Below are 48,383 nucleotides of genomic sequence, written 5' to 3' on the forward strand. Positions count from 1 at the left end.
GCTTGGTGGGCGGCGGCTTGGTGGGCGGCGGCTTGGTGGGCGGCGGCTTGGTGGGCGGCGGCTTGGTGGGCGGCGGCGCGTTGGGCGGCGGCGCGTTGGGCGGCGGCGCGTTGGGCGGCGGCGCGTTGGGCGGCGGCGCGATGGGCGGCGGCGCGATGGGCGGCGGCGCGATGGGCAGCGGCGCGATGGGCAGCGGCGCGATGGGCAGCGGCTTGGTGGGCGGCAGTGCAGCGACCGCTCGACGGTCGCAGGGGCGCGACCGTCGAGGAAGCGGCAAGCATGTCTCACATCTCGACTTCCGGATATTTCGTAAATGTCCGGAAGGGAAGCGGGCGATGTGGTGCCGCCGCCCGCCGGCGTGGTGCCTGGCGCTGCGGCACAAGGCCGTTCGCGCGTCAGACGGTCTTGGCGAGGGGCCGCTTGGTGTTGTGCCGCTTGGCAGCCGCGGTCGTCGCGGTGCTGTGGGCCTGGGCCGCAGAGTGAGCCTGCGCCGTGAGGCGGGGCTGGACGGCGGAGGGGGCCTGGGCTGCGGGGCGAGGCTGCGCTGCGGGGCGGGCCTGCGCTGCGGGGCGGGCCTGCGCTGCGGGGCGGGCCTGCGCTGCGGGGTGGGCCTGGGCTGTGGGGTGGGCCTGGGCTGTGGGGCGGGCCTGGGCTGTGGGGCGAGCCTGCGCCGCGGGGCCGGCCTGGGCTGTGGGGCCGGCCTGGGCTGTGGGGCCAGCCTGGGCCGTGCGGCGGGCGACCAGGGCGGCGACCTCGCGGCTGAGCTCGGCGCGGGCCTCGTGGCGGGCCCTGTCCTCCAGGGTGGCGGCCCACGCGTTGTCGCGGGCCGTGCGGACGTTGCCGGGGCCGATCACCGCCCGCTGGAGGCCGGCGACCAGGTCGGCGGCGGCGGAGACGATGGCGCGGGAGGCGTCGGCGAAGCCGGTGGGGCGAGTCGGCTCGACGACCTCGGTCCGGGTGGCTGCCACGGGATTACTCCACATCGCTGGAAGGCATCGACAAGAGGAAACGTCCGGGGACGCCCGAACCAGTTTGCCTCGCCCCGATTGTGGCCGGACCGTATTTCCGGAGCGTGACGCTCGGGTCAACGCGCCGTGGGATCCACCGATCAGATGAGGTGTCCCAGCACAGCGGCCCGCGGGCGGCGTGAGCCATGTGACAGAAGTGACACACCGCCGTTGATCAGGCCGCATTATGCCCGAGCCCATCTCGTGAGGCGTGCCATACCCCGGGGGGCCTTGCGCGACCGCCACCTCCTAGCATCGGGCGGAGGACACCCGGAGAGGGGAGTCATTACGTGACATCCGATCAGCAGACGGAAGCGGGCACTGGCGGGCCGCAGAACGTGCTGGAGGAGATTCTCGCGGGAGTGCGCGAGGACGTGGCGGCACGCCAGGAGCGGGTGCCGCTGGAGCAGGTTCGGGAGCTGGCAGCGGCGGCGCCACCGGCGATCGACGCTTACGCGGCGTTGCGTAAGCCGGGCGTGGCGGTGATCGCGGAGGTGAAGCGGTCGTCGCCGTCCAAGGGCGCGCTCGCGGAGATCCCCGATCCCGCGGAGCTCGCGGGGGAGTACGCGGCGGGTGGCGCCCGTGTCATCAGCGTGCTCACCGAGGGCCGGTGGTTCGGCGGGTCGCTCGACGATCTGAAGGCGGTGCGTGCCTCCGTTCAGATCCCGGTGCTCCGCAAGGACTTCGTGATCTCGTCGTACCAGGTGCACGAGGCGCGGGCGCACGGCGCCGACCTGGTGCTGCTCATCGTGGCCGCCCTCGAGCAGAACGTGCTGATGGGCCTGCTCGAGCGCATCGAGTCGCTGGGCATGACCGCGCTCGTCGAGGTGCACAACGAGGAGGAGGCCGACCGGGCGCTGGAGGCGAACGCCAAGGTCATCGGGGTGAACGCCCGCGACCTGCGCACGCTTCAGGTGGACCGGTCCGTCTTCGAGCGCATCGCGCCGGGCCTGCCCAACAACGTCGTCAAGATCGCCGAGTCGGGCGTGCGCGGTCCGCACGACCTGATCCGGTACGCGTCGGCCGGCGCGGACGCCGTCCTGGTGGGTGAGGGTCTGGTGACCCAGAAGAGCCCGCGCGACGCCGTGGCCGAGCTGGTCAACGCCGGCAACCATCCCGCGACCCCGAGGCCCGTTCGATGACTGCTCCTTCGCTGCCCGACCTGGCGGGGCACTTCGGGCGGTACGGCGGGCGCTTCGTGCCCGAGGCCCTGGTGCGCGCGCTCGACGAGCTCGAGGCCGCGTACCGGTCGGCCAAGACCGACCCGGTCTTCCAGGCCGAGTTCGAGAGCCTGCTGGTCAACTACGCCGGCGTGCCCTCGCTGCTCTACCGGGCCGAGCGGTTCTCCGCCGCGGTGGGCGCCGAGATCCTGCTCAAGCGCGAGGACCTCAACCACACCGGTGCCCACAAGGTGCGCAACGTGCTGGGCCAGGCGCTGCTCGCCAAGCGGATGGGCAAGCCGCGGGTGATCGCCGAGACGGGCGCCGGCCAGCACGGCGTGGCCAGCGCGACGGCGGCGGCCCTGCTCGACCTCGAGTGCGTCGTCTACATGGGCGAGACCGACACCGAGCGCCAGGCGCTCAACGTGGCACGCATGCGCATGCTCGGCGCGACCGTCGTGCCGGTGACCAACGGCTCCCGCACGCTCAAGGACGCGCTCAACGAGGCGCTGCGCGACTGGGTGGCGAGCGTCGACACCACGCACTACCTGCTCGGCACGGCCGCCGGGCCGCACCCGTTCCCCGAGATCGTGCGCGACTTCGTGGGCGGGATCGGGGTGGAGGCCCGGGCGCAGTGCTTCGAGCTGACCGGCCGGCTGCCCGACGCGGTCGCGGCGTGCGTGGGCGGCGGCTCCAACGCGATCGGCATCTTCCACGCCTTCGTGCCGGACGAGGCGGTGCAGCTCTACGGCTTCGAGGCGGGCGGCGACGGCGTCGAGACCGGCCGGCACGCCGCGTCGATCACCGGTGGCTCGTCGGGGGTGCTGCACGGCGCCCGCACGTACGTGCTCCAGGACGACGACGGCCAGACGATCGAGTCGCATTCGATCTCGGCGGGCCTCGACTACCCGGGCGTCGGCCCGGAGCACGCCTGGCTGCACGACACCGGCCGGGCGACGTACGAGCCGGTGACCGACGCCGAGGCGATGGCCGCGTTCCAGCTGCTCTGCCGCACCGAGGGCATCATCCCGGCGATCGAGAGCGCGCACGCGCTGGCCGGCGCCGCCCGGATCGCCCCGCGGCTGCGCGAGGAGCTGGGCCGCACCCCGACCATCGTGGTCAACCTGTCCGGCCGCGGCGACAAGGACGTGCACACCGCGGGCGCCTACTTCGGCATTCTCGACCCGGTCGAGACCATCGTCCCGGGAGAGCAAGAGTGAGCATCGCCGAAGTCTTCGCGAAGGCGAGGGCCGAGAACAGGTCGGTGCTCATCGGCTGCATGCCGGCGGGCTTCCCGACCGTCGAGGACAGCATCGCCTCGATGATCGCGATGCACGAGGCCGGCTGCGACGTCATCGAGGTCGAGCTGCCCTACTCCGACCCGGTGATGGACGGCCCGGTCATCCAGCGGGCCAGCGACATCGCGCTCGCCGCCGGGGTGCGCACCCGCGACACCCTGCGGATCATCGAGGCGGTCGCGGGCACCGGCGCCCCGGTGGTGCTGATGACCTACTGGAACCCCATCGAGAAGTACGGGGTGAACGCGTTCGCGCGCGACCTGGCCGCGGCCGGCGCCACCGGCATGATCACGCCGGACCTGATCCCGGACGAGGCGGCCGAGTGGATCGCCGCCTCCGACGAGCACGGCATCGACCGCACGTTCCTGGTCTCGCCGTCGTCGACCGACGAGCGGATCGCGATGACCGTCGCCCAGTGCCGCGGCTTCGTCTACGCCACCGCGCTGATGGGCGTCACCGGCGCCCGCACCTCGGTGTCGTCGCAGGCCCCCGAGCTGGTCGACCGGGTCCGGCACGCCGATCCGCACATGCCGGTCGGCGTGGGGCTGGGCGTCGGCAACGGCGCGCAGGCCGCCCAGGTCGCCGGTTTCGCCGACGGCGTGATCGTGGGCAGCGCGCTCATCCGCTGCGTGCTCGACGCGCCCGACCGGGCCACCGGCATCACCCGGCTGCGCGCGCTCAGCGCCGAGCTCGCCGAAGGTGTGCGCAACCCGCGAAACTAGGCGCGCCCTGAGCGCCCGGGTCCCCGGCATCGGCGGTAGCGTGTGCAACCGTGATTATCGCCGCGATCCCGAGTCCGACGACGTCCGTCTGGCACGTGCTCGGCCTGCCCGTGCGCGCGTACGCGCTCTGCATCGTGCTGGGCATCGTCGCCGCCGTCTACATCCTCGAGTACCGGATGCGCAGCCGGGGCGTCGCGCGCTGGGCGTCGCTCGACATCGCGGTGTGGGCGGTGCCGTTCGGCATCATCGGCGCCCGCATATACCACCTGATCACCTCGCCGCAGGACTACTTCGGCGCCGGCGGTGACCCGATCCGCGCCTTCTACATCTGGGAGGGTGGCCTCGGCATCTGGGGCGCGGTGCTCGGCGGCGCCCTCGGCGCCTACATCGGTGCCCGCCAGCTCGGCATCCCGTTCGCCCTGGTCGCCGACTCGCTCGCGGTCGGCCTGCCGGTGGCGCAGGGCATCGGCCGGCTCGGCAACTGGTTCAACAACGAGCTGTACGGCAAGGTCACCACGCTGCCGTGGGGCCTCGAGGTCCACGACATGGACCGCTCCAACCCCGGGCACGCCACGGTGATCGACGGCCAGGCGGTGACGCTGCCCGACCTCTATCACCCCACGTTCCTGTACGAGTTGATCTGGGACCTGGGCGTCGCGCTGCTGGTGTGGCTCGCCGACCGCAAGTTCAAGTTCGGCCGGGGGCGTGCCTTCGCGCTGTACGTGATGGCCTACACGGCCGGCCGCGCGTGGATCGAGATGCTCCGGGTCGACGAGGCCAACCACTTCTTCGGTGTCCGGCTCAACGTCTTCACCGCGATCGTGTTCTTCGTGCTGGCGCTGATCTACTTCCTCGTGGTGCGCGGCCCCCGCGCCTACGTGGTGCCCGACGACGCTCCCGAGTCGTTGCCGGAGCCGGCCGCCGAGGGCGACGTCAGCCAGGTCGACGTGACCGGCGCCGGCGAGCCGGCCCGCGCGCCGAAGGGCTACCAGGTGGTCAGCCACGCGCGCTTCGAGGCCTATCGCCGGACCGGCATCCTGCCGCCGGAGACCCCGCAGGACATGGCCGAGGAGATCGCCGCGGGCGGCGACCCGCTCGAGCCGGCCGATCCGGCCGGCCCCGCCGGTGTGGGCGAGGCGGTCCTGGCCACCGGGGCGCAGGCCGGCACGGGCCCGGACGGTGCCTCCGGCGGCGACATCGACGTCGAGTCACAGCACAAGAACGACGAACGCTGACCGGGGTAGTCGGACGGGCCTCACGAGGTGAGTCGATCCCAGGGCGGCGGCGGGGTGGCCGGACGGGCCGCCGTCGTGGTCGGTGCCGGCATGGCCGGGCTGGCCGCCGCCGGCGCCCTCTCGCGTGCCGGCTGGCAGGTGACGCTGCTGGAGCGGGCCGAGCGGATCGCCGCCCGGCCGACCGCCCTGGTGCTCTGGCCCAACGGCCGCCGCGCCCTGGAGTCGCTCGACCCGGCCGGCGGCTGGTCGTCGATCGCGGCCGCGCTGCCCGACGGCGGGGTGCGGCGCCCGGACGGGCAGTGGCTGGTCACCCCGCGCGGCCGGGAGGGCTGCGGCCCCGCCCCGGCCGCGGTGCGCCTGGCGGATCTCTACGACGTGCTGATCGCCGGGCTCGGTGACTACGTGCAGGTCCGCACGGGTTTCGCGGTCACGGCCGTGCGCACGGGCCGCGGCCTGCGCCCGGCGGTGGGCGACGGCCGCACGATGATCGAGGCGGATCTGATCGTCGCGGCGGACGGCATCGACAGCCGGGTGCGGCGCGAGCTCGCTCCCGAGTCGGCGGCCGTGGGCTCCGGCTTCGCCGCGTGGCAGGCGCTGGTCCCCGCGTACCGGCTGCCCACGGCGCACGCCGCCGGCGGCGAGACGCTGGGCGCCGGCTACCGCTTCGTCTCGATCCCGCTCGGTGACGGCGGGGTCTCCTGGGTGGCGACCGCCGCGGGTGCGCCGCGCCCCGAGCCGCCGGCCACGCAGCTCGCGCTGCTGCGCCGCTGGTTCGCCGGCTGGCACGAGCCGATCGGCGAGCTGCTGGCCGCGACGCACCCGGACGACCTGGTGCCCCAGGAGGTGCGCGAGCTGCGGCCGCTGCCCCGCACGTACGGCTTCGGGTCGGGGCCCGGCGGTGTGGTGCTGCTCGGCGACGCGGCGCACGCCATGCCGCATCACCTGGGCCAGGGCGCGTGCCTCGCCTTCGAGGACGCGGCCACCCTCGGGGCGCTGGTCGCGGGCGCGCGGCCCGGCGAGGAGCTGGCCACCGCGATCGACACGTACAGCCGGCTGCGCCGCCCGCGCACCACCAGCGTCGTGCGCCAGACCCGCCGCATGTCCGCGGTCGTGCAGGCCCGGGGCCGGCTGGCGTTGCGCGCCCGGGACGCGGCCCTCAACCACATGCGCCCGCGGATGACGGCCCCTACGCCGGACTGGTCGCCGCCGGACTGAGCACCACCACGGCCGTCGCGCGCCCGCGCTTGGCGGCGTGGGCGTCCAGGTCGCCGTAGCCCGTGTAGTCGTGCAGGGCGGCCCACAGCCGGTCGCGCTCGTCGCCGGTGGCCTCGTGGGCCGTCACCGCGCGGGTCTCGCCGCCGGCCAGGTCGACGGTGGCCTCGGGGCGGGCGCGCAGGTTGTGCCACCAGCCCGGGTCGGCGGCGTCCCAGCCGTTCATGGCGAGGGTGACCAGGCGGTCGCCGTCCTCGATGTAGCCGAGCACCACGGCCCGGGGCGTGCCCGAGCGGCGGCCGACCGTGTGCAGGCGCAGGTAGCCGAACTGGCCGCCGGGCGTCGGCGTGGACATGCCGATCCGGTCGGCGCTGACGCGCAGCAGCGCCTTGTGCGCCACCCAGGCGCCGCGGACGAACCATCTCGGAGGGAGTGTCGCGGACATCGCTGTACCCCGTTCTCTACGGTGTAGGTCTACGCCGTAGGGTAAACCCTACGGCGTAGGAGAACAAGTAGGATGCGGTTCGTGCCAAGACGCGCGGGATCCACGACCCGTTCCTCCGCCCGGCTCACCAGGGAGGGCATCGTCGCGGCGGCCGTCGAGCTGGCCGACCGCGACGGGCTCGACGGGCTGAGCATGCGCCGCCTCGCCCAGCACCTCGGCGTCGACGCGATGTCGATCTACTACCACCTGCGCGACAAGGACACGCTGCTCGCGGCGATGGCCGACGCGGTCGTCTCGGGCATCGCCGCGGCGCCCGCGGAGGGCCCGTGGACCGAGCGGCTGCGTTCGCTGATCATGCAGGCCCGCGCCACGATGCTGCGCCACCCGTGGGTGGTGCCCGTCCTGCAGGGCCGCGGCGAGCCGCCGCCCGCCGTGATCCTGCACATCGAGCGCGTGCTGGCCGTCATGCGCGCGGGCGGCTGCTCGGTCGACCTCGGCCACCACGCCATCCACCTGCTCGGCAGCCGCCTGCTCGGCTTCAGCCAGGACCTGTTCGACGACACTCCCGACCCGTCCGCGCCCCCGCCGCCGGCGGCCTGGGCCGAGACCATGCCGCACGTCGCCGAGCTGGCCGCCGCCGTCACCCACGACGGCCCGCTCGGCGGCTGCGACGACGAGCGCGAGTTCGCCTTCGCCCTCGACCTGCTGCTGGAGGGCCTGGAGCGCCGCCGCCTCGGTTGACCGCGCGCCGCCCCCTCGCTCGGCCCGCGCCGCCCCCTCGGTCGGCCCGCGCCGCCGCCTCGCTCAGCTCACGTCGGTCGTGACGGCCAGCTCCCGGCCGGCCTCGACGTCCTGCGCGAGCGCCTCGATCCGGGCCTTGGCCAGCCCGTACGAGTCGGAGCCGAGCAGCTGGTGCAGCGGCCCGTCCGCGCGGTCGGCCAGCTCGATGATCGCGGCCGCCGCCTTCGCCGGGTCGCCGAGCTGGGTGCCCGGCATCGCGAGGTGCGCCTGGGTCATCTCGCGGATCGCCTCGTAGCCGTCGACCGTTCGTGTGGCGAGCCCGAGCGAGGACGGGCGGAGGAAGTCCGTGCGCAGGTAGCCCGGCTCGACCAGCGTGACCCGGATCCCGAGCCCCGCGACCTCGGCGGCGAGCGACTCGGTGAGCCCTTCGAGCGCGTACTTGCCGGCGCAGTAGAGACCCCAGCCTCCGAAGGCCGTCAGCCCGAGGATCGACGACACGTTGACGATGTGCCCGCGGCGCCGCTCGCGCAACGACGGCAGCACCGCCCGCAGCACGTTCCACACCCCGAAGACCTGCACGTCGAACATCTGCCGGGCCTCGGCGTCGGTGACCTCCTCGACGGCGGCGAGGAACCCGTACCCCGCGTTGTTGACGACCACGTCGATGTCGCCGGCCGCCGCGACGGCCTCTTGTACCTGCCGCTCGTCCGCGAGGTCGACCTCGATCGCCCGCAGCCGGCTCGTGTCGGTCCCGCCGAGGTTTGCCCGGAGCCGGTCGGCGGATCGGGTGGTGGCGGTGACGTCGCGGCCGTCCGCCAGCAGCTGCTTGACGAGCTCGAGACCGAGTCCCCGGGAGGCGCCGGTGACGAACCAGGTGGTGTTGTCTGTCATGCCGTCCAGGCTTCCGGCGGCGGGCGCCGGCGGACAGGTCCGAGCTGGCCCAGCCGTACCGGGGAACGCCATGCCCACCCAGCCCCTGTCCGCCGCGCTCCGCACGGGCGACCATGGGAGGCGTGGCAGCGCTGGGGGAGTTCCTGAGGAAGTGCCGGACCGGGATGAGCCCCGAGGCGGCCGGGATCGGCGATGCGCCGTCCGGCCGCCGGGTGCGTGGCCTGCGCCGCGAGGAGGTGGCCCAGCTCGCCGGCGTCAGCGTCGACTACTACACGCGCCTGGAGCAGGGCCGGCACACCAGCCCGTCCGAGGCCGTGGTCGACGCGCTGAGCCGCGTCTTCCGGCTCGACGCCGCCGCGCACGCCCACCTCACCGACCTGGCCCGGCCGCCGCGGCACCGGGCCGATCCGCTTCCCGCGCAGCGGGTGCGCCCGGCGATGCAGCAGATGATCGCCTCGATGACCGACCATCCCGCGTTCATCGTGGGCCGCCGCACCGACATCCTGGCCTCGAACGCCCTGGCCCGCGCCCTGCTCACCGACTGGACGCTGCTGCCGCCCCGGCACCGCAACTACACCCGGTGGGTCTTCCTCGACCCGGCCGCCCGCGAGGTCTACCTGGACTGGCCGGCGGTCGCCGCCGACGTGGCCGGCACGTTGCGCCTCTACGCGGGCCGCTTCCCGGACGACCCGCTGCTCGCGGAGCTGGTCGGCGAGCTGACGATCAAGAGCCCCGAGTTCCGTACGTGGTGGAACGCGCACCAGGTGCATGAGCGCACCCACGGCACCAAGCGCATGACCCACCCCGCCGTCGGCCCCATCACCATCCGGTACGAGGCCCTGACCCTCCCCGGCGACGACGACCAGACGCTGTTCGTCTACACCACCGACCCGGGCAGCGCCTCCGCCGACAACCTGCGCCTGCTGTCCCTGCTGGCGACCCGCTAGGCCGTTCGTGCCCGCGCCGCGGATCGCCCCCCGAGCGGCGGCGGAGACGGCGAATGGCCGGCGGGTCACCGGGCTGCCGAGCCGGCCCGGCGACCACCTTTGGCGCGCCGGCCCCTGGCGGGCCGCCCCACCGCCGCGGTCCGGGGGTTGCCCTTCCACGATGCCCCGCCCGGTCCACCCGCGCCGACTTCCCGGACGATCCCGAACGCGCGGCGCGCCGACCTCGCCGGACTGGCCCGCGCCTTTGGCCGGCGGCCGAGCGGGCGGCCGAGCGGGGCGGCCGAGCGGGCGGCCGAGCGGGCGGCCGAGCGGGGCGGCCGAGCGGGCGGCCGAGCGGGGCGGCCGAGCGGGGCGGCCGAGCGGGGCGGCCGAGCGGGCGGCCGAGCGGGGCGGCCGAGCGGGAGTCGGTCGAGGGGAGCAACGAGATCGCCTTGCGCGAGACCGCTTGGCGGAGCACGGGTGGACGTCGCCGGGCGTGAGCGGCGGCACGGGCCGCAGGGGGCAGGTGGCCGGCCTGCCGGTGGCGCAGGACAGCCCGGAACCGGCGACGGGAGGCCGGGACGGCAGTGGCTGATCCCCGCGGCGGGTGCCTTTCGGCAAGGCGTACCTCTGCGGTTATTGCACTCCGAAGACGCGGTGGCCGACGGCGATGGACTCGCCGGAGATGGTGGCGGCCTGGGCGGAGCAGAGGAAGGCGACGAGGGCGGCGACCTGCTCGGGGGTGGACTCGCCGCCGGTGGCGGGGGCGACGGCGGGGGACGGGATGTCGGTGACGATGCCGGGGTTGACGACGTTGATGGTGACGCCGGTGCCGGCGTAGGCGTCGGCCAGGGCCTTGGCGGCGGTGATGACCGCCTGGTTGCGCACGGCGCCGGTGACCGAGCGGGTGAGGTGGGCGTTCTGGCCGCTGATGTTGACGACGCGGCCGAAGCCGGCCTCGCGCATGCGGGGCAGGACGGCGTCCATGGCGCGCAGGTAGCCGCCGGCCTTGGCGTCGAGCGCGCCGAGGATCTGGGCGGGGTCGCGGTCGCGGGCCGGGTCGAGGGTCTGCGCGGGCGGCGCGGCGGCGTTGACCAGGATGTCGATGGTGCCGAGGCGCTCGGCGGCGGCCCGGATCGAGGCGGGCTCGCGGGTGTCGAGGGTGAGGCAGGCGACCTCGTCGTCGAGGCTGTGCGCGGCGTCGGCCAGGCGGGCCTTGTCGCGGGCCGCCAGGACGACGCGCACGTCCTCGGCCAGCAGCGCGGCGGCGACGGCGCGGCCCAGCAGCCCGCTGCCGCCGACGATCAGGGCGGTGCGGCCGGCTATCCCGAGATCCATGCCCGTTCCTCTCTCGGACCTCAGAGCGGCGCTGCCGCCGGCTCCGCTATGCAAGCCGTGCCCACGCGCCGGAAGCCCACCTTGGTGTAGAGGCGCGCCACGTCGTCGTCGCCCGCGGAAAGGAATACCAGGTCGACGCCCTCGGTCAGTGCCCGGCGGGCGAGCGACGCGGTGAGCTGCGAGGCGTAGCCACGCCCGCGAGCTGCGGGAAGAGTCGCGACACCGGCGATCTCGGCGACGTCGCCGACGCGCATGAGCGTGCCGGTGGCGAGAATTCCCTCCGTCGGGGAATCGACCACCGTCAAGTAGTAGTCACCTGTGGCGAGCCGCTGCCGGTCGGCTTCGATCTGGGCCGCGGACACCTTCGCGGCGGGGGCGCCGGCGAACGCGTGCTGGGCCACCGACCGGGCGGCGAAGACCTCGGCGGCGAAGTCGGGCGACGCCGGGTCGAGGAAGCGGATCGTGCCGCCCTGGACCGGCAGGTCGGGCACGAGCGCCGCCTGCTCGAGCACCAGCAGCGGCGCGAGGAGCACGTCGAGGCCGGCCGAGCGGGCGACGGCGAGCAGGTCCGGAGTGGTCTCGTGGACCCACTCGAACGCCTCGGGCAGCCCCAGATCACGCTGCCTCTGCCGGGCGGCAGTAATATCGGCGGCGGACGGGGTGTCCGCACCGATCCTGGGGCGGGCATAGTAGGGCCAGCCCTCACCCTCGCGGACAAAGAGCACAAGTCCGCCGAAATCCTCGACACGTGCGTAAGGTCGGGGAAGGGCGTCGTAAAACCGCTCGAGCCTGACGAAGACGTCGGTATCCTGTAGCGCCACCGCGCGAGACTACCCAATACGCCCGGCCACGTCTCGGTTAGTACAGCCGGCTACCCGATTGCGCCGAGAAGGTGGTTTCGCCCACGGCAAGTGTGATCCATCAGGAGTGGCGGAGATCGGCACCCCTTAACGTAGACTCTAGAGACTTTGCAGGGCCGACGTCGTCCCGACCTTGATACGTAACACCAGTGACGACAGGAGGCCCGGTGGCATTTCCGCCTTCCCAGGGGCTTTATGACCCCTCCACCGAACGCGACGCGTGCGGTGTGGCCTTCGTTGCCGATCTTTACGGCCGCCGCTCCCACGACGTGGTCGCCAAGGGGCTGTCCGCGCTGATCCGCCTCGACCACCGGGGGGCGCGTGGCGCGGAGTACAACACCGGCGACGGCGCCGGCATCATGATCCAGGTTCCGGACGAGTTCTACCGCGCGATCGCCGGCTTCGAGCTGCCGCCCGCCGGCGAGTACGTGACCGGCCTGGCGTTCCTGCCCAACGACGGGGCGCAGCGGGCCCGCGCCATCAAGATCGTGGAGAAGTACGCCCTGGTCGAGGGCGGCGAGATCCTCGGCTGGCGCGACGTGCCGGTGCGCCCGGACGGGCTCGGCCAGACCGCCGAGGACGCCCGCCCCACCATCCAGCAGGTGTTCCTCGCGGCCCACCGGCTCTCCGACTCGCCCGCCGGCCCGGCCGGTGCGCGGCTGAGCGGCATCGAGCTCGACCGGGTCGCGTTCACCATCCGCAAGCAGGCCGAGCGCGAGACCTCGCAGCGCGGCGTCGGCGCGTACTTCCCGTCGCTGTCCTCGCGGACCATCACCTACAAGGGCATGCTCACCCCTGACCAGCTGCCGGAGTTCTTCCCCGACCTGCTCGACGCGCGCGTGTCCAGCGCGATCGCGCTGGTCCACTCCCGGTTCGCCACCAACACGTTCCCGGCGTGGCCGCTCGCCCACCCGTACCGCTTCATCGCCCACAACGGCGAGATCAACACCATCCGGGGCAACAAGAACTGGATGGCCGCCCGCGAGGCGCTGCTGCAGTCGAAGGAGCTGCCCGGCAACATCAAGCGGCTCTTCCCGATCACCACGCCGGAGGCGTCCGACTCGGCGAGCTTCGACGAGGTGCTCGAGCTGCTGCACCTGTCCGGCCGCAGCCTGCCGCACGCGATGCTCATGATGATCCCCGAGGCGTGGGAGAACGACCCGGGGATGGAGCCGAAGCGGCGCGCGTTCTACCGCTTCCACGCGAGCCTGATGGAGCCGTGGGACGGCCCGGCCAGCGTCGCCTTCACCGACGGCACGATCATCGGCGCGGTGCTCGACCGCAACGGCCTGCGCCCCGGCCGCTGGTGGCACACGTCCGACGGCCTGGTGGTGCTCGGCTCCGAGGCGGGCGTGCTCGACCTGGAGCCGTCGTCGGTGGTGGCGAAGGGCCGCCTCCAGCCGGGCAAGATGTTCCTGGTCGACACCGAGGCCGGGCGCATCGTGCACGACGACGAGATCAAGGCCGAGCTGGCGAGCGCCCAGCCGTACGAGGAGTGGCTGCACGCCGGGCTGATCCAGCTCGACGACCTGCCGCCGCGCGAGCACGTCATCTACACGCACGACTCGGTGACCCGCCGCCAGCAGGTCTTCGGCTACTCCGAGGAAGAGCTCAAGGTCCTCATCGCGCCGATGGCCCGCACCGGCGCCGAGCCGCTGGGCTCGATGGGCACGGACACCCCGATCTCGCCGCTGTCCACCCGCCCGCGGCTGCTGTTCGACTACTTCCACCAGCTGTTCGCGCAGGTCACCAACCCGCCGCTGGACGCGATCCGCGAGGAACTGGTCACCAGCCTCCAGTCGACGATCGGCCCCGAGGGCAACCTGCTCGACCCGGGACCGGCGTCCTGCCGGCAGATCGTGCTGCCGTACCCGATCATCGACAACGACGAGCTGGCGAAGCTGCTCTCCATCGACGAGGACGGCGACCTGCCCGGCTTCAAGGCGGTCCGGGTCTCGGGTCTCTACCCGCTGCGCGACGGTGCGGCCGGCATCAAGGCGCGGCTCACCCAGATCTGCCGGCACGTCTCCGAGGCGATCGAGGACGGCGTGCGCATCCTGGTGCTCTCCGACCGCGACTCCAACGCCGACCTCGCGCCGATCCCGTCGCTGCTGCTCACCGCGGCTGTTCACCAGCATCTGGTGCGCGAGCAGACGCGCACCCAGGTGGCGCTGGTCGTCGAGTCGGGCGACTGCCGCGAGGTGCACCACGCGGCCGTGCTCATCGGGTACGGCGCGGCGGCGGTCAACCCCTACCTGGCCTTCGAGTCGGTCGACGACCTGATCGCCACCGGCCCGCTCGCCGGGCTCGACCCCAAGGCGGCGGTCCGCAACTACGTCAAGGCGCTCGGCAAGGGCGTCCTGAAGATCATGTCGAAGATGGGCATCTCGACGGTGTCCTCGTACTGCGGCGCGCAGGTGTTCGAGGCCGTGGGCCTGGACAACAAGCTGCTGCAGCGCTACTTCGTCGGCACGAACGGGCGGATCGGCGGCGCCACCCTCGCCGACATCCACGCCGAGGTGAAGGCCCGCCACGAGAAGGCGTACCCGTCGAACCCGGCGGAGCGCACGCACCGGCGCCTCGAGGTCGGCGGCGAGTACCAGTGGCGCCGGGAGGGGGAGATCCACCTCTTCAACCCGGAGACCGTGTTCCTGCTCCAGCACGCCACCCGCTCCAAGCAGTACGACGTCTTCCGCAAGTACACCGCGAAGGTGGACGGCCTGGCCGCCGAGGCGGGCTCGCTGCGCGGGCTGTTCACGTTCCGGGACCGCACGCCCGTTCCGCTGGAAGAGGTGGAGCCGGCGTCGGAGATCGTGAAGCGCTTCGCGACGGGCGCCATGTCGTACGGGTCGATCTCGGCGGAGTCGCACGAGACGCTCGCGATCGCCATGAACCGGCTCGGCGGCAAGTCGAACACCGGCGAGGGCGGCGAGGACGTCGAGCGCCTCTACGACCCGGCCCGCCGCTCCGCGGTCAAGCAGATCGCCTCCGGCCGCTTCGGCGTCACCAGCGAATACCTGGTCAACGCCGACGACCTCCAGATCAAGATGGCGCAGGGCGCGAAGCCCGGCGAGGGCGGCCAGCTGCCCGGCAACAAGGTGTGGCCGTGGGTCGCCAAGACCCGGCACGCCACCCCGGGCGTCGGCCTGATCTCCCCGCCGCCGCACCACGACATCTACTCCATCGAGGACCTGGCGCAGCTCGTCCACGACCTCAAGATGGTCAACCCGATGTCGCGGGTGCACGTCAAGCTGGTCAGCGAGATCGGCGTCGGCACGGTCGCGGCGGGCGTCGCCAAGCTCAAGGCCGACGTCATCCTGATCTCCGGCCACGACGGCGGCACCGGCGCGTCGCCGCTCAACTCGCTCAAGCACGCCGGCTCCCCGTGGGAGCTGGGCCTGGCCGAGGCCCAGCAGACGCTGCTGCTCAACAAGCTGCGTGACCGGGTCACCGTGCAGGTCGACGGCCAGCTCAAGACCGGCCGCGACGTGGTGATCGCCGCGCTGCTCGGCGCCGAGGAGTTCGGCTTCGCCACGGCGCCGCTGATCGTCAGCGGCTGCATCATGATGCGCGTCTGCCACCTCGACACCTGCCCGGTCGGCATCGCCACGCAAAACCCGGTGCTGCGCGAGCGCTTCACCGGCCGCCCCGAGTTCGTCGAGAACTTCTTCCTCTTCCTCGCCGAGGAGGTCCGCGGCTACCTCGCCGAGCTGGGCTTCCGCAGCATCGACGAGGCCATCGGGCACGCCGAGGTGCTCGACGTGCGCCCCGCGGTCGACCACTGGAAGGCCAAGGGCCTCGACCTGTCGCCGGTGCTGTTCGTGCCGGAGCTGCCCGAGGGCGCGTCGCGCCGCGGCATCGTCGCGCAGGACCACGGCCTCGACAAGGCGCTGGACAACAAGCTCATCGAGCTGGCCCAGCCGGCCCTGATCGACGGCCACGAGGTGCGCGCCGAGGTGGGCGTGCGCAACGACCACCGCAGCGTCGGCGCGATGCTCGGCGGCGAGGTGACCCGCCGTTACGGCGGCGCCGGCCTGCCCGAGAACACCATCGAGTTCACCCTGCGCGGCACGGGCGGGCAGTCGTTCGGCGCGTTCCTGCCGCGCGGCGTCACGCTGCGGCTGATCGGCGACACCAACGACTACGTGGCCAAGGGGCTCTCCGGCGGCCGTGTGATCGTCCGGCCCGCCGAGGACGCCCCGTTCGTGGCCGAGGAGCAGATCATCGCGGGCAACACGATCCTGTACGGGGCGACCGCCGGCGAGGTGTTCCTGCGCGGCCGCGCAGGCGAGCGCTTCGCCGTGCGCAACTCGGGCGGCCAGGCCGTCGTCGAGGGCGTCGGCGACCACGGCTGCGAGTACATGACCGGCGGCACCGTGGTGGTGCTGGGCCCGACCGGGCGCAACTTCGCGGCCGGCATGAGCGGCGGCAAGGCGTTCGTGCTCGACCTGGCGCCCGCCAAGGTCAACCCGGAGCTGGTCGACCTCGCCCCGCTCACCGGCGACGAGGAGCAGACCCTGCGCGGCCTCGTCGAGAAGCACTTCGCCGAGACCGGCTCGGCGGTGGCCGAGCGGCTGCTGGCCGACTGGAGCGCCGCGGTGTCGCGCTTCACCGCGGTCGTGCCGCGCGACTACAAGCGCGTGATGGAGCTGATCAGGACCGCCGAAGCTGCCGGTCGCAACGTCGACGAGGTGGTCATGGGGGTCAAGGGTGCCTGATCCGAACGGTTTTCTGCGTTACGAGCGGCAGCTGCCCAAGCGCCGCCCGGTCCCGGTCCGCATCCAGGACTGGCGTGAGGTCTACCCGCCGGCCGGCGAGGAGCTGATCCGCGACCAGGCGACGCGGTGCATGGACTGCGGCATCCCGTTCTGCCACGAGGGCTGCCCGCTGGGCAACCGCATCCCGGACTGGAACGACCTGGTCCGCACGGGGGCGTGGCAGGCCGCCGCCGAGGCGCTGCACGCCACGAACAACTTCCCGGAGTTCACCGGGCGGCTCTGCCCGGCGCCGTGCGAGGCGGCGTGCGTGCTCGGCATCGCCGACGACCCGGTCACCATCAAGCAGGTCGAGGTCGAGATCGCCAACCACGCGTTCGACCTCGGCTACGTGCGCCCGCAGCCCGCCCCGGCGGCCACGGGCAAGCGGGTCGCGGTGGTCGGCTCCGGCCCGGCGGGCCTGGCGGCGGCGCAGCAGCTGGCGCGGGCCGGTCACGCGGTGACGGTGTACGAGCGCGACGACAAGATCGGCGGCCTGCTCCGGTACGGCATCCCCGACTTCAAGATCGAGAAGCACGTGGTGGACGCCCGCCTCGCCCAGATGGAGGCCGAGGGCGTCGTCTTCGAGACCGGCGTCGAGGTGGGCGTCGACATCACCGCCGACGACCTGCGCGACCGCTTCGACGCGGTGCTGCTGGCCGCCGGCGCGCTGGCCGGCCGGGACACCGTCTCGACCCCGGGCCGCTCTTTGCGCGGCGTCCATCTGGCCATGGAGCACCTCGTCCCCGCCAACCGGGTCGTGGCGGGCCTGCAGGACACCACGCCGATCGACGCCGCGGGCAAGCACGTGGTCATCATCGGCGGCGGCGACACCGGCGCCGACTGCCTGGGCGTGGCCCACCGGCAGGGCGCGGCCGGCGTCGTGCAGCTCGACCAGTACCCGCTGCCGCCCGAGGCCCGCGCCGGCGAGCTGCACCCGTGGCCGACCTGGCCGATCATCCTGCGCAACTACCCGGCCCACGAGGAGGGCGGCGAGCGCGTCTTCGGCGTGGCCGTGCAGGAGTTCGTCGGCGACGACGAGGGCAAGGTGACGGCGGTGCGCATCGCCGACGTGGTCGTCGAGCGCGTCAACGGCGTCCGCACGGTGACCGCGACGCCCGGCTCCGAGCGCGACATCAAGGCCGACCTGGTGCTGCTGGCCATCGGCTTCGAGGGCACCGAGGAGCAGCCGCTGCTGTCGCAGTTCGGCATCAGCCGCAACCGCCGGGGCGTCCTCGACGCCGACACCGAGTGGCAGACGCAGGCACCGGGCGTCTTCGTCGCCGGCGATATGCACCGCGGCGCGTCCCTGATCGTCTGGGCGATCGCCGAGGGCCGCTCCGCCGCCGCGGCGATCCACCGCTACCTGGGCGCGTCGGGCGAGCTGCCCGAGCCGGTGCGGTCGAACGCCCAGCCGCTCGGCGTCTGAGGTTCTCGAGAGTCGGCCCGCCCGCGCCTCAGGCGGGCCGATTCGCGTCGTACGCGGCCAAGGTGTCGAGACTGGCCTTGGTGAGCTCGCCCGGCAGCTCGGCCCGCCGGAACCAGCCGATCTCGGTGCACTTGCCGGGCTCCCTGATCTCCGGAACGCCGCCGACGTGCCGCGCGACGAACGACGGCGACACCCAGTGCTGGCCCTCCTCGGGCAGCAGATGATCGGAGACCCCGAGCAGCCCGACGACCTCGACGGTCATCCCGTACTCCTCCTGGAACTCGCGCACCACGGCGTCGGCCAGCCGCTCACCGAAGCCGACCATCCCGCCGGGGAACTCCCACAGCCCGGCCTCGTTGCGCGCCTCGGGCCCGCGCCGCGCGAGGAACACCCGCCCGGCGTCGTCGAACACCATCGCACCCACACCGACCCCGATGAAGTCGTGTCCCGGTCGCATGCCGGGATCGTAGCGAGAGCCCGTCCCGGCGTACGCGTCAGGCGGCCGTGAGCGGACCGATAAGCTGAAGACGCGGTCGTCGAAGCCCGCAGGTGGCGCAGCGCGCCCGGGAACCACACCGGGGACCCACGCCGCCGGACAGACGTCGTTCATCCCGGGGACGGGGGTCGGCCGCCAGGCCGATGAGAAAGAGAGACTAGCCTGATGGCCGTGACACGCCGCGTAAAGATCGTCTGCACCATGGGGCCCGCGACCGCTTCCCCCGAGCGCATGCTCGGCCTCGTCGAAGCCGGCATGGACGTGGCCCGCCTCAACTTCAGCCATGGCACCCACGACGACCACCAGAAGATGTACGAGCTCGCGCGCGCCGCCGCCGAGCAGGCCGGTCGTGCCGTGGCGGTCCTCGCCGACCTCCAGGGCCCCAAGATCCGGCTCGGCAAGTTCGCCGACGGGCCGCACGTCTGGAACACCGGTGACGTCGTCACCATCACCAGCGACGACATCCTCGGCACCGCCGAGCGCGTCTCCTGCACCTACAAGAAGCTGCCGCAGGAGGTGAAGAGCGGCGACCGCCTGCTGATCGACGACGGCAAGGTCGCCGTGCAGGTCACCGCCGTCGAGGGCAACGACATCCGCTGCCTGGTCGTCGAGGGCGGCCCGGTCAGCAACAACAAGGGCGTCTCGCTGCCCAACGTCGCCGTCAGCGTGCCGGCGCTCAGCGACAAGGACGCCGAGGACCTGCGCTTCGCCCTCGGCCTCGGCTGCGACATGGTCGCGCTGTCGTTCGTGCGCTCGCCCGACGACATCAAGCTGGTCCACGAGATCATGGCCGAGGAGGGGCGCACCGTCCCGGTCATCGCCAAGGTCGAGAAGCCCGAGGCCGTCGAGCACCTCGAGGCCATCGTGCTCGCCTTCGACGGCGTCATGGTCGCCCGCGGCGACCTCGGCGTCGAGCTCCCCCTCGACCAGGTGCCGCTGGTGCAGAAGCGCGCCGTGCAGCTCTGCCGGGAGAACGCGAAGCCGGTCATCGTCGCCACCCAGATGCTCGACTCGATGATCGAGAACTCGCGCCCGACCCGCGCCGAGGCCTCCGACGTCGCCAACGCCGTGCTCGACGGCACCGACGCGGTCATGCTCTCCGGCGAGACCTCCGTCGGCAAGTACCCGGTGCTCACCGTCAGCACCATGGCCAAGATCGTCAGCACCACCGAGGCCGGCTCCATCCCCGTGCCCCGGCTCCAGCACGACCCGCGCACCCACGGCGGCGCGCTCACCGTGGCCGCCAGCCAGATCGCCCGCAACATCGGCGCCAAGGCCCTGGTCGCGTTCTCCCAGACCGGCGACACCGTGCGGCGCCTCTCCCGCCTGCACTGCGAGCTGCCGCTCTACGCGTTCACCCCGGTCCCCGAGGTCCGCGACCAGCTCGCCCTGAGCTGGGGTGTGGAAACGTTCCTCACCGACTTCGTCGAGCACACCGACGACATGTTCCGGCAGGTCGACGCCAAGATGCTCGGCCTCGGCCTGGCCAAGCCCGGCGACTACGTCGTCGTCGTGGCCGGCTCCCCGCCGAACGCGCCCGGCTCCACCAACACCCTGCGCGTCCACCGGCTGGGCGACCTCGTCGACCCCGCCTCGCTGTGACGTCACCGCTCAGCGGACAGGCCGCCGTCGACCAGCTGCTCGAGATGCTCGATCTCGAGCAGCTGGACACGGCGACCTTCCAGGGTGAGAGCCCGCAGACCGGGGCGCAGCGCGTCTTCGGCGGCCAGGTCGCGGGCCAGGCCCTGGTCGCCGCCGGGCGCACCGTGCAGGACGACCGGTTCGTGCACTCCCTGCACGGCTACTTCGTGCGCCCCGGCGACCCCAGCGAGCCGATCCGCTTCGACGTCGAGACCATCCGCGACGGCCGCTCGTTCTCGGTGCGCCGCTCCACGGCGCAACAGCACGGCAAGACCATCTTCTTCATGTCGGCCTCCTTCCAGGTGCGCGAGGAGGGGCTCGACCACCACGGTCCCGCCCCCGACGGCGTGCCCGGCCCCGACGACGTGCAGACCATGGCCGACTGGGTGCGTAAGTACCCGTCGCGCCGGGGCGCCTTCGCGGCCGCCCCGCAGGCCGTCGACGTCCGCTACGTCAACGACCCCGGCTGGGTGCCGCCCGGCGACCGCGTCGCCAGCGAGCAGCAGCGGGTCTGGATGCGCATCGACGGCAAGCTCCCCGACGATCCGCTCATCCATGCCTGCGCACTCACCTACGCGTCCGACCTGTCGCTGCTCGACTCGGTGCTGTCCGTGCACGGCGAGGTGTGGGGACCCGGCGGCGTCATCGGCGCCAGCCTCGACCACGCCCTCTGGTTCCACCGCCCCTTCCGGGCCGACGAGTGGTTCCTGTACGACTGCACGAGCCCCTCGGCCAGCGGCAGCCGCGGCCTCGCCGGCGGGCGCATGTTCACCCGCGACGGCCGCCACATCGCCAGCGCCGTCCAGGAAGGGCTGCTGCGCCGCGTCGGCGCCTGACCTTCCCGCCACAACCGGACGCCCCGCCGGTGGGATCCCGGCCCGGCGACTGGCCGACTGCGGATCCCGGCCCGGCGGGGCGGGGGAGACTGGCTACCCTCAGCGGCGGCGTTCGCCCTCCGCCATGCTCTCCGCGGTGTCCGGCACCGGCGGGATCTCCTCGTCCGGCGGCAGCCGGTGCGCCGCCGCGGCCGTACCCGTCACCCCGGCCTCCGCGATCTTCGCGTCCAGGTCGCGGGTGGTGTTGACGACCTCCTCGTGGAACGTCCGCGCGTCCGCGTCCACCGCGCGATGCCGCGCCCGCGGCTTGTCCGGCGCCTCCTCGAAATCGGTCAGCCCGGCCGCATAGCCGGCCACCCCCGCCGCACGCTCCGGGGTCAGCTGGAGGACATCAGGCCGTACGGCGGAAACCTCCCGCAACCGCAGCGCCGTCACCAGATCGGCGATCGCCCGCAGCACCGCCAGCCCGCCCAGCGTCACGATCACCGGGTCGGCCGCCCGGGACAGCGGGCTCGACGCGTAGAACCCCAGCCCCGTCTGCACCACACCCAAGGACAACATCAGGCCCCACGTACGGTCGGTGCCCCGGTTCATCGTCGCCACCGCGACGTCCACCGCGCCCCGCACCATCAGGAACCAGCCGATCAGCGAGGCCGGCGTCGTGTACGTGGAGTCCCGGTCCAGCAGCACGATCACCCCCGTCGCCGCGAACAGCGCCGCCATCGCCGCGTTCAGCCACCACGTCCGCGTGCCCGCCAGCGCCCGCACGGCCTCGCACAACGCCCCGAAGAAGATCACCGGAGCGGCCACGCCCACGATGTCCGCCGGCTCCAGGCGCATCACGCTCCACCCGATCGCCAGCCACGCCACACCGGCGAACAACAGAAAACCCCACATGCTGTTCCGCATGACCGTCAGGGGCGAGGAACCGGACCACAACATGAGGCCTCCAGCCGAACGTGTCTGGACCATGACAACATCCGCCGCCCGGCCCCACCGGCGGTTCCGCCGGATTCACAGCCGGGCCCATCGATCAGGTTCTTCCCGTGCCCCGCGCGGGTATCAACGGCACGCACCCACCCCCGGGAGACCCCCGTGCCCGACGACCCGCTGGCCGACGCGCTCCACGCCGCCCGCGACGGCGACCGCCGCGCCTTCGCCACCCTGTGGCGCGGCCTGCACCCGCCGATGCTGCGCTACCTGCGCGTCATCGCCGCCGACCACGCCGAGGACGCCGCCAGCGAGACGTGGCTCCAGGTCATCCGCGACCTCGGCCGCTTCGACGGCGACCTGCCCGCCTTCCGCGGCTGGCTCTTCCGGATCGCCCGCAACCGCGCGCTCGACGCGGTCCGCCGCCGCCCCCAGCCGCCGCCCGCCCCCACCACCAGCACCGCCTCCTCCGACGCCGCCACGGTCACGCTGGAGAACGACGGCACCGCCTGGGCGCTCGGCCTGATCGCGCAACTGCCCATCGACCAGGCCGAAGCCGTCATGCTCCGCGTCGTCGTCGGCCTCGACGTCGCCACCACGGCCGACATCCTCGGCAAAAGACCCGGTGCGGTGCGCGTCGCCGCGATGCGCGGCCTCCGCCGCCTCGCCGCCCACCCCCAGGTCCGCGACCGCGCCCACCCCAGCCGGCAGGGGGTGTAACAAAATGCGGCACCTGCGCGCTCTCCTCACAGCGCTGCGAAAGCGGAGAAGCACCGACACCGACCTCGCCGCCCGCGACCCCGGACTGCGCCGGCTCCTCGACGCCGCCCGGGCCCCGGCCACCGCCGAGGAGCTCGACGGCGAGAAGAGATTCGTCGACGCCTACACCGCCGAACGCAAACGTGCTGCCCGCGCCGCACGCCGCCACCGGCCGGCGAGGATCCGGGCCGTGCTCGTGCCCGCCACGGCCGGCCTGGCTCTCCTGCTCCTCACCGGCACGGCCGTGGCCGCCCGCACCGGCAACCTCCCCCAGGAAGCCCAGCAGCACGCGCACCGCCTGTTCTCGGCGCTGGGCGTACCTGCGCCGAGAACAGGCACCCCGTCCCCAGGGGACACCCCGGCCCCGTCCGGGCCGGCCACCAGCCGGCCCGGACCGGGACCGGCCCCCGACGTGGCGGCCTTCACCCGCTGCGAAGCCTGGCGCGGGGCGGCACCCCTGAGCAGCCACGACAAACGCAAACTGCTCGCCGACGCGGGCAGTGAGCGAGCCATCGGGGACTACTGCGAAAAGGTACGACGATCGGCGTCACCGGCCCCGGGCTCGGCCCCGGGATCGGCGCCCACCCCGTCACCCACCACGCCGCCTACGCCGGCGCCCGCGCCCCCGCCACCGTCCTCGCCCAGGCAGCCGTCGCCGTCGGGGTCGGCGAGCGTGTCCTCGTCGCCGGGCTCCTCCGCGCGGCCTTCCGCCCGTTCGCCGGCTCGATCGCCGACTGGGCCGCCCGCTCGAGCGTCCACGCCGGCCCGATCGGCCGCCGGGCCGGCGCCCGCGGGCGCCCGGTCCCCCTTGCCGCCGTCAAGCGGGGAACGGTCCCCAGCGCCGCGTGAAAACCGCTCCGGAAAGGCGCGGACCTCCGCGGAACCGGCGTACAGTAGCGCTGACCAGCCGGAAAACGGGCGAAACGACCCGCCCGCCGCCCGCGCGACCGTGCCCCCCGCGAAAGAGCCCTCCACGGCCGGCCGCCCACAGCGGTCCGTCACCGGCCCTCCAGCCGAGGTCACCGATGGTCGTCGACTGCCCTCACGCTCCGCCCGGCCATCGCCCGCGCCGGTCACCCGGAGCTAGGGGAGGCCTGCCCGAGCACGCCCCGCCGCCGTGGGCGAACGGTCACCATTTCGGCCCCACGAACTCGTCGAGCCGGGCCACCGCCTCCCGCCGCGCCACCGACAGCATGTTGCGCCGGCACATCCGCCAACTGATCCCCAATCGATCGAGCGATTGCTGACAGAGCCGCATGATGTCCGCGGATTCGTTCGAGAAGTTATAGCGCGGATACGTGTAAACGCGTTCGCCGCGCGTTATCCGGTTGGAAACGCGGCAGCCGTCGGAGTGAAACAGCCCGCGCAGAAATGATCCGCCATTGGCGTCGATCAGCGGCTGCTGCCAGGCGGCCAGATAGATCGCGCGCTCGTGCTTGTGCGCCGGCCCGTGCTGAGGGAGAAGGCACGGCCAATGATTCGAATAGCTCTGCACGCCGACGCAGCCGGCCTTCTGAACCCGCTGCACGTTCTTGGCGAGCACCGCGAGCATCGCTGCCTCGCACTCGTCGATCAACCCGGGCCAGGCGTCGGCGCAGTAGACGCGGAGGACGGGAACCTTCGCCTTGGTCACCAAATGGCCGTCGCCCAGGTAAAGGCCGAGAAGATAGGCGTAGGCGCCTTGATCATTCGGCGCGCGCGGTGGGTGGGCGCAGCGCGGGCACCGAACCTCTTCGGCGTCGAGCGCGGCCCGGTGACGTGCCCGTTCGCCGTAGAGCCAATGTCCGACTGTCGGCCGGGGCAATCCGAGGGCGCGGCAGATCTCGCCAAAAGGCACTCCTTCGGCGCGAAGTCGTAGGGCTCGCTCGCGAATCTGCGGCGGATGCATGACCCCTAGTATCGAACGGGGGTACGACATTTTGGTGTCCCCGGTGGGATTCGAACCCACACTGTATGGATTTTGAGTCCACTGCCTGCTGCCGATTGGGCTACGGGGACAGGCGGCTGTGCGTTGGCGATGAGATGGTCACGCCGTGCTGAGCAAGAGACAGCCTACCCACTACGCTTAGGGCGGCGACACCCGCATACCGGGGTGTCGTGTCCACAGGAGTGTTGGGGGTAGGGGTTCCGTGGCCGACTCGCAGGCTGGTGCCGAGCGCAAGCGGGTGTTGATCGCCGAGGACGAGGCCCTCATCCGGCTCGATCTCGCCGAGATGCTCGTGGAGGAGGGCTACGACGTCGTCGGCGAGGCCGGTGACGGTGAGACCGCCGTGCGCCTGGCCGAGGACCTTCGGCCCGATCTCGTCATCCTCGACATCAAGATGCCGATCATGGATGGGCTGGCCGCCGCGGAGCGGATCGCCGGTGGGCGCATCGCCCCGGTCGTCATCCTGACCGCCTTCTCGCAGCGCGATCTCGTCGAGCGGGCGCGTGCGGCCGGCGCGATGGCTTATCTGGTGAAGCCGTTCCAGAAGTCCGATCTGGTTCCGGCGATCGAGATCGCGCTGTCGCGCTATTCGGAGATCGCCGCGCTGGAGTCGGAGGTCGCGGGTCTGACCGATCGTCTGGAGACGCGCAAGTCGGTGGAGCGCGCCAAGGGCGAGCTGATGACGAAGTACCAGATGACCGAGCCGCAGGCGTTCAAGTGGATTCAGCGCACGGCGATGGACCACCGGATGACGATGCGTGAGGTGGCGGATCGGATCCTGGCGGAGGGTCAGGAGGCTGGTGGCGCCGAGGCCACACAAAGTTGATCTTGAGGGTAGTGCGGTTGTAACACCTCTGCCGACCGAGGCGTCACGAGACGTAACGGTTCGATGAAAGCCCGATCGAAGTCTTTTGGCAGGCAGGGAACCTGGGATAGCGTCCCGGCCCATAACGGGGCACGGCGTGGTTGCGTAGGTACGCAAGTGCCAATCGGCCGCCAGTGGCTCGGTGGGTTCGGTATGGAGGAGGGTTCCAACCTTGAGGCAGTCTCTCGCACGAGCCATCGGCGGCGTGGCCATGGTCGGCCTTCTCGTGGGCGCGGCGGCATGTGCCAGCGATGACGAGGGCGGCAGTGGCTCGACGGACGCGGCTGCCTGCGGCAGCAAGATCGCGTTCTTCGGCGCGCTGACCGGCGGTAACGCCCAGCTAGGTATCAACATCCGCGACGGCGCGAAGCTCGCCGTCGACCAATACAACAAGGCCAACGCCGACTGCAAGGTCGAGCTGGTCGAGAAGGACTCGGCGGGTGACCCGGCGCAGGCCTCGGGTCTCGCGACGTCGATCGTCCAGGACGCCAAGGTCCTCGGCGTGGTCGGCCCGGCGTTCTCGGGTGAGTCCAAGGTGGCCAACCCGATCCTGAGCAAGGAGGGCGTCGTCATCATCACGCCGTCGGCGACCAACCCGGCGCTGGCGGCTCAGGGTGACAAGACGTTCCACCGCGCTCTGGGCAACGACGCTTCGCAGGGTCCCGGCCTGGCGCTGTACATGAAGGACGTCATGAAGGTCCAGAAGGCCTTCGTGGTGGACGACGCGTCGGAGTACGGCAAGGGCCTCGCCGACCAGGTGAAGCAGACGCTGGGCTCGGTCGTGACGTCGTCGGCGGTCGTCAAGGAGCAGCAGACCGACTTCGGCGCGCTGGTCACCCAGATCAACAGCTCGGGCGCCGACTCGATCTTCTGGGGCGGTTACTACCGCGAGGCGGCTCCGTTCCTGAAGCAGTACCGTGACGCGGGCGGCAAGGCGAAGTTCGTCGCCGGCGACGGTGTGAAGGACCAGGCGTTCGTGGACGGCGCCGGTGCTGCCAACGCCGAGGGCGCGATCCTGACCTGCCCGTGTGTTCCGCCGGAGAAGGCGGGCGGCACGTTCGCGGCCGACTACAAGGCGGCGACCGGCCGTGAGGCGGGCACGTACAGCGCTGAGGCGTTCGACGCGGCGAACATCCTGCTGCAGGGCATCAAGGCGGGCAACTCGACCCGGGAGAAGCTGGAGACGTTCGTCGACGGCTACACCGGGCAGGGTGTGACCACGAGCTTCAAGTTCCAGGAGAACGGCGAGATCGACCCGTCCGCGGTGGCGATCTGGGCGTACAAGGTGCAGGGCGGCAAGATCGTGGCCGACCAGGAGGCGCCGAAGAGCTGACCTCGAAGGGTCCGTTCTCGCGGGTTGTTTGAGCTGCGAAACGTGCGGTCGGGAGCTCTGTCTCCCGGCCGCACGTCCTGTATGACTTTCCTGTGCTGGAGTCGCGTTGAACTTTGAATTCCTGGGCGACAACTTCATGTCGCTCACCGTGACGGGACTGACGCAGGGCGCCATCTATGCCCTGGTCGCTCTCGGTTACACGTTGGTCTACGGCGTCCTGCGCCTGATCAACTTCGCTCATTCCGAAGTGTTCATGATCGGCACGTTCGTTACCACGATCGTCTGGGCCGGCCTGGGCTTCGGTGTGGGGGCGTCGGCTCCGGGCACCTTCGGGGTGCTGGGACTGATCGCGCTGGCGATCGTGGCCGCCGGCGCGGCGTCGGGCGGTACGGCGCTGATCGTGGAGCGTGTGGCCTACCGGCCGCTGCGCAAGCGTAACGCGCCCAGCCTGATCTTCCTGATCAGCGCGATCGGCGCCTCGGTGGCGCTGTTCGAGCTGGTGGGTGCCATCACCGACCGGCAGCCGCGGGGCATGCCGAGTCTCGTCCAGCCGAAGGTGCAGTTCACGATCTTCGGCGCCGACATCACCAACCTGCAGATCGGCATCATCCTGAGCGCGCTCGCGATGCTCGCCGGCCTGGACATCTTCATCAACCGCACCCGGCTGGGCCGGGGCGTGCGTGCCGTGGCACAGAACCCGGACGTGGCGGCGCTGATGGGTGTCAACAAGGACCGTGTCATCATGCTGATCTTCGTGCTGGGCGGCATGATGGCGGGCGCGGCGTCGGTGCTCTACGACATCAAGGTCGGCCTGACGACGTACTCGGTGGGCTTCCTGATCGGTATCAAGGCGTTCACCGCGGCGGTGCTGGGCGGCATCGGCAACCTGCGCGGTGCCCTGCTGGGCGGCCTGCTGCTGGGCGTGGTGGAGAACTACGGCGCCGGTGTGTTCGGCAACGAGTGGATGGACGTCGTCGCCTTCGTGATGCTCGTGGTCGTGTTGCTGTTCCGCCCGACGGGTCTGTTGGGTGAGTCGCTGGGGAGGGCGCGGGCATGATGGCGGTTATCGATTCCGCGCGGAAGGCCGACGAGAGCCGGGTCCGTGCGGTGACCGGCCTGCGGGACCGCTGGGCCAACCTGCCGTACGGCTGGCGGATCTCTGTTCTGTTCGCCTTCGTCATCTTCCTGTACGCGCTGCCGGGCCTCGAGATCCCGCTGATCAAGACGCCGGACACGGACTTCACCTCGGTGCTGTTCCTGTGCGCGGTGTACGTGCTGGTGGCGGTCGGCCTCAACGTCGTGATCGGGCTCGCGGGCCTGCTCGACCTGGGCTACATCGGCTTCTACGCGGTCGGCGCCTACACGGTGGCCATCCTCGGCTCGCCCAACTCGCCCGTCGTGATCCAGTACCCGTGGGTGGTGTGCGTCCCGATCGCGATCGCGGTGACCATGGTGTCGGGTGTGATCCTCGGCTGGCCGACGCTGCGGCTGCGGGGCGACTATCTCGCCATCGTGACGCTGGGCTTCGGTGAGATCATCCGGGTGTTCGCCCTCAACTCCGACATCACGAACGGCAACCGGGGCATCACCGGCGTGCCGGTGCCCTCGGAGGGCACGTGGCCGGAGTGGATGGACTGGTTCCCGGGCATCACCGCCGGGCGGCCGATCTTCAGCGTCTCCAACGTCATCGGCTTCTACTGGCTGGCGCTGACCCTGGTCTTCATCTGCATGCTGGGCGTGCGGCGGCTGGAGCGCAGCCGGGTGGGCCGTTCGTGGCTGGCGATCCGCGAGGACGAGGACGCCGCCGAGGTGATGGGCGTGCCGACGTTCAAGTACAAGCTGTGGGCGTTCGCGATCGGTGCCGCGCTGGGCGGCCTGTCGGGTGCGCTGTTCTTCAGCAAGCAGACGTTCATCAACGCGCAGGGCTTCGACCTGTTCACGTCGATCCTGTGGGTGGCCGCGGTGGTCATCGGCGGTGCGGGCAACCAGCTGGGTGTCGCGCTCGGCGCGATCCTGCTGGCGTACCTGCCGGAGCGGTTCCGCGAGTTCGCGGACTACCGGCTGCTGATCTTCGGCGTCGCGCTGATCGTCATGACGATCTTCCGGCCGCAGGGTCTGCTGCCCAGCCGCCGTCGCAAGGTCGAGCTGGAGGACCGGGCTAAGGAAGGTGCCGTCGGTGAGTGAGCGCGACAACCTGCTCGAGGTCGACAACGTCACGATCCGCTTCGGCGGCGTGACGGCCCTGGACGGCGTGGACTTCGTCGTCAAGGAGGGCGAGATCCTCGGCCTGATCGGCCCGAACGGCGCCGGCAAGACGACCTGCTTCAACGCGGTGACCGGCGTGGTCAAGCCGACCAGCGGCGCGATCCGGTTCCGTGGCAAGGCCCTCGTGGGCCAGCAGCGGCACAAGATCACCCGGCTCGGCATCGCGCGCACGTTCCAGAACATCCGGTTGTTCCCGGAGATGACGGCGCTCGAGAACGTGCAGGTCGGCGCGGACGCCCGGCACAAGACCAGTGTGGTCGGCGCGCTGTTTCGCACCTGGCGGGTGCGGGTCAAGGAGCACGAGCTCGTCGCCATCGACGCCAAGAGCGGCGTCGGCCGGCTGGTGCAGCAGGTCCGCCGTACCGGGCAGAGGATCTTCGGTCTGTCGCGGCACACGCTGGAGGAGCGGGCGGCGCGCGAGAAGGCGGTCGAGCTGCTCAAGCTGGTCGGCATCGAGCACCGCGCCGGCGAGCTGGCCCGCAGCCTCGCGTACGGCGAGCAGCGCCGGCTGGAGATCGCGCGGGCGCTGGCCACCGAGCCCGGCCTGCTCTGCCTCGACGAGCCGGCCGCCGGCTTCAACCCGGCCGAGAAGGAATCGCTGCTCGAGCTGATCCGCAAGATCCGCGACACCGGGGTCACCGTGCTCCTGATCGAGCACGACATGCGCCTGGTCATGGGCGTCACCGACCGGATCGTCGTGCTGGAGTTCGGCAAGAAGATCGCCGAGGGGACGCCCGCCGAGGTGCGGGAAAATCCGGCGGTCATCGCCGCCTACCTGGGGGTGCCCACCGATGCTGCTTGAGCTGGACAACGTGACGGTGGCGTACGGGCGCATCGAGGCCCTGCACGGCATCAGCCTGACCGTCGGCGAGGGCGAGATCGTCGCGCTGATCGGCGCGAACGGCGCCGGCAAGTCGACGACGATGCGCGCCATCTCGGGTTTGCGCCCGGTGGGCAAGGGCAAGATCCGTTTCGACGGTGACGACATCACGAAGATGCGGGCCGACCTGCGGGTCGTCCGTGGCGTGTCGCAGTCGCCGGAGGGCCGCGGCATCTTCCCGGGCATGACGGTCCGCGAGAACCTGGAGATGGGCGCGTACACGCGCAAGCTCCGGTCGGAGATCGACGAGGATCTCCAGCGGGCGTTCGACCTGTTCCCGCGCCTCAAGGAGCGGGAGAGGCAGGCCGGCGGCACGCTGTCCGGCGGCGAGCAGCAGATGCTCGCCGTGGGGCGCGCGCTGATGAGCCGGCCCAAGCTGCTGCTGCTCGACGAGCCGTCGATGGGTCTCGCGCCGATGCTCATCCAGCAGATCTTCGACATCATCGTCGAGATCAACCAGCAGGGCACCACGGTGCTGCTGGTGGAGCAAAACGCGCAGCAGGCCCTGTCGCGCGCGCACCGCGCGTACGTCTTGGAGACCGGGCGGATCGTCAAGGAGGGCACGGGGACCGACCTCCTGACCGACCCGGCGGTCAAGGACGCCTACCTCGGCGTCGCGTAACCCCCCTTTGGACAACTAGGAGACATCATGTTCCGCACCTCCCCCGGCCGCCGGGCGATCCTCGGCCTGGCCGCAGCGGCGGCGCTGACGTTGTCGATGGGCGCGTGCGGCTCGGAGTCCGACGACTCCGGGTCGAGCGGCGCCCCGGCGCCGAGCGCCTCCGCCGACACCGCGCTCGCCGACAAGGTCCCGGCCGACATCAAGTCCGCGGGCAAGCTGGTCATCGGCACCGACTCGTCGTACGCGCCGAACGAGTTCCTCGACAGCGACGGCAAGACGGTGATCGGCTTCGACGTCGACCTGTTCAACGCGGTCGCGCAGAAGCTCAACCTGACGACCGAGTGGCAGTCGGCGACGTTCGACAGCATCATCCCGGGCGTCAACAGCGACAAGTACACCGTCGGCGTCTCCTCCTTCACGATCAACGACAAGCGGCTGAAGGAGGTCAACATGGTGTCGTACTTCTCGGCCGGCACCCAGTGGGCCGCCAAGAAGGGCGCCACGATCAACCCGGACGACGTCTGCGGCAAGAAGATCGCCGTGCAGACCGCGACGGTGCAGGTCGACGACCTGACCGCCCGCTCCAAGAAGTGCACCGACGCCGGCAAGGCCAAGATCACGATCGACCAGTACCAGAAGCAGTCGGACGCGACGAACGCCGTCAACACCGGCAAGGACGAGGCCATGCTGGCCGACTCCCCGATCGTGGCGTACGCGGTGAAGCAGACCAACGGCACGCTCGAGCTGGTCGGCGACATCTACGACTCGGCGCCGTACGGCTACGCGGTGGCCAAGGACCAGACCGAGTTCGCGAACGTCATCGCCGAGGCGGTGAAGGCCCTGATCGCGGACGGCACCTACAAGCAGATCCTCGACAAGTGGGGCGTCACCGCGGGCGCCGTCACCACCGCCGAAGTGAACCCGTCGGTCTGATCCGCCTCACATGAGCGACCAGACCACCACCGAACGGGCACGGCCTGAACCGATCAAGGCCGTGCCCGTCCGGCACCCCGGGCGCTGGGTGACGATCGCGATCCTCGCGGTGCTCGCCGCGATGTTCGTGCACCTGCTGGTGACGAACGACAACTTCCGCTGGTCGTTCATCTTCCTGTCCTACGAGGACGGCAAGCGCGGCGTCATGTTCACCGGGCCCGTTCTCGAGGGCCTGCGCGGCACCATCCTGCTGACCATCACGTCGATGGCGATCGGCATCGGGCTCGGCGTGATCCTCGCGGTCATGCGGTTGTCGCCCAACCGGATCCTGTCGTCCGTGGCGTTCCTCTACACCTGGTTCTTCCGGGCGGTGCCGCGCCTGGTGCTGGCGATCCTGTTCGGCAACCTGAACATCCTGTGGAGCCGGGTCGGCTTCGGCCTGCCGTTCGACAAGCAGATCGGCGACCTGTTCGGCATCGACAACTTCAACGGGCAGTTCTACAGCATCCGCGCGGTCGACCTGCTGGCCGGCTTCGTCGCCGGCATGCTCGCGCTGGGCCTGTCCGAGGCCGCGTACATGGCTGAGATCGTCCGGGCCGGCCTGCAGTCGGTCGATCAAGGGCAGACCGAGGCGGCGGTCGCGCTCGGCATGTCCCGCTTCCAGGTGCTGCGGCGCATCGTCCTGCCGCAAGCCATGCGGGTGATCGTGCCGCCGACCGGCAACGAGACCATCGCCATGGTCAAGGACACGTCGCTGGTGGCGTACGTCCCGGTCGCGGGCGAGCTGTGGTTCCAGCTGAACGCGGTCTCCGCGCGTACCTTCGTGGTGTTCCCCGTGCTCGTCGCCGCCCTGATCTGGTATCTGATCATCTGCACCGTCCTGATGATCGGCCAGTTCTTCCTGGAGCGGCACTACGGCAAGGGGTACGGCGCCACGGGCCGGGCGAGACAGCGGCTGCGCGACATCGAGGTCGAGCAGGGCGGCCGGATCACCACCACCGGGGAGGGCACATGAGCGACGTGATGGTGCGCGCCGAGAACGTGCACAAGTCGTTCGGCTCGCTCGAGGTGCTCAAGGGCATCGACCTCGAGGTGAGGGCCGGCGAGGTCTGCTGCGTGCTCGGCCCGTCCGGCTCGGGCAAGTCGACGTTCCTGCGCTGCGTCAACCACCTCGAAAAGATCAACGCCGGCCGGATCTTCGTGGACGGCGACCTGATGGGCTACCGCGAGCGCGGCGGCAAGCTGCACGAGCTCGGCGAGCGCGACGTGGCCAAGCAGCGCCGCTCGATCGGCATGGTGTTCCAGCGCTTCAACCTGTTCCCGCACATGACGGTTCTGCAGAACGTCATGGAGGCGCCGTGCCGGGTCAAAAGAGAGAGCAAGGCTGACGTACGGGACAGAGCGGTCGCCCTGCTGGACCGGGTCGGGCTCGGCGCCAAGACGGAGTCGTACCCCGGCCAGCTGTCCGGCGGCCAGCAGCAGCGCGTCGCGATCGCCCGGGCCCTGGCGATGCGGCCCAAGCTGATGCTCTTCGACGAGCCGACCAGCGCGCTCGACCCGGAGCTGGTCGGTGAGGTCCTCGACGTGATGAAGGATCTCGCCCGCGACGGCATGACCATGGTCGTCGTGACCCACGAGATCGGCTTCGCCCGCGAGGTCGGCGACAAGCTGATCTTCATGGACGGCGGTGTCGTCGTGGAGCAGGGCGCGCCGCGCGAGGTCATCGCGAATCCGCAGCACGAGCGAACCAGGGCATTTCTGAGCAAGGTGCTCTAAGCAGGCGGGGTGGTCCGGGTTTCTGGCAGAGACATTTAGACGGCTTCGCCGTACTGCGACGCAACAATGTCAGACCCCACGACTAGAGTTCCTGGACGTGAGCGAAGACGCCCAGACCCCCCGTTTGCTGCTGCTCGACGGCCACTCGCTGGCCTACCGGGCCTTCCACGCGCTGCCCAAGGAAAACTTCAGCACCCAGACCGGGCAGCACACGAACGCGGTCTTCGGTTTCACCTCGATGCTGATCAACATGTTGCGCGACGAGAAGCCGACGCACATCGTGGTCGCCTTCGACGTCTCGCGCGTCTCCTTCCGCACCGAGAGATACCCGGAGTACAAGGCCGGCCGCTCGGCGACGCCGCCCGAGTTCCAGGGCCAGGTCAGCCTGGTCAAGGAGATCCTCGACGCGCTGCGCATCCCCTACGTCGAGAAACCCGGCTTCGAGGCCGACGACGTCATCGCCACCCTCGCCTGCCAGGCCCGCGACGCCGGCATGGAGGTGCTCATCTCCTCCGGCGACCGCGACGCCCTCCAGCTGGTCGACGAGCACATCACGGTCCTCTACCCGAGCCGCGGCGTCTCCGAGGTCTGGCGGATGACCCCCGCGCTGGTCGAGGAGAAGCAGCTCGTGCCGCCGCACCTCTACCGCGACAAGGCCGCCCTGGTCGGCGAGAGCAGCGACAACCTGATCGGTGTCCCCGGCGTCGGGCCCAAGACGGCGGCCAAGTGGATCACCGAGTACGGCGGCATCGAGGGCGTCGTCGCCAACGCCGACAAGATCAAGGGCAAGGCCGGCGACAACCTGCGCGCCCACCTGTCCTCGGTGATGCTCAACTACGAGCTCAACGCCTTGCGCAAGGACCTCGAGCTGCCGGTGCGCCCCGAGGACGTGCGCTGGCACGGCTGGGACCGCGAGGCCGTGCACCAGGTCTTCGACGCGCTCGAGTTCCGGGTGCTGCGCGAGCGGCTCTACAGCTATCTCGAGGCGGTCGAGCCCGAGGCCGAGTCCGGCTTCGACCTCGAGGGCCGGGTGCTGCGCGCGGGCGAGGTCGCCGGCTGGCTCACCCGGCACGCGGCCGCGGCTCCCGTGGGCGTCGCCTTCACCGGCACGTTCGGCCGCGGCACGGGCGCGCTGACCGGCATCGCCATCGCCACCGGCGACGGGCCGGCGGCCTGGTTCGATCCGGCCGCGCTCGACGAGCCCGACGAGCAGGCCGTCGCCCTCTGGCTCGCCGACCCCGACCGTCCCAAGGTCGTGCACGACGCCAAGCCGGCCTCGCTCGCCGTCCGGGCGCACGGCTGGCGCCTGGCCGGCGTCCGCGTCGACACCGCCCTGGCCGCCTACCTGGCCAAGCCCGACCAGCGGCAGTACGACCTGAACGACCTTGCCCTGCGCTACCTCAAGCGCGAGCTGCGGGTCGAGGAGCCGCAGACCGGCCAGCTCGACCTGCTCGCCGGGGTGGGCGACGAGGGCGGCGCCGAGGAGAGCGTGATGCTGCGCGCCCGCGCCACCCTCGACCTGGCCGACGTGCTCACCGAGGAGCTGTCGCGCGACGGCGGCGAGTCGCAGACCCTGCTGACCGAGGTCGAGCAGCCGCTGTCCGAGGTGCTCGGCGAGATGGAGCACCTGGGCATCGCGGCCGACACGGTCTATCTGTCCGAGCTCGAGGCCCACTTCGCCGCCGAGGTCAAGGCGGCCCAGCAGGCCGCGCACGAGGTGGTGGGCCGCGAGTTCAACCTCGGCTCGCCCAAGCAGCTCCAGCAGATCCTCTTCGAGGAGCGCAAACTCCCCAAGACCAAGAAGATCAAGTCCGGCTACACGACCGACGCGGACGCCCTGCAGAGCCTGTTCGCCCAGACCGGCGACCCGCTGCTGGAGCACCTGCTGCGCCACCGCGACGTCGCCAAGCTCAAGTCGACGGTCGACGGCCTGCTCAAGTCGGTCTCCGACGACGGGCGCATCCACACCACGTTCAACCAGACCGTCGCGGCGACCGGCCGGCTGTCGTCCACCGACCCCAACCTCCAGAACATCCCGATCCGCACCGAGGAGGGCCGGCGCATCCGCCGGGCGTTCGTGGTGGGCGAGGGCTTCGAGTCGCTCATGACGGCCGACTACAGCCAGATCGAGATGCGCATCATGGCCCACCTGTCCGAGGACGAGGCGCTGATCGCCGCCTTCAACTCGGCCTTCGACTTCCACGCGGCGACCGCCTCGTCGGTCTTCCACGTGCCCGTCGAAGAGGTGGTCCCCGACCAGCGTCGCAAGATCAAGGCGATGAACTACGGCCTGGCGTACGGTCTGAGCGCCTACGGCCTGTCCAACCAGCTCACCATCCCGGTGGACGAGGCCCGCGCCCTGATGGACGAATACTTCGAGCGCTTCGGCGGCGTCCGCGAATACCTCCAGGCCGTCGTCCGCCGCGCCGTGCAGGACGGCTACACCGCCACCATCCTGGGCCGCCGCCGCTACCTGCCCGACCTGTCCAGCGACAACCGCCAGCGCCGCGAGATGGCCGAGCGCATGGCCCTCAACGCCCCCATCCAGGGCTCCGCCGCCGACATCATCAAGGTGGCCATGCTCCGCGTCGACCGCGCCATCCGGGAGTCCGGCCTGCGCTCGCGCATGCTCCTCCAGGTCCACGACGAGCTCGTCTTCGACGTGGCCCCCGGCGAGCGCGAGCCCCTCGAGGCCCTGGTCCGCCGCGAGATGGGCAACGCCCACCCGCTGTCCGTCCCGCTGGAGGTCTCCGTCGGCTCCGGCCGCGACTGGAACGGCGCCGACCACTAGCCCCGCGCGGCCGGCGCCCCCACCGGCCGCGCCCCACGGCGGGCTCGGCCGCGGCGCCCCGTGCCGGTGCTCAGTGCGGCGCGGTGCGTTCAGCCGCGCTGTGGGGTGTGCCGGGCGTCAGTCCGGCGCGGCCGTGCGGTCGCGCTGTGGGGTGTGCCGGGCGTCAGTCCGGCGCGGCCGTGCGGTCGCGTCGTGGTGGTGCCGGTGCTCAGTCCGGCGCGGGGCGCTCGGTCGCGCTGTCGGGCGTTCAGCTCGGCGCTGTGGGCTCGGTCGTGCGGCGGGCGGTGACGGCGCCGAAGGTCGCTCCCGCGGTGAGCGCGCCGGCGGCGAAGGCGAGGAACCACCACCAGAAGCCGTCGCCGGCGGCGGGCAGGGCGCGCAGCGCCACCACCGTGAGGGCGCCCACGGGCAGGGCCGCCGCCAGCGGCACGGCCGCCGCGGCCGGCCGGCGGGCGACCCCGATCGCCAGCGGCACGAGCAGCGGCAGATAGCCGGCCAGGTACAGCGTCCGCACGTCCCGCTCGAAGAAGATCGCCCAGGCGCCCGCGAGCAGCGCGCCGAGCGCCACCGCCGCCAGCGTCTGCACCACCATGAAGGCGGCGCCCGGGCGAGGCGGCGCGGGTGGCGCCTGCGGCCCGGTGCCCGGGTCGGTGCCCGGCTCGCCCATGCCCAGCCACATCGCCGTCACCTCGACGAGCTCGCGCGCCGCCGCGCGCACACCCCAGTTGCCGCCCATGCCGCCACCCTAGGCAGACGGCGCCACCCGGCCCTCGCGCACAGTGACGTGATCAGGGCCGAACGTGGTTGCGAGGCTTTGCAAGCGTGTGCCGCATGACGAGCCACACGACGAGCTTGCGCCTCGGCGGGTCGGCGCCGCTGGTGCGGGAACCGCTCGATGCCGAGCGGGCGGACGCGTACGCGCCCATGTTCAAGGCGTTGGGTGATCCGGTGCGCCTCCGGCTGCTCTCGATGATCGCCTCGGCCCGGGGCGGCGAGGTGTGCGTCTGCGACCTCACCGGGTCGTTCCACCTGACCGGGCCGACGATCTCGCACCATCTCAAGGTGCTGCGCGAGGCCGGCCTGGTCGACAGCGACCGCCGCGGCACGTGGGTCTACTACCGGATGGTCCCGGCCGCCCTCGCCGTGCTCGGCGGGCTGCTCGGCGCCGGAGCGCTGGCCGCCTGACCGCCTGACCGCCCGGCGGGGCTACTTCTTCAGCGGGTCGTGGCCCCAGTTCATCAGCGAGTAGCGCCACTTCGTCTCGGACACGTCGCCCGAGGGGCGCTGCGCCGTGTGCCGGTGGACGTAGCCGACGACCTTGCGCATGTGCTCCTCGTCCGCGTCCGTCAGGTCGCCCTTCTTCTTGCCGAGGATCTTGACGATCTTGCGGCCGGAGTCGTGGCCGACCGACTCGGCGCCGGAGGACGCCTTCTGGCCCACGTCCTTCGACTCGTCGGTCCCCAGCCACTTCTCCAGCTCGCCGGCGGTCATGTTCACCGCCGACCGGAAGTCCGCGTAGACGTCAGCCACGGTGCAGCGCCCCCGGCTTGTGGACCGCCTCGCGGCCGGTCTTGTCGCTCTTCACCTTGTACTGCGGCTCGTCGGGCGAGGCGTCGACAGTGCGCCCGGCCGCCTCGGTCCGCTTGGTGATCTTCTGTTCGACCGTGCCGTGGACCGTCTCGCCGTGGCTGCGCCAGGTCACCTTGTCGCCCTTTTCCGGATCCTTGGTCATGTACGCGTGGTACCCGCGCCCGACCTCGGAAAACGGGCCCTCAGGAAACGGGCAGCCCGGCCACGAAGATCGCCGTGCCCGGGAACAGCCGCCCGCGCAGGGGGCTCCACTGCCCCCACGTCTCCTCGTGCCCCTCGGGCCACTCCGGCTCCACGATGTCGCGCAGCACGAACCCGGCGCCGACCAGCTCGCGGACCCGGTCGCCGATCGTGCGGTGCTGCTCGATGTAGGTCACCGTGCCCGCCTCGTCGCGCTCGACGTACGGCGTACGGTCGAAGTAGGAGTTCCGGGCGATCAGCCCGGTCTCGTCCGGCTCGTCCCAGAAGATCCAGCGCATCGGGTGGGTCACCGAGAAGACCCAGCTGCCGCCCGGCCGCAGCACCCGCGCCACCTCGCGCATCGCCGCCGCCGAGTCCGCCACGAACGGGATCGCCCCGAAGGCCGTGCACACGATGTCGAATACGCTGTCCGCGAACGGCAGCGCCAGCGCGTCCGCTTGCACGAGCGGCACGCTCACCCCCGTCCGGCCCGCGGCGGCCACCGCGTGGCGCAACATGCCCGCCGAGAGATCGAGCGCGACCGGGTCCGCGCCCCGCCCCTCCAGCCACCGGGCGCCCGCCGCCGCCCCCGCTCCCAGCTCCAGGACCCGCTTGCCGCGGACGTCGCTGAGCAGGCGCGCGTCGGCCTCACGCAGGCCCTCCGGGCACCAGACGAAGTCGAGATCGCCCAGGAAGGAGCCGTGCTCGGCCTGGTACTCGTCGGCGTCGGAGTCCCACCAGCCGCGGCTGGCGCGGCGGCTCTCGTCGTCCGAGACGGTCCGGGGGGAGTTTTCGATCACGAAGCAACGGTACGGCAGGGCGCGCCGCCGTCACTATTCAGCACATTACGGTCATGCTGGAGGGTTTCGGCGCAACATTGTGCCTGGGTCGTCAGGAGGGCTTGCAACCTGTGGTAATGCGCACGGTAAGCTAGTCGATGCGCTCGCGGATCGTGTGCCTCGGCAGGGAGCAGGTTCCGTGGTCGTCGGTCTCGACATGATCGACTGCAAGGATCTGCTGCTTCACGCCCAGATCTGATTCGCTCGTTCGTGCCGTGCCCGCCGGCAGTTCCGCGGGGCGCGAGAGACACCACGAAACCATCCGTTCGGAGCAACTGTCCACATGACGAGCAGCATCGAGGCCACCTCGAGCGCCAACAAGGTCACCGTCGACGATCTCGGTTCTGAGGAAGCTTTCCTCGCCGCCATCGACGAGACCATCAAGTACTTCAACGACGGCGACATTGTCGAAGGCACCGTCGTCAAGGTCGATCGGGACGAGGTCCTGCTCGACATCGGCTACAAGACCGAGGGCGTCATCCCCTCGCGCGAGTTGTCGATCAAGCATGACGTGGACCCCGCGGAAGTGGTGTCGGTCGGTGACCACATCGAAGCCCTCGTCCTCACCAAGGAGGACAAGGAAGGCCGTCTGATCCTCTCGAAGAAGCGTGCGCAGTACGAGCGCGCGTGGGGCACCATCGAGAAGATCAAGGAGGACGACGGCGTCGTCCGCGGCTCGGTCATCGAGGTCGTCAAGGGTGGTCTCATCCTCGACATCGGCCTCCGTGGCTTCCTGCCGGCCTCCCTGGTCGAGATGCGCCGCGTCCGCGACCTGCAGCCCTACGTGGGCCGCGAGCTCGAGGCCAAGATCATCGAGCTGGACAAGAACCGCAACAACGTGGTCCTGTCCCGCCGTGCCTGGCTCGAGCAGACGCAGTCCGAGGTTCGCACCGAGTTCCTCAACAAGCTGCAGAAGGGCCAGGTCCGCAAGGGCGTCGTCTCCTCGATCGTCAACTTCGGCGCCTTCGTCGACCTGGGCGGCGTGGACGGCCTCGTGCACGTCTCCGAGCTGTCCTGGAAGCACATCGACCACCCGTCCGAGGTCGTCGAGGTCGGCCAGGAGGTCGAGGTCGAGGTGCTCGACGTCGACCTGGACCGCGAGCGCGTCTCCCTGTCGCTGAAGGCGACGCAGGAGGACCCGTGGCGCCAGTTCGCCCGGACCCACGCGATCAACCAGATCGTGCCGGGCAAGGTCACCAAGCTGGTTCCGTTCGGCGCGTTCGTCCGCGTGGACGACGGCATCGAGGGCCTGGTGCACATCTCCGAGCTGGCCGAGCGGCACGTCGAGCTGCCCGAGCAGGTCGTCCAGGTGGGCTCCGACGTCCTGGTCAAGGTCATCGACATCGACCTGGAGCGCCGCCGGATCTCGCTGTCGCTCAAGCAGGCCAACGAGGGCTTCGTCGAGGGCGAGGAGCACTTCGACCCGACCCTCTACGGCATGGCGGCGACCTACGACGCCGAGGGCAACTACATCTACCCGGAGGGCTTCGACCCCGAGACGGGCGAGTGGCTCGAGGGCTTCGAGAAGCAGCGCGAGGCCTGGGAGAAGCAGTACGCCGAGGCGCGCGAGCGCTGGGAGGCCCACACCAAGCAGGTCCAGGCGTCCCGCGACGCCGACGCCGAGGCCGCCCTCAACCCGGCTCCGGCCGGCGCGGGCGCGACCACCTCGTCGTCCACCTCGTCGAGCTCGCCGGCCCCGGCGCGCGCGTCCGAGGAGCCGTCGGGCACCCTGGCCACCGACGAGGCGCTCGCCGCTCTGCGCGAGAAGCTCGCCGGCGGCAAGAGCTGACCTTGGCCGCGGCCAACCGATAGGCAGCAAGCGCGAGGCCGTCCCGACTTCGGTCGGGGCGGCCTTTCGCCGTCTCTGCACGGCGGTGATACTGGGCTCGTGCTGAGGGTGGGACTGACCGGCGGGATCGGCGCGGGCAAGAGCGCGGTGGCCCGGCGCCTCGCGCGCCACGGCGCGATCATCATCGATTCCGACGTACTCGCCCGCGAGGTGGTGGAGCCGGGCACCCCCGGGCTCGCCGAGATCGTGGCGACGTTCGGCGCCGGCGTGCTCACCACCGAGGGCCGGCTCGACCGTCCCGCCCTGGCCGCGAAGGTCTTCGGCGACGACGAGGCCCGCCGCCGCCTCGAAAAGATCATTCACCCACGGGTACGGGAGAGCGCCGCGCGGCTGCACGCGGTCGCCGCGCCCGAGGCGGTCGTCGTCAGCGACATCCCGCTGCTCGTCGAGACCGGCCAGGCGCCCTCGTTCCACCTGGTCGTCGTGGTGGAGGCGGCCCGCGACGCGCGCGTGCGCCGGCTCGTGGCGACCCGCGGGATGACCGAGGAGCAGGCCGCCGCCCGCATCGCCGCCCAGGCCGACGACGCCCGGCGCCGGGCCGCGGCCGACGTGCTGTTGATCAACGACGGCACGCTCGACGAGCTCAACGCCCAGGTCGACGGCCTCTACCGGCGGCGGCTCCTGCCGTACGAGAGGAATGTCCGCACCGGCACCTCGGCCCCGGCCCCGCGCGACCTGCGCATCGCCGACCCCGACCCGGCGTGGCCGGCCGTCGCCGAGCGGATCATGGCGCGGATCCGGCACGCCGTGCGCGACCACCCCGGCGTCACCGTCTCGCACATCGGCTCGACCGCCGTGCCCGGCCTGCCGGCCAAGGACGTCATCGACCTCATGCTGGCCGTGCGCACCCTCGACGAGGCCGACGAGCTCGCCGGCACGCTCGGCGCCGCGGGCCTGCCGCGGCGGCCGGGGGAGTGGGTCGACAACGCCCGCGGCCTGCACGGGCAGACCTGGCCCAAGCGGCTGCACGGGTCCGCCGACCCCGGCCGCCCGGTCAACCTGCACGTCCGTGTCGCCGGCTCGCCCGGCTGGCGGTTCGCCCTGCTCATGCGCGATCACCTGCGGGCCGTCCCGGAGGCCCGCGACGGATACGCCGCGGCCAAGGCCGAGTGGTCGCTGCGGCACAAGGACCGCTACACGTACGGCGAGGCGAAGGAACCCTGGTTCGACGAGGAGGCGCGCGCCGCCGACGAGTGGGCCGAGGCGACGGGCTGGCAGCCGTCCTAGACGCGGCGCCGGGGCCGGGAAGGTCCGGCGCTGTCTGGGCCGGGAAGGTCCGGCGCTGGCTGGGCCGGGAAGGTCCGGCGCTGTCTGGGCCGGGAAGGTTAGGCGCTGTTGGGCCGGGAAGGTCCGGCACTGGCGGGCCGGGAAAGATTAGGGCGCCCGCGGCGGCCGGTCCGCGCTGTGCGCGACCGCCGTGGGTGCGCTCGCCGTACGACCGGGGCGCAACGACCACGGGCCGGGCGAGGGGACCGTGTGGTGATCCCTCTCGATGCCCCGGGCGGCCGCCGCGAGCGGCCTACCCGACCAGGTTAAGTGACGTAAGCAACACCGACAACGGCGCCGGGAGGGGCCGAATGTGCACCCTGCGCACGACGGTTCGCGGAGGGCCGAAGCGGTGCGCCGAAACTTGTCGTACCCCCGACGTACGGTTGTCCCCATGGTGCTCGACATCCCGCGACTCGACGGCCGGTTCGAGGTCGTCAGCGAATTCCAGCCGGCCGGTGACCAGCCGGCCGCCATCGCTGAGCTGGAGCGACGGGTCCGGCGCGGCGACCGCCACACGGTGCTGCTCGGCGCGACGGGCACAGGCAAGAGCGCCACGTCCGCCTGGCTGATCGAGCGGTTGCAGCGTCCCGCGCTGGTGCTCGCCCCCAACAAGACGCTCTGCGCCCAGCTCGCCAAGGAGCTGCGCGAGCTGCTGCCCAACAACGCCGTCGAATACTTCGTCAGCTACTACGACTACTACCAGCCCGAGGCGTACATCGCCCAGACCGACACCTACATCGAAAAGGACTCGTCGGTCAACGAGGAGGTCGAGCGGCTGCGCCACTCGGCCACCATGTCGCTGCTCACCCGGCGCGACGTGGTGGTCGTCGCGACCGTCAGCGCCATCTACGGCCTGGGCACCCCGCAGGAATACGCGGAGCGCGCCGTCAAGGTCAAGGTCGGCGGCGAGATCGACCGTGACCAGCTGCTGCGCCGGCTCGTCGACATCCAGTACGCGCGCAACGACATGGCCTTCCAGCGGGGCACGTTCCGGGTCCGCGGCGACACGCTCGAGATCATCCCGGCCTACGAGGAGCTCGCCATCCGCGTCGAGCTCTTCGGCGACGAGGTGGAGAAGCTGTACTATCTGCACCCGCTCACCGGCGACGTGGTGCGCGAGGTCGACGAGTTGGTCATCTTCCCGGCGACCCACTACGTGGCCGGCCCGGAGCGCATGGAGCGGGCGATCCGCGACATCGAGGCCGAGCTCGAGGAGCGGCTCGCCGAGCTCGAGCGCCAGGGCAAGCTGCTCGAGGCCCAGCGGTTGCGCATGCGCACGACCTACGACATCGAGATGATGCGCCAGGTCGGCTTCTGCAACGGCATCGAGAACTACTCGATGCACATGGACGGCCGCACCTACGGCGAGCCCTCGTTCACCCTGCTCGACTACTTCCCCGACGACTACGTCACGATCATCGACGAGTCGCACGTGACGATTCCTCAGATCGGCGGCATGTACGAGGGGGACGCCTCCCGCAAGCGCATCCTCATCGAGCACGGCTTCCGCCTGCCCAGCGCCGCCGACAACCGGCCGCTGCGCTTCGACGAGTTCCTCGAGCGGGTCGGGCAGATGGTGTTCCTCTCCGCGACGCCGGGCCCGTGGGAGATGCAGCAGGCCCAGGGCGAATACGTCGAGCAGGTCATCCGCCCCACCGGCCTGGTCGACCCGCAGGTCGTGGTCAAGCCGACCAAGGGCCAGATCGACGACCTCATGCACGAGATCAAGCTGCGGACCGAGCGCGACGAGCGGGTCCTGGTGACGACCCTGACCAAGAAGATGGCCGAGGACCTCACCGACTACCTGCTCGAGAACGGCATCCGCGTGCGCTACCTCCACTCCGAGGTCGACACGCTGCGCCGCGTCGAGCTGCTCAAGGAGCTGCGCAAGGGCGACTACGACGTCCTCGTCGGCATCAACCTGCTCCGCGAGGGTCTCGACCTGCCCGAGGTGTCGCTGGTCGCGATCCTCGACGCCGACAAGGAGGGCTTCCTGCGCAGCGGCCGGTCGCTGATCCAGACCATCGGCCGTGCCGCCCGTAACGTCTCCGGCGAGGTCCACATGTACGCCGACAAGATGACGCCGTCGATGCGCGACGCCATCGAGGAGACCGAGCGCCGCCGCGCCAAGCAGATCGCGCACAACGAGGCCAACGGCATCAAGCCCCAGGCGCTCCGCAAAAAGATCCACGACATCCTCGACGACATCTACCGCGAGGCCGAGGACACCGACGCGGCGGTCAACCCGATGGTGGGCGGCGGCGGCCGGCAGATCTCGCGCGGCAAGGCACCGGTGCCCGAGACCCGCTCCAAGGGCCGGGGTGCGGCGGCCGCGCCGGCGCGCGAGGGCATGGCCCGCGCCGAGCTGGCCCAGCTCATCCAGGACCTCAACGAGCAGATGCTCGGCGCCGCGCGTGAGCTCCAGTTCGAGCTCGCCGCCCGCATCCGCGACGAGATGGCCGAGCTCAAGAAGGAGCTCCGGGGCATGGACGCCGCCGGCGTGAAATAACAGGTCGAGCCGTCCCGGCGGCCTTCCGTAGGCTGCCGGGATGACCGCGATCGACCACGCCGGCTGGACCGGCCTCACCGGCGTGCCGCCCGAGCTGGTCGCCCTGGCGGAGCGCTGCTTCACCGCCGACGGCGGCCTGCCGCTGGCCGTCGAGCGAGGCTTCCTCGCCGGCCGCTGGACCGGCCGGGGCGTCGTGGCCTTCGCCCACCGCGACGGCGACGGCCGTCTGATCGCGGCCGGCGCGGCTCGCCCGGCGCGCGGCGGGGCGTCCTTCACCGGCCTGGTCGATCCCGCCCACCGTGGCCGGGGCATCGGCTCGCTCCTGCTCGATCGCGGTCTGGCCGAGGCGAGGACCTTGGCGCACGCGCCGGCCCCGAGCGTCGGTGCACTCGCCGGCGGTGCACTCGCCGGCGGTGCCGAGCGGCTGATCACAGTGGAGACCGAGTCTCTGACCGAGGACGCGGAGGCGCTGTTCAGGTCGCGGGGGCTGCGGCGCGCCTTTGCCGAGGACGTCATGCGGATCGATCTGGCGGCGGCCGCGCCGGCCGTTCGGTGGCCCGCGGGGACGACCACGGTGAGCTGGTCGGCGGAGGTGTCGCGGCGGTTCCACGCGGTCTATGACGCCGCGTTCCGGGAGCGGCCGGGCTTTCCCGGCGATCCGGCCGACGTGTGGATCGCGGACCACGAGGACGACGAGGACTTCCTGCCGGACTGTTCGCTGCTGGCGACGCTGCCGGCGGTGGGCGACGCCGGTTTCGTGGTCGCGGCCCGCGACTGGATCGTGCAGGTCGGCGTCGTCCCGGCGGCGCGCCGCCTCGGGCTCGGGTCGGCCCTGGTGAGCGAGGCGCTGACCCGCCTGCGGGCGCGCGGCAGTGACCACGCCTGGCTGACCGTCAACCTCAACAATCCGGGCGCGGCGGCCGCCTACCGCCGGCTGGGGTTCGAGCACCGCGGACAGCGGGCGCGCTACCAGGCCCTGCTCTGAGACTCAGCCATCACGCCGCGCCGCCGCCCGTGCCCGCCGGCGGTGTGCCCGGGCTTCGCGGCTGGCGTGCCGGGCGGTGTCTGTGGCTCGGGACGGCGGTGTGCCCGGGCTTCGCGGCCGGCGTGCCCGGCGGTGTCCGTGGCTCGGGACGGGCGGACTGTGGACGGTGCCTGCCTTGGGCCCGGTCGGCTGTGGGCGAAGCGCGGCGCGCTGGTGGGGCGGTTGCCCGTGCGCCGTATGGGTATCGGGTCGCTGTCAGGTGGCGCGATCGGGCGCCGGGCGGTGTGGCGTCTCGCCCGGTGCGTACCGGGATGAGGTGGCGTGGTGATCCGTTGGGTGGATGTCTTCCTGGACCGGCCGATGGGGGCGCTCGACGCCGCCGTCTCGTTCTGGGCCGAGGTGACGGGATCGGAGCCGGCGCCGCAGCGCGATCCCGGCTTCGTGCGGCTGCTGACGGCGGCGGGGGACGACTGGGTCGAGATCCAGGGCGTTCGCTCGGGGGACGGCGGCACCCATCCTGACCTGTGGGTAGACGACCCGGCCGAGTTCACGGGACGGGTGTTGACGGCCGGCGCCTCCCTGGTGACGGATCACGGCGAGTGGGTGACGTTGCGGTCGCCGGGCGGGCTCCCGTTCTGCGTCGCGCGGTGGCGCGGTCAGCACGTACGGCCGAAGCCTTTCACCGGCCCCGGCGGCGTGACCACCCGGCCCCACCAGATCTGCGTCGACGTGGCGCCGGCGGCGTTCGACGCCGAGGTGCGCTTCTGGGAGATCGCCACCGGCTGGCGCCTCGACCCCGGCGAGCTGGCCGAGTTCCGGCGCTTGCAGCCCGAGCCGCCGATCCCCATCCGTTTCCTCATCCAGCGGCTCGACGACGAGCGTCCCACCTCGGCCCACCTGGACGTCACCTGCTCGGACATCCCCGCCGGCCGCGCCTGGCACGAGTCACTCGGCGCCACCTTCGTGGGCGAGTGGCCTTACTGGACCACCCTGCGCGACCCCGCCGGCGCCACCTATTGCCTGACCAAGGGCGACCCGGCCTCGGACTGACCCAAGCGCGACCCCGCCTCGGACTGGTCCAAGCGCTCCCCGGCCTCCGGCTGGCCCGAGGGTGACCTGACCTGCGAGCGGCCGAGGGCAACCTGGCCTTGCGCCCAGCCCGCCTTGGTGTCGCTGCCGTGCCGTGCTCTGGTGCGGGCCGGCTCTCGTACCGGTCGAGGGTCAGGCCTTGTCGGGGACGTCGAGGAAGTGCTCCACCAGCGGCGGCGTGGCGAAGAACTTGCCGATGTGGCCGCGCCACTGGTGGAAGCGGTCGGTCGCGCGGAAGTTCTCGAGGTGCGCCTCGACGCTTTCCCACTCGACGAGCAGGACGAAGCGGGACGGCGACTCGACGCCGCGGGTCATCCGCACCGAGAGGCAGCCGGGCGTGCCCGCCAGGATGGGACGGCCGGCCTGGTAGGCGGCGGCGAAGGCGTCTTCCTCGCCGGGGTGGACGTCGATCAGCGCGACTTCGAGAACCATGATCGCAGCCTGCCACAGACCCAAGTGAGCTAGCCTCCTAGGAAGCCCGGGCAGGGGTTGGCCGGCCGCACCGCAGCGGTGGGCCGGATGCACGGCAGCAGTAGGCCGGACGCGCGGCAAGGTGGGCCCCAACGCGCGGCACGGGGCGCGGCGCACAGCACGGGGGCCGGACGCACGGCTGCGGTAGCGGACGCACGCCGACGGGTCCGCGCGGGGAGAAACGACGCACCCAGCCGGAATTGTCCTGATTGAGTGGTTTGGCCGAGAGGCTGACCACCCTTTGCCGGGCCGCCCTGCCAATGAGCCGGGGTATGCGTCACAATGACTGCCGTAGGAGGGGAGTATTCCCCCGCGCCGGTCTCGTCAGCACGGAACGCCCTCGTGGGCGCGCCCGGGGCCGGTGGTCGCGAGGTTCCGCAGTGGTGGGCGGGCGCGGCGGAAGAGACCTCCGACAGTCGCACGTCGCTGCTCCCACAGGATCCTTGGGTGGGCGCAGCGTCGGACCGTGTCTGCCGGAGGTTCCTGTTGAACGTCTCCACCTGGGTGTGGGCCGTCACCCTGGTCGCTCTCGTCGCCGTCCTCGCCGTTGATCTGCTGATCATCGGGCGCCGGCCTCACGAACCTTCGATGAAAGAGTCCGGCGGATGGGTCGCGTTCTACGTCGCCCTCGCGCTTCTCTTCGGCGTCGGGGTGTGGATCGCCGCCGGTGGTGGCTATGCCGCCGAGTTCTACACCGGCTGGCTGACCGAATATTCGCTGAGCGTCGACAATCTCTTCGTCTTCGTGATCATCATGGCGCGCTTCGCCGTGCCGCGGAAGTTCCAGCAGAAGGTGCTGCTCATCGGCATCGTGCTGGCGTTGCTCATGCGGGGCGCCTTCATCGCCGCCGGCGCCGCCCTGATCTCGCAGTTCTCCTGGGTGTTCTACCTGTTCGGCGCGTTCCTCGTCTACACCGCCATCAACCTGCTCAAGGAGGGCGAGAACGACGAGGAGGACTTCAAGGAGAACATCCTCATCCGCTGGGCCAAGAAGGCCCTTCCGCTCTCGTCCTCGTTCGAGAGCGGCAAGATGACCGTGGTCACCGAGACCGGCAAGCGCCTGTTCACGCCCATGCTGATCGTGATGATCGCGATCGGCACGACGGACCTGCTCTTCGCGCTCGACTCCATCCCGGCGATCTTCGGCATCACCAAGGAGCCCTACCTGGTCTTCACCGCGAACGTCTTCGCGCTGATGGGCCTGCGGCAGCTGTTCTTCCTGCTGGGTGGCCTGCTGGAGCGGCTGGTCTACCTCAACATCGGCCTCGCGGCCGTGCTCGCCTTCATCGGCGTGAAGCTCTTCCTCGAGGCGCTGCACACCAACAGCCTGCCGTTCATCAACGGCGGCCACGAGGTGCACTGGGCGCCGGAGATCCCGATCTGGCTCTCGCTGCTGATCATCCTGGGCACGCTGGGCGTAGCCACGGTGGCCAGCCTGGCGAAGTCGTCCAGGGACCGCAAGAAGGAGCTGGCCAACACCAAGGCCTGAGATACGGCAAAGGCGCCCGGGTGGAGACCCGGGCGCCTTTTC

The 48,383-nt window shown here is 71.5% G+C and carries 44 protein-coding genes and 1 tRNA gene; 29 read left to right on the forward strand and 16 right to left on the reverse strand.

Annotated features, from left to right (window positions below):
- Together Ade02nite_RS39160 and Ade02nite_RS51000 are read right to left on the reverse strand one after the other, a co-directional pair.
- Nucleotides 1–277: hypothetical protein (locus Ade02nite_RS39160; protein ID WP_203775040.1), on the reverse strand; the 277-nt coding region annotated here is incomplete at its 3' end.
- 118 nt (nt 278–395) lie between these two features.
- Entirely contained in the window at nt 396–968 is a 573-nt protein-coding gene (locus Ade02nite_RS51000; protein ID WP_438871011.1) for a hypothetical protein, read from the reverse strand.
- 377 nt (nt 969–1,345) lie between these two features.
- Between Ade02nite_RS51000 and trpC the strand changes: the two genes are divergently transcribed.
- The 5 genes from trpC to Ade02nite_RS39190 are packed head-to-tail and all read left to right on the forward strand — an operon-like array spanning nt 1,346 to nt 6,637.
- Nucleotides 1,346–2,149, forward strand: coding sequence for an indole-3-glycerol phosphate synthase TrpC (gene trpC, locus Ade02nite_RS39170; protein WP_203775124.1), 804 nt, complete (start codon nt 1,346–1,348; stop codon nt 2,147–2,149).
- On the forward strand, nt 2,146–3,387 hold the full coding sequence (gene trpB / locus Ade02nite_RS39175) for a tryptophan synthase subunit beta (protein WP_203775042.1): 1,242 nt from the start codon (nt 2,146–2,148) through the stop codon (nt 3,385–3,387). Before trpC ends, trpB begins: the two co-directional genes overlap by 4 nt.
- On the forward strand, nt 3,384–4,187 hold the full coding sequence (trpA, locus tag Ade02nite_RS39180; protein ID WP_203775044.1) for a tryptophan synthase subunit alpha: 804 nt from the start codon (nt 3,384–3,386) through the stop codon (nt 4,185–4,187). The genes trpB and trpA overlap by 4 nt, the downstream gene beginning before the upstream one ends.
- A gap of 50 nt (nt 4,188–4,237) precedes the next feature.
- Nucleotides 4,238–5,422 carry a prolipoprotein diacylglyceryl transferase gene (lgt, locus tag Ade02nite_RS39185; protein WP_203775046.1) on the forward strand — a complete coding sequence of 395 codons (1,185 nt, stop codon included), beginning with the start codon at nt 4,238–4,240 and terminating at the stop codon, nt 5,420–5,422.
- Nucleotides 5,423–5,449: 27 nt separating this feature from the next.
- Nucleotides 5,450–6,637, forward strand: a complete 1,188-nt coding sequence (locus tag Ade02nite_RS39190; RefSeq protein ID WP_275409982.1) for an FAD-dependent oxidoreductase — start codon at nt 5,450–5,452, stop codon at nt 6,635–6,637.
- Here the strand turns inward: Ade02nite_RS39190 and Ade02nite_RS39195 are convergent.
- The gene (locus Ade02nite_RS39195) at nt 6,609–7,079 is read right to left on the reverse strand and encodes a nitroreductase/quinone reductase family protein (RefSeq protein ID WP_203775055.1); all 471 of its coding nucleotides are present in this window, start codon (nt 7,077–7,079) and stop codon (nt 6,609–6,611) included. The genes Ade02nite_RS39190 and Ade02nite_RS39195 overlap by 29 nt on opposite strands.
- 81 nt (nt 7,080–7,160) lie before the next feature.
- On the opposite strand from Ade02nite_RS39195, the gene Ade02nite_RS39200 reads away from it, so the two are divergent.
- On the forward strand, nt 7,161–7,820 hold the full coding sequence (locus Ade02nite_RS39200; protein WP_239169371.1) for a TetR/AcrR family transcriptional regulator: 660 nt from the start codon (nt 7,161–7,163) through the stop codon (nt 7,818–7,820).
- A 63-nt stretch (nt 7,821–7,883) separates the two neighbouring features.
- Here Ade02nite_RS39200 and Ade02nite_RS39205 read toward each other — a convergent pair whose 3' ends face one another.
- The gene (locus Ade02nite_RS39205; RefSeq protein ID WP_203775060.1) at nt 7,884–8,711 is read right to left on the reverse strand and encodes an SDR family NAD(P)-dependent oxidoreductase; all 828 of its coding nucleotides are present in this window, start codon (nt 8,709–8,711) and stop codon (nt 7,884–7,886) included.
- Between the two features lie 113 nt (nt 8,712–8,824).
- Here Ade02nite_RS39205 and Ade02nite_RS39210 point away from each other — a divergent pair, with 113 nt between their 5' ends.
- Nucleotides 8,825–9,658 (forward strand): helix-turn-helix transcriptional regulator, encoded by an 834-nt coding sequence (locus tag Ade02nite_RS39210; protein ID WP_203775062.1) that lies wholly within the window; start codon nt 8,825–8,827, stop codon nt 9,656–9,658.
- Nucleotides 9,659–10,273: 615 nt separating this feature from the next.
- Here the strand turns inward: Ade02nite_RS39210 and Ade02nite_RS39215 are convergent.
- Together Ade02nite_RS39215 and Ade02nite_RS39220 are read right to left on the reverse strand one after the other, a co-directional pair.
- Nucleotides 10,274–10,975, reverse strand: coding sequence for an SDR family NAD(P)-dependent oxidoreductase (locus Ade02nite_RS39215; RefSeq protein WP_203775064.1), 702 nt, complete (start codon nt 10,973–10,975; stop codon nt 10,274–10,276).
- A gap of 20 nt (nt 10,976–10,995) precedes the next feature.
- Nucleotides 10,996–11,796 (reverse strand): GNAT family N-acetyltransferase, encoded by an 801-nt coding sequence (locus Ade02nite_RS39220; RefSeq protein WP_203775066.1) that lies wholly within the window; start codon nt 11,794–11,796, stop codon nt 10,996–10,998.
- Between the two features lie 206 nt (nt 11,797–12,002).
- On the opposite strand from Ade02nite_RS39220, the gene gltB reads away from it, so the two are divergent.
- Nucleotides 12,003–16,553 carry a glutamate synthase large subunit gene (gene gltB, locus Ade02nite_RS39225; RefSeq protein ID WP_455430518.1) on the forward strand — a complete coding sequence of 1,517 codons (4,551 nt, stop codon included), beginning with the start codon at nt 12,003–12,005 and terminating at the stop codon, nt 16,551–16,553.
- The gene (locus Ade02nite_RS39230) at nt 16,546–18,018 is read left to right on the forward strand and encodes a glutamate synthase subunit beta (protein WP_203775070.1); all 1,473 of its coding nucleotides are present in this window, start codon (nt 16,546–16,548) and stop codon (nt 18,016–18,018) included. The genes gltB and Ade02nite_RS39230 overlap by 8 nt, the downstream gene beginning before the upstream one ends.
- Nucleotides 18,019–18,046: 28 nt before the next feature.
- Here the strand turns inward: Ade02nite_RS39230 and Ade02nite_RS39235 are convergent, their stop codons facing one another.
- The gene (locus tag Ade02nite_RS39235; protein WP_203775072.1) at nt 18,047–18,475 is read right to left on the reverse strand and encodes an NUDIX domain-containing protein; all 429 of its coding nucleotides are present in this window, start codon (nt 18,473–18,475) and stop codon (nt 18,047–18,049) included.
- A 204-nt stretch (nt 18,476–18,679) separates the two neighbouring features.
- Here Ade02nite_RS39235 and pyk point away from each other — a divergent pair, with 204 nt between their 5' ends.
- Together pyk and Ade02nite_RS39245 are read left to right on the forward strand one after the other, a co-directional pair.
- Nucleotides 18,680–20,116 carry a pyruvate kinase gene (pyk, locus tag Ade02nite_RS39240; RefSeq protein WP_203775074.1) on the forward strand — a complete coding sequence of 479 codons (1,437 nt, stop codon included), beginning with the start codon at nt 18,680–18,682 and terminating at the stop codon, nt 20,114–20,116.
- A gap of 44 nt (nt 20,117–20,160) precedes the next feature.
- Complete coding sequence (locus tag Ade02nite_RS39245; RefSeq protein WP_203775128.1) at nt 20,161–20,991, forward strand: acyl-CoA thioesterase; 831 nt, start codon at nt 20,161–20,163, stop codon at nt 20,989–20,991.
- A 99-nt stretch (nt 20,992–21,090) separates the two neighbouring features.
- On the opposite strand, the gene Ade02nite_RS39250 is transcribed toward Ade02nite_RS39245, so the two are convergent.
- Complete coding sequence (locus Ade02nite_RS39250; protein WP_239169372.1) at nt 21,091–21,900, reverse strand: hypothetical protein; 810 nt, start codon at nt 21,898–21,900, stop codon at nt 21,091–21,093.
- Nucleotides 21,901–22,086: 186 nt separating this feature from the next.
- Here Ade02nite_RS39250 and Ade02nite_RS39255 point away from each other — a divergent pair, with 186 nt between their 5' ends.
- On the forward strand, nt 22,087–22,641 hold the full coding sequence (locus Ade02nite_RS39255; RefSeq protein ID WP_203775076.1) for an RNA polymerase sigma factor: 555 nt from the start codon (nt 22,087–22,089) through the stop codon (nt 22,639–22,641).
- 558 nt (nt 22,642–23,199) lie between these two features.
- On the opposite strand, the gene Ade02nite_RS39260 is transcribed toward Ade02nite_RS39255, so the two are convergent.
- The 3 genes from Ade02nite_RS39260 to Ade02nite_RS39270 all read right to left on the reverse strand — a co-directional run bounded on the left by Ade02nite_RS39260 (nt 23,200) and on the right by Ade02nite_RS39270 (nt 24,678).
- Entirely contained in the window at nt 23,200–23,439 is a 240-nt protein-coding gene (locus tag Ade02nite_RS39260; protein WP_203775078.1) for a hypothetical protein, read from the reverse strand.
- Between the two features lie 370 nt (nt 23,440–23,809).
- Nucleotides 23,810–24,568 (reverse strand): helix-turn-helix domain-containing protein, encoded by a 759-nt coding sequence (locus Ade02nite_RS39265; protein ID WP_203775086.1) that lies wholly within the window; start codon nt 24,566–24,568, stop codon nt 23,810–23,812.
- A 32-nt stretch (nt 24,569–24,600) separates the two neighbouring features.
- Nucleotides 24,601–24,678 (reverse strand) — tRNA-Leu (locus Ade02nite_RS39270).
- A gap of 131 nt (nt 24,679–24,809) precedes the next feature.
- Between Ade02nite_RS39270 and Ade02nite_RS39275 the strand changes: the two genes are divergently transcribed.
- The 10 genes from Ade02nite_RS39275 to polA all read left to right on the forward strand — a co-directional run bounded on the left by Ade02nite_RS39275 (nt 24,810) and on the right by polA (nt 36,072).
- Complete coding sequence (locus tag Ade02nite_RS39275) at nt 24,810–25,433, forward strand: ANTAR domain-containing response regulator (RefSeq protein WP_203775088.1); 624 nt, start codon at nt 24,810–24,812, stop codon at nt 25,431–25,433.
- Between the two features lie 211 nt (nt 25,434–25,644).
- Nucleotides 25,645–26,805 (forward strand): branched-chain amino acid ABC transporter substrate-binding protein, encoded by a 1,161-nt coding sequence (locus Ade02nite_RS39280; protein ID WP_203775090.1) that lies wholly within the window; start codon nt 25,645–25,647, stop codon nt 26,803–26,805.
- 106 nt (nt 26,806–26,911) lie between these two features.
- On the forward strand, nt 26,912–27,862 hold the full coding sequence (locus Ade02nite_RS39285; RefSeq protein WP_379037026.1) for a branched-chain amino acid ABC transporter permease: 951 nt from the start codon (nt 26,912–26,914) through the stop codon (nt 27,860–27,862).
- The gene (locus Ade02nite_RS39290; RefSeq protein ID WP_379037038.1) at nt 27,862–28,989 is read left to right on the forward strand and encodes a branched-chain amino acid ABC transporter permease; all 1,128 of its coding nucleotides are present in this window, start codon (nt 27,862–27,864) and stop codon (nt 28,987–28,989) included. Before Ade02nite_RS39285 ends, Ade02nite_RS39290 begins: the two co-directional genes overlap by 1 nt.
- Nucleotides 28,982–29,872: an ABC transporter ATP-binding protein gene (locus Ade02nite_RS39295; RefSeq protein ID WP_203775094.1), complete on the forward strand. Its 891-nt coding sequence runs from the start codon at nt 28,982–28,984 to the stop codon at nt 29,870–29,872. The genes Ade02nite_RS39290 and Ade02nite_RS39295 overlap by 8 nt, the downstream gene beginning before the upstream one ends.
- Nucleotides 29,862–30,572 carry an ABC transporter ATP-binding protein gene (locus tag Ade02nite_RS39300; protein ID WP_203775095.1) on the forward strand — a complete coding sequence of 237 codons (711 nt, stop codon included), beginning with the start codon at nt 29,862–29,864 and terminating at the stop codon, nt 30,570–30,572. Before Ade02nite_RS39295 ends, Ade02nite_RS39300 begins: the two co-directional genes overlap by 11 nt.
- A 27-nt stretch (nt 30,573–30,599) precedes the next feature.
- The gene (locus Ade02nite_RS39305) at nt 30,600–31,505 is read left to right on the forward strand and encodes an ABC transporter substrate-binding protein (protein WP_203775097.1); all 906 of its coding nucleotides are present in this window, start codon (nt 30,600–30,602) and stop codon (nt 31,503–31,505) included.
- 10 nt (nt 31,506–31,515) lie between these two features.
- Nucleotides 31,516–32,520 (forward strand): amino acid ABC transporter permease, encoded by a 1,005-nt coding sequence (locus Ade02nite_RS39310; RefSeq protein WP_203775099.1) that lies wholly within the window; start codon nt 31,516–31,518, stop codon nt 32,518–32,520.
- A complete protein-coding gene (locus Ade02nite_RS39315; protein ID WP_275409983.1) occupies nt 32,517–33,281 on the forward strand; it encodes an amino acid ABC transporter ATP-binding protein in 765 nt (254 codons plus the stop codon). Before Ade02nite_RS39310 ends, Ade02nite_RS39315 begins: the two co-directional genes overlap by 4 nt.
- Before the next feature lie 97 nt (nt 33,282–33,378).
- A complete protein-coding gene (gene polA / locus Ade02nite_RS39320; protein WP_203775101.1) occupies nt 33,379–36,072 on the forward strand; it encodes a DNA polymerase I in 2,694 nt (897 codons plus the stop codon).
- A 247-nt stretch (nt 36,073–36,319) separates the two neighbouring features.
- On the opposite strand, the gene Ade02nite_RS39325 is transcribed toward polA, so the two are convergent.
- Entirely contained in the window at nt 36,320–36,808 is a 489-nt protein-coding gene (locus tag Ade02nite_RS39325) for a hypothetical protein (RefSeq protein ID WP_203775103.1), read from the reverse strand.
- Between the two features lie 95 nt (nt 36,809–36,903).
- Here Ade02nite_RS39325 and Ade02nite_RS39330 point away from each other — a divergent pair, with 95 nt between their 5' ends.
- On the forward strand, nt 36,904–37,257 hold the full coding sequence (locus Ade02nite_RS39330) for an ArsR/SmtB family transcription factor (RefSeq protein WP_239169373.1): 354 nt from the start codon (nt 36,904–36,906) through the stop codon (nt 37,255–37,257).
- 21 nt (nt 37,258–37,278) lie between these two features.
- On the opposite strand, the gene Ade02nite_RS39335 is transcribed toward Ade02nite_RS39330, so the two are convergent.
- The 3 genes from Ade02nite_RS39335 to Ade02nite_RS39345 are packed head-to-tail and all read right to left on the reverse strand — an operon-like array spanning nt 37,279 to nt 38,642.
- Entirely contained in the window at nt 37,279–37,602 is a 324-nt protein-coding gene (locus tag Ade02nite_RS39335) for a DUF3140 domain-containing protein (RefSeq protein ID WP_203775105.1), read from the reverse strand.
- Entirely contained in the window at nt 37,595–37,804 is a 210-nt protein-coding gene (locus Ade02nite_RS39340) for a hypervirulence associated TUDOR domain-containing protein (RefSeq protein ID WP_203775107.1), read from the reverse strand. Before Ade02nite_RS39340 ends, Ade02nite_RS39335 begins: the two co-directional genes overlap by 8 nt.
- A 40-nt stretch (nt 37,805–37,844) precedes the next feature.
- The gene (locus Ade02nite_RS39345) at nt 37,845–38,642 is read right to left on the reverse strand and encodes a class I SAM-dependent methyltransferase (RefSeq protein WP_203775109.1); all 798 of its coding nucleotides are present in this window, start codon (nt 38,640–38,642) and stop codon (nt 37,845–37,847) included.
- A gap of 322 nt (nt 38,643–38,964) precedes the next feature.
- Between Ade02nite_RS39345 and rpsA the strand changes: the two genes are divergently transcribed.
- The 5 genes from rpsA (at nt 38,965) to Ade02nite_RS39370 (ending at nt 46,343) form a co-directional block, all read left to right on the forward strand.
- Nucleotides 38,965–40,470 (forward strand): 30S ribosomal protein S1, encoded by a 1,506-nt coding sequence (rpsA, locus tag Ade02nite_RS39350; RefSeq protein ID WP_203775111.1) that lies wholly within the window; start codon nt 38,965–38,967, stop codon nt 40,468–40,470.
- A 99-nt stretch (nt 40,471–40,569) separates the two neighbouring features.
- Nucleotides 40,570–41,757, forward strand: coding sequence for a dephospho-CoA kinase (coaE, locus tag Ade02nite_RS39355; protein WP_203775113.1), 1,188 nt, complete (start codon nt 40,570–40,572; stop codon nt 41,755–41,757).
- Between the two features lie 433 nt (nt 41,758–42,190).
- Entirely contained in the window at nt 42,191–44,308 is a 2,118-nt protein-coding gene (uvrB, locus tag Ade02nite_RS39360) for an excinuclease ABC subunit UvrB (RefSeq protein ID WP_203775115.1), read from the forward strand.
- Between the two features lie 40 nt (nt 44,309–44,348).
- Nucleotides 44,349–45,293, forward strand: coding sequence for a GNAT family N-acetyltransferase (locus Ade02nite_RS39365; RefSeq protein WP_203775117.1), 945 nt, complete (start codon nt 44,349–44,351; stop codon nt 45,291–45,293).
- A 324-nt stretch (nt 45,294–45,617) separates the two neighbouring features.
- Nucleotides 45,618–46,343: a VOC family protein gene (locus Ade02nite_RS39370; RefSeq protein WP_203775119.1), complete on the forward strand. Its 726-nt coding sequence runs from the start codon at nt 45,618–45,620 to the stop codon at nt 46,341–46,343.
- A 171-nt stretch (nt 46,344–46,514) separates the two neighbouring features.
- On the opposite strand, the gene Ade02nite_RS39375 is transcribed toward Ade02nite_RS39370, so the two are convergent.
- A complete protein-coding gene (locus Ade02nite_RS39375) occupies nt 46,515–46,814 on the reverse strand; it encodes an antibiotic biosynthesis monooxygenase family protein (RefSeq protein WP_203775121.1) in 300 nt (99 codons plus the stop codon).
- Between the two features lie 525 nt (nt 46,815–47,339).
- On the opposite strand from Ade02nite_RS39375, the gene Ade02nite_RS39380 reads away from it, so the two are divergent.
- A complete protein-coding gene (locus Ade02nite_RS39380; RefSeq protein ID WP_203775122.1) occupies nt 47,340–48,341 on the forward strand; it encodes a TerC family protein in 1,002 nt (333 codons plus the stop codon).
- The last annotated feature ends 42 nt before the right edge of the window (nt 48,342–48,383 follow it).

It is taken from the genome of Paractinoplanes deccanensis (assembly GCF_016862115.1).
Taxonomy (GTDB): domain Bacteria; phylum Actinomycetota; class Actinomycetes; order Mycobacteriales; family Micromonosporaceae; genus Actinoplanes; species Actinoplanes deccanensis.

Bases quoted from the DNA above. Each gene is read 5' to 3' on its own strand.
- trpB (WP_203775042.1), top strand. From the start codon at position 2,146: ATGACTGCTCCTTCGCTGCCCGACCTGGCGGGGCACTTCGGGCGGTAC.
- Ade02nite_RS39195 (WP_203775055.1), bottom strand. From the start codon at position 7,079: ATGTCCGCGACACTCCCTCCGAGATGGTTCGTCCGCGGCGCCTGGGTG.
- Ade02nite_RS39205 (WP_203775060.1), bottom strand. From the start codon at position 8,711: ATGACAGACAACACCACCTGGTTCGTCACCGGCGCCTCCCGGGGACTC.
- Ade02nite_RS39210 (WP_203775062.1), top strand. From the start codon at position 8,825: ATGGGAGGCGTGGCAGCGCTGGGGGAGTTCCTGAGGAAGTGCCGGACC.
- Ade02nite_RS39215 (WP_203775064.1), bottom strand. From the start codon at position 10,975: ATGGATCTCGGGATAGCCGGCCGCACCGCCCTGATCGTCGGCGGCAGC.
- Ade02nite_RS39235 (WP_203775072.1), bottom strand. From the start codon at position 18,475: ATGCGACCGGGACACGACTTCATCGGGGTCGGTGTGGGTGCGATGGTG.
- pyk (WP_203775074.1), top strand. From the start codon at position 18,680: ATGGCCGTGACACGCCGCGTAAAGATCGTCTGCACCATGGGGCCCGCG.
- Ade02nite_RS39245 (WP_203775128.1), top strand. From the start codon at position 20,161: ATGCTCGATCTCGAGCAGCTGGACACGGCGACCTTCCAGGGTGAGAGC.
- Ade02nite_RS39250 (WP_239169372.1), bottom strand. From the start codon at position 21,900: ATGCGGAACAGCATGTGGGGTTTTCTGTTGTTCGCCGGTGTGGCGTGG.
- Ade02nite_RS39265 (WP_203775086.1), bottom strand. From the start codon at position 24,568: ATGCATCCGCCGCAGATTCGCGAGCGAGCCCTACGACTTCGCGCCGAA.
- Ade02nite_RS39290 (WP_379037038.1), top strand. From the start codon at position 27,862: ATGGCGGTTATCGATTCCGCGCGGAAGGCCGACGAGAGCCGGGTCCGT.
- Ade02nite_RS39300 (WP_203775095.1), top strand. From the start codon at position 29,862: ATGCTGCTTGAGCTGGACAACGTGACGGTGGCGTACGGGCGCATCGAG.
- Ade02nite_RS39305 (WP_203775097.1), top strand. From the start codon at position 30,600: ATGTTCCGCACCTCCCCCGGCCGCCGGGCGATCCTCGGCCTGGCCGCA.
- Ade02nite_RS39310 (WP_203775099.1), top strand. From the start codon at position 31,516: ATGAGCGACCAGACCACCACCGAACGGGCACGGCCTGAACCGATCAAG.
- Ade02nite_RS39315 (WP_275409983.1), top strand. From the start codon at position 32,517: ATGAGCGACGTGATGGTGCGCGCCGAGAACGTGCACAAGTCGTTCGGC.
- Ade02nite_RS39325 (WP_203775103.1), bottom strand. From the start codon at position 36,808: ATGGGCGGCAACTGGGGTGTGCGCGCGGCGGCGCGCGAGCTCGTCGAG.
- Ade02nite_RS39330 (WP_239169373.1), top strand. From the start codon at position 36,904: ATGACGAGCCACACGACGAGCTTGCGCCTCGGCGGGTCGGCGCCGCTG.
- Ade02nite_RS39340 (WP_203775107.1), bottom strand. From the start codon at position 37,804: ATGACCAAGGATCCGGAAAAGGGCGACAAGGTGACCTGGCGCAGCCAC.
- rpsA (WP_203775111.1), top strand. From the start codon at position 38,965: ATGACGAGCAGCATCGAGGCCACCTCGAGCGCCAACAAGGTCACCGTC.
- uvrB (WP_203775115.1), top strand. From the start codon at position 42,191: ATGGTGCTCGACATCCCGCGACTCGACGGCCGGTTCGAGGTCGTCAGC.
- Ade02nite_RS39365 (WP_203775117.1), top strand. From the start codon at position 44,349: ATGACCGCGATCGACCACGCCGGCTGGACCGGCCTCACCGGCGTGCCG.
- Ade02nite_RS39375 (WP_203775121.1), bottom strand. From the start codon at position 46,814: ATGGTTCTCGAAGTCGCGCTGATCGACGTCCACCCCGGCGAGGAAGAC.